The sequence below is a fragment of the Gemmiger formicilis genome (assembly GCF_900167555.1).
Taxonomy (GTDB): domain Bacteria; phylum Bacillota; class Clostridia; order Oscillospirales; family Ruminococcaceae; genus Gemmiger; species Gemmiger formicilis.
The window spans coordinates 57,672-115,342 of sequence record NZ_FUYF01000007.1 but is presented as its reverse complement, the minus strand read 5'-3'; the positions used below and the strand labels follow the sequence as shown (position 1 = coordinate 115,342).

49 protein-coding genes, 1 riboswitch and 1 other annotated feature (2 of these 51 cut by a window edge) are annotated in these 57,671 nt (G+C 60.9%); of the genes, 3 read left to right on the top strand and 46 right to left on the bottom strand.

The window, feature by feature from the left end; genetic code table 11:
• The 11 genes from B5D32_RS07980 to asnB all read right to left on the bottom strand — a co-directional run.
• On the bottom strand, positions 1 to 258 hold the start of the coding sequence (locus B5D32_RS07980) for an exodeoxyribonuclease III (RefSeq protein WP_078784537.1). 498 nt of this gene lie to the left of the window's left edge; the window shows 258 of its 756 coding nt (coding positions 1–258); the start codon lies at positions 256 to 258; its stop codon lies beyond the left edge, outside the window.
• A 157-nt stretch (positions 259 to 415) separates the two neighbouring features.
• Entirely contained in the window at positions 416 to 1,765 is a 1,350-nt protein-coding gene (locus B5D32_RS07975) for an MATE family efflux transporter (RefSeq protein ID WP_078784536.1), read from the bottom strand.
• 223 nt (positions 1,766 to 1,988) lie between these two features.
• Positions 1,989 to 3,299: an ABC transporter permease gene (locus B5D32_RS07970; RefSeq protein ID WP_078784535.1), complete on the bottom strand. Its 1,311-nt coding sequence runs from the start codon at positions 3,297 to 3,299 to the stop codon at positions 1,989 to 1,991.
• Positions 3,286 to 3,978 carry an ABC transporter ATP-binding protein gene (locus tag B5D32_RS07965; RefSeq protein ID WP_270442488.1) on the bottom strand — a complete coding sequence of 231 codons (693 nt, stop codon included), beginning with the start codon at positions 3,976 to 3,978 and terminating at the stop codon, positions 3,286 to 3,288. Before B5D32_RS07965 ends, B5D32_RS07970 begins: the two co-directional genes overlap by 14 nt.
• Before the next feature lie 89 nt (positions 3,979 to 4,067).
• Entirely contained in the window at positions 4,068 to 5,711 is a 1,644-nt protein-coding gene (locus B5D32_RS07960) for an efflux RND transporter periplasmic adaptor subunit (RefSeq protein WP_159447010.1), read from the bottom strand.
• A gap of 285 nt (positions 5,712 to 5,996) precedes the next feature.
• On the bottom strand, positions 5,997 to 6,989 hold the full coding sequence (locus B5D32_RS07955) for an ABC transporter permease (protein ID WP_078784532.1): 993 nt from the start codon (positions 6,987 to 6,989) through the stop codon (positions 5,997 to 5,999).
• A gap of 1 nt (position 6,990) precedes the next feature.
• Entirely contained in the window at positions 6,991 to 8,094 is a 1,104-nt protein-coding gene (locus B5D32_RS07950; protein ID WP_078784531.1) for an ABC transporter permease, read from the bottom strand.
• The gene (locus B5D32_RS07945) at positions 8,091 to 9,632 is read right to left on the bottom strand and encodes an ABC transporter ATP-binding protein (RefSeq protein WP_078784530.1); all 1,542 of its coding nucleotides are present in this window, start codon (positions 9,630 to 9,632) and stop codon (positions 8,091 to 8,093) included. The genes B5D32_RS07950 and B5D32_RS07945 overlap by 4 nt, the downstream gene beginning before the upstream one ends.
• Before the next feature lie 213 nt (positions 9,633 to 9,845).
• A complete protein-coding gene (locus B5D32_RS07940; protein WP_338108540.1) occupies positions 9,846 to 11,168 on the bottom strand; it encodes a BMP family ABC transporter substrate-binding protein in 1,323 nt (440 codons plus the stop codon).
• Between the two features lie 296 nt (positions 11,169 to 11,464).
• A complete protein-coding gene (locus B5D32_RS07935; protein ID WP_078784529.1) occupies positions 11,465 to 12,046 on the bottom strand; it encodes a folate family ECF transporter S component in 582 nt (193 codons plus the stop codon).
• 93 nt (positions 12,047 to 12,139) lie between these two features.
• A riboswitch (THF riboswitch) is annotated at positions 12,140 to 12,253 on the bottom strand.
• A 216-nt stretch (positions 12,254 to 12,469) separates the two neighbouring features.
• On the bottom strand, positions 12,470 to 14,050 hold the full coding sequence (asnB, locus tag B5D32_RS07930) for an asparagine synthase B (protein WP_078784528.1): 1,581 nt from the start codon (positions 14,048 to 14,050) through the stop codon (positions 12,470 to 12,472).
• Positions 14,051 to 14,124: 74 nt separating this feature from the next.
• Positions 14,125 to 14,388, bottom strand: a binding site (T-box leader).
• Between the two features lie 444 nt (positions 14,389 to 14,832).
• On the opposite strand from asnB, the gene B5D32_RS07925 reads away from it, so the two are divergent.
• Positions 14,833 to 16,068, top strand: a complete 1,236-nt coding sequence (locus B5D32_RS07925; RefSeq protein WP_078784527.1) for a 6-phosphofructokinase — start codon at positions 14,833 to 14,835, stop codon at positions 16,066 to 16,068.
• A 177-nt stretch (positions 16,069 to 16,245) separates the two neighbouring features.
• Here B5D32_RS07925 and B5D32_RS07920 read toward each other — a convergent pair whose 3' ends face one another.
• The 15 genes from B5D32_RS07920 to B5D32_RS07850 form a co-directional block, all read right to left on the bottom strand.
• Positions 16,246 to 16,608 carry an endonuclease domain-containing protein gene (locus B5D32_RS07920; RefSeq protein ID WP_078784526.1) on the bottom strand — a complete coding sequence of 121 codons (363 nt, stop codon included), beginning with the start codon at positions 16,606 to 16,608 and terminating at the stop codon, positions 16,246 to 16,248.
• Between the two features lie 98 nt (positions 16,609 to 16,706).
• Entirely contained in the window at positions 16,707 to 19,658 is a 2,952-nt protein-coding gene (locus tag B5D32_RS07915) for a phospholipid carrier-dependent glycosyltransferase (protein WP_159447009.1), read from the bottom strand.
• 91 nt (positions 19,659 to 19,749) lie between these two features.
• Positions 19,750 to 21,147: a cysteine--tRNA ligase gene (gene cysS / locus B5D32_RS07910; RefSeq protein WP_078784524.1), complete on the bottom strand. Its 1,398-nt coding sequence runs from the start codon at positions 21,145 to 21,147 to the stop codon at positions 19,750 to 19,752.
• A 73-nt stretch (positions 21,148 to 21,220) separates the two neighbouring features.
• A complete protein-coding gene (locus tag B5D32_RS07905) occupies positions 21,221 to 23,164 on the bottom strand; it encodes a hypothetical protein (RefSeq protein WP_078784523.1) in 1,944 nt (647 codons plus the stop codon).
• Between the two features lie 129 nt (positions 23,165 to 23,293).
• A complete protein-coding gene (gene pgsA / locus B5D32_RS07900) occupies positions 23,294 to 23,869 on the bottom strand; it encodes a CDP-diacylglycerol--glycerol-3-phosphate 3-phosphatidyltransferase (protein ID WP_078784522.1) in 576 nt (191 codons plus the stop codon).
• Positions 23,870 to 23,872: 3 nt separating this feature from the next.
• A complete protein-coding gene (gene rimO, locus B5D32_RS07895; protein WP_078784521.1) occupies positions 23,873 to 25,213 on the bottom strand; it encodes a 30S ribosomal protein S12 methylthiotransferase RimO in 1,341 nt (446 codons plus the stop codon).
• Between the two features lie 222 nt (positions 25,214 to 25,435).
• Positions 25,436 to 26,053, bottom strand: coding sequence for a regulatory protein RecX (locus B5D32_RS07890; RefSeq protein ID WP_078784520.1), 618 nt, complete (start codon positions 26,051 to 26,053; stop codon positions 25,436 to 25,438).
• Between the two features lie 3 nt (positions 26,054 to 26,056).
• Positions 26,057 to 27,229, bottom strand: a complete 1,173-nt coding sequence (gene recA / locus B5D32_RS07885; RefSeq protein ID WP_078784519.1) for a recombinase RecA — start codon at positions 27,227 to 27,229, stop codon at positions 26,057 to 26,059.
• A gap of 119 nt (positions 27,230 to 27,348) precedes the next feature.
• On the bottom strand, positions 27,349 to 28,179 hold the full coding sequence (prmC, locus tag B5D32_RS07880) for a peptide chain release factor N(5)-glutamine methyltransferase (RefSeq protein WP_078784518.1): 831 nt from the start codon (positions 28,177 to 28,179) through the stop codon (positions 27,349 to 27,351).
• Entirely contained in the window at positions 28,176 to 29,102 is a 927-nt protein-coding gene (locus tag B5D32_RS07875; RefSeq protein WP_078784517.1) for a DUF1385 domain-containing protein, read from the bottom strand. Before B5D32_RS07875 ends, prmC begins: the two co-directional genes overlap by 4 nt.
• A 165-nt stretch (positions 29,103 to 29,267) precedes the next feature.
• The gene (locus B5D32_RS07870) at positions 29,268 to 30,716 is read right to left on the bottom strand and encodes a HAMP domain-containing sensor histidine kinase (protein ID WP_078784516.1); all 1,449 of its coding nucleotides are present in this window, start codon (positions 30,714 to 30,716) and stop codon (positions 29,268 to 29,270) included.
• 255 nt (positions 30,717 to 30,971) lie between these two features.
• Positions 30,972 to 31,676: a response regulator transcription factor gene (locus tag B5D32_RS07865; protein WP_078784515.1), complete on the bottom strand. Its 705-nt coding sequence runs from the start codon at positions 31,674 to 31,676 to the stop codon at positions 30,972 to 30,974.
• Positions 31,677 to 31,698: 22 nt separating this feature from the next.
• Positions 31,699 to 33,000, bottom strand: a complete 1,302-nt coding sequence (locus tag B5D32_RS07860; RefSeq protein ID WP_078784514.1) for a hypothetical protein — start codon at positions 32,998 to 33,000, stop codon at positions 31,699 to 31,701.
• Between the two features lie 26 nt (positions 33,001 to 33,026).
• Complete coding sequence (locus B5D32_RS07855; protein WP_159447008.1) at positions 33,027 to 33,968, bottom strand: CFI-box-CTERM domain-containing protein; 942 nt, start codon at positions 33,966 to 33,968, stop codon at positions 33,027 to 33,029.
• 55 nt (positions 33,969 to 34,023) lie between these two features.
• Positions 34,024 to 34,803: a ZIP family metal transporter gene (locus tag B5D32_RS07850; RefSeq protein WP_078784512.1), complete on the bottom strand. Its 780-nt coding sequence runs from the start codon at positions 34,801 to 34,803 to the stop codon at positions 34,024 to 34,026.
• A gap of 140 nt (positions 34,804 to 34,943) precedes the next feature.
• On the opposite strand from B5D32_RS07850, the gene B5D32_RS07845 reads away from it, so the two are divergent.
• A complete protein-coding gene (locus B5D32_RS07845; RefSeq protein ID WP_078784511.1) occupies positions 34,944 to 35,546 on the top strand; it encodes a Type 1 glutamine amidotransferase-like domain-containing protein in 603 nt (200 codons plus the stop codon).
• A 286-nt stretch (positions 35,547 to 35,832) separates the two neighbouring features.
• On the opposite strand, the gene deoC is transcribed toward B5D32_RS07845, so the two are convergent.
• From deoC to B5D32_RS07745, 20 genes are all read right to left on the bottom strand, one after another.
• Positions 35,833 to 36,507, bottom strand: a complete 675-nt coding sequence (gene deoC, locus B5D32_RS07840) for a deoxyribose-phosphate aldolase (RefSeq protein WP_078784510.1) — start codon at positions 36,505 to 36,507, stop codon at positions 35,833 to 35,835.
• The gene (locus B5D32_RS15395; RefSeq protein WP_187115943.1) at positions 36,504 to 36,662 is read right to left on the bottom strand and encodes a hypothetical protein; all 159 of its coding nucleotides are present in this window, start codon (positions 36,660 to 36,662) and stop codon (positions 36,504 to 36,506) included. Before B5D32_RS15395 ends, deoC begins: the two co-directional genes overlap by 4 nt.
• Positions 36,663 to 36,794: 132 nt before the next feature.
• On the bottom strand, positions 36,795 to 37,244 hold the full coding sequence (locus B5D32_RS07830; protein WP_078784508.1) for a GtrA family protein: 450 nt from the start codon (positions 37,242 to 37,244) through the stop codon (positions 36,795 to 36,797).
• A 143-nt stretch (positions 37,245 to 37,387) separates the two neighbouring features.
• Positions 37,388 to 39,313, bottom strand: coding sequence for a bifunctional 4-hydroxy-3-methylbut-2-enyl diphosphate reductase/30S ribosomal protein S1 (locus B5D32_RS07825; protein ID WP_078784507.1), 1,926 nt, complete (start codon positions 39,311 to 39,313; stop codon positions 37,388 to 37,390).
• A gap of 212 nt (positions 39,314 to 39,525) precedes the next feature.
• On the bottom strand, positions 39,526 to 40,224 hold the full coding sequence (locus B5D32_RS07820) for a lysophospholipid acyltransferase family protein (RefSeq protein WP_078784506.1): 699 nt from the start codon (positions 40,222 to 40,224) through the stop codon (positions 39,526 to 39,528).
• An 11-nt stretch (positions 40,225 to 40,235) separates the two neighbouring features.
• Positions 40,236 to 40,898, bottom strand: a complete 663-nt coding sequence (gene cmk / locus B5D32_RS07815) for a (d)CMP kinase (protein ID WP_078784505.1) — start codon at positions 40,896 to 40,898, stop codon at positions 40,236 to 40,238.
• Positions 40,899 to 41,056: 158 nt separating this feature from the next.
• Complete coding sequence (locus tag B5D32_RS07810; protein ID WP_078784504.1) at positions 41,057 to 42,280, bottom strand: BaiN/RdsA family NAD(P)/FAD-dependent oxidoreductase; 1,224 nt, start codon at positions 42,278 to 42,280, stop codon at positions 41,057 to 41,059.
• An 11-nt stretch (positions 42,281 to 42,291) separates the two neighbouring features.
• Positions 42,292 to 43,974 carry a hypothetical protein gene (locus B5D32_RS07805; RefSeq protein WP_078784503.1) on the bottom strand — a complete coding sequence of 561 codons (1,683 nt, stop codon included), beginning with the start codon at positions 43,972 to 43,974 and terminating at the stop codon, positions 42,292 to 42,294.
• 18 nt (positions 43,975 to 43,992) lie between these two features.
• Positions 43,993 to 44,904, bottom strand: a complete 912-nt coding sequence (locus B5D32_RS07800; RefSeq protein ID WP_078784502.1) for a glycosyltransferase — start codon at positions 44,902 to 44,904, stop codon at positions 43,993 to 43,995.
• Positions 44,901 to 46,019, bottom strand: coding sequence for an FAD-dependent oxidoreductase (locus B5D32_RS07795; RefSeq protein WP_078784501.1), 1,119 nt, complete (start codon positions 46,017 to 46,019; stop codon positions 44,901 to 44,903). The genes B5D32_RS07800 and B5D32_RS07795 overlap by 4 nt, the downstream gene beginning before the upstream one ends.
• Positions 46,020 to 46,184: 165 nt before the next feature.
• Positions 46,185 to 46,985, bottom strand: coding sequence for a glycosyltransferase family 2 protein (locus tag B5D32_RS07790; protein ID WP_078784500.1), 801 nt, complete (start codon positions 46,983 to 46,985; stop codon positions 46,185 to 46,187).
• Positions 46,982 to 47,770, bottom strand: coding sequence for a sugar phosphate isomerase/epimerase family protein (locus B5D32_RS07785; protein ID WP_078784499.1), 789 nt, complete (start codon positions 47,768 to 47,770; stop codon positions 46,982 to 46,984). The genes B5D32_RS07790 and B5D32_RS07785 overlap by 4 nt, the downstream gene beginning before the upstream one ends.
• 3 nt (positions 47,771 to 47,773) lie before the next feature.
• Positions 47,774 to 48,703 carry a sugar nucleotide-binding protein gene (locus B5D32_RS07780; RefSeq protein WP_078784498.1) on the bottom strand — a complete coding sequence of 310 codons (930 nt, stop codon included), beginning with the start codon at positions 48,701 to 48,703 and terminating at the stop codon, positions 47,774 to 47,776.
• A 198-nt stretch (positions 48,704 to 48,901) separates the two neighbouring features.
• Positions 48,902 to 49,537: an imidazole glycerol phosphate synthase subunit HisH gene (gene hisH, locus B5D32_RS07775; protein ID WP_078784497.1), complete on the bottom strand. Its 636-nt coding sequence runs from the start codon at positions 49,535 to 49,537 to the stop codon at positions 48,902 to 48,904.
• Complete coding sequence (hisF, locus tag B5D32_RS07770) at positions 49,534 to 50,301, bottom strand: imidazole glycerol phosphate synthase subunit HisF (protein WP_078784496.1); 768 nt, start codon at positions 50,299 to 50,301, stop codon at positions 49,534 to 49,536. Before hisF ends, hisH begins: the two co-directional genes overlap by 4 nt.
• Before the next feature lie 168 nt (positions 50,302 to 50,469).
• Positions 50,470 to 51,843 carry an N-acetyl sugar amidotransferase gene (locus tag B5D32_RS07765; protein ID WP_078784495.1) on the bottom strand — a complete coding sequence of 458 codons (1,374 nt, stop codon included), beginning with the start codon at positions 51,841 to 51,843 and terminating at the stop codon, positions 50,470 to 50,472.
• A gap of 125 nt (positions 51,844 to 51,968) precedes the next feature.
• Positions 51,969 to 53,123: an amidohydrolase gene (locus B5D32_RS07760; protein WP_078784494.1), complete on the bottom strand. Its 1,155-nt coding sequence runs from the start codon at positions 53,121 to 53,123 to the stop codon at positions 51,969 to 51,971.
• Positions 53,124 to 53,240: 117 nt separating this feature from the next.
• Positions 53,241 to 53,543 (bottom strand): Dabb family protein, encoded by a 303-nt coding sequence (locus B5D32_RS07755; protein ID WP_078784493.1) that lies wholly within the window; start codon positions 53,541 to 53,543, stop codon positions 53,241 to 53,243.
• Positions 53,543 to 54,664, bottom strand: coding sequence for an N-acetyl sugar amidotransferase (locus tag B5D32_RS07750; RefSeq protein WP_078784492.1), 1,122 nt, complete (start codon positions 54,662 to 54,664; stop codon positions 53,543 to 53,545). The genes B5D32_RS07755 and B5D32_RS07750 overlap by 1 nt, the downstream gene beginning before the upstream one ends.
• Positions 54,665 to 54,858: 194 nt before the next feature.
• On the bottom strand, positions 54,859 to 56,466 hold the full coding sequence (locus tag B5D32_RS07745; RefSeq protein ID WP_078784491.1) for a hypothetical protein: 1,608 nt from the start codon (positions 56,464 to 56,466) through the stop codon (positions 54,859 to 54,861).
• Positions 56,467 to 56,687: 221 nt separating this feature from the next.
• Here B5D32_RS07745 and B5D32_RS07740 point away from each other — a divergent pair, with 221 nt between their 5' ends.
• Positions 56,688 to 57,671: the 5' portion of a TrkH family potassium uptake protein gene (locus B5D32_RS07740; RefSeq protein ID WP_078784490.1), read on the top strand. Its footprint extends 348 nt past the window's final position; only the first 984 of its 1,332 coding nucleotides appear in the window; it begins with the start codon at positions 56,688 to 56,690; the stop codon falls past the right edge of the window.

Genomic DNA, 57,671 nt, shown 5'->3' with positions numbered 1-57,671 from the left:
GTTGTGGACGTCCTCGTCGAGGCCATAGCGCACCGAGAGCGCAGGCGTTTTGGCCCAGATGGCCGTGCCGGAGTAGCCCTTTTTGTCGGCGCTGTAGATATACTCGGTATAGCCCGCGGGCGCAAAATCCGCCTGTCCGGGCTGCATTTTGGTTTCCTGAATGCAGAAGAAGTCCGCGTCCAGCGCGTTGAACACGTCCTCAAAGCCTTTTTTCAGGCAGGCGCGCAGACCGTTGACGTTCCAGCTGATGAATTTCATGGGGTGGTACTCCTTTATGTATGATTATCCGCGAGTATTTTGTCAGCCACGCAGTAGAGGCCGCACATGTGCGGCCCGGTACTTACCGGCAAATGAGCGCTTATGGGAAAAGCCGCGGGCCGGACATGCCCGGCCCCTACCTCTCGGCAAGGCTTTTCTACGCAGCCTTCTTCACCGCGTTCTTTTTCCAGGCACCGCTGACGAACCGGGCCACAAAGCATATAATGCGGCAGATCCAGTCAACGACCATGGCGTACCAGACGCCGACGGCACCCATGCCCATCTGCACGCAGAGCACCCAGCTCAAGCCCATGCGCCAGACCAGCATCGAGGCCGTGGCAACGACCATCGTGAACCGCACGTCGTTGGCGGCACGCAGGGCGTTGGGCAGCACAAAGCTGGCGGGCCAGAGAAAAATTGACATGCCGTTGTGGATCATGACCAGTGTCCACGCCAGTGCGCGGGTCTCGGGCGTCAGAGTGTACATGCTCAAAATCTGGTTCAGAGACAGCAGCACCACAATATTGACCGCGCCCTGGGCAATATAATCCCACAAAAGCAGCTTTTTTGTATAATAATTTGTCTGTTCAAAGTCCTGCGCACCGATGCAGCGGCCAATGACCGTGATCATTGCCAGGCCCATGGCATTGCCGACAATGCAGCCGATGGCGTCCAGGTTGTTGGCCACCGCGTTGGCCGAGATATGCACCGTGCCAAACAGCGAGATCATCGAGACGACAAGCACGCGGCCCAGCTGGAAAAGGCTGTTCTCAAACGCCGACGGAATGCCGATGTACAGAATGCTTTTGACCGTGCGGCCCTCAAAGCGGGTGACAGATTGCGGCGTGATGCGCAGCTGGTAGTCCTGCCGCGCGGCCAGCACCAGAATGATGCACGCACCGACAGCGCGGGAGATCAGCGTGGGCACGGCAACGCCCGCGACACCCATTTTCAGCACAAACACGCAGAGCGCGTTGCCGCAGAAGTTGATACCGTTGACGATGACCGAGACCTTCATCGACACCGCGCTGTTGCCCGTGGAGCGGAAGATGGCCGCACCCGCGTTGTAAAGCGCCAAAAACGGAAACGACAGCGCCGTGATCGTAAAGTAAGTCAGGCACGCCTGCATGACCTCGTCGGTGATGGTGCCAAAGAAAAGCCGCAGCTGCGCCGTGCGGGTGATGAGGCAGAACGCCGCCACACCGACGCCGAGGATCGCGCTCAGGCCCACGAGCTGGCCTGCGCTTTTGGCGGCATCCTCGGGGCGTTTGGCCCCCAGATGCTGGCTTGTGACGACAGCGCCGCCGGTGGCCAGCGCACCGAACAGCGTGATGATCAGCTGGTTGATCATATCGACGAGCGACACACCGGAAATTGCGGCCTCACCCACTGACGATACCATAACGGTATCCGCCATGCCGACGAGAATTTCCAGCATCTGCTCAATGATGAGCGGCCAGAGCAGCGTCAGTAGCTGGCGGTTGGTAAACAGCCTTTCCTTTTTCATTTTTACAATACATCTCACTTTCCCAGTATCGAGTATAGCACAAAAAAAGCCCCCGCGCAATGCGGGGGACAAAAAGGCTTCCCCCTCGGGGGAAGCTGTCACCGAAGGTGACTGATGCGGGCAGAGCTTGCCATGGTTTCCCGTTTACCGGGCAACGTTGCAAACTCCGCCCTCATCCGGCCCTGCGGGGCCACCTTCCCCCTCGGGGGAAGGCTAAGGCTATTTACTCATACCGCAGCGCTTCGATCGGGTCGAGCTTGGCGGCCTTGTTGGCGGGATAATAGCCGAAGAACACGCCGATGGCCATACTGAAGCCGACGGCGATCAGGATCGCAGCGATGCTGGGCTTGGCGGCATAGCCCACCACATTGCTGAGCACCGTGCCCAGCGCCAGGCCCAGCACAATACCGATGAAGCCGCCGATCAGGCAGAGGATGACGCTCTCGGTGATAAACTGCATACGGATGGCCGACGCAGGCGCACCCAGCGCCTTGCGGGTGCCGATCTCGCGGGTGCGCTCCGTCACGGAGACCATCATGATATTCATAACGCCGATGCCGCCGACGAGCAGCGACAGCGCCGCGATGGCCGAGATGCCGAGCGAAACCGTGCTCATCATGCTGGTCATCGAGTCGAGCAGGCTCGCCAGGCTCGATGCACTGACCGTCCAAGAGTCGTTGCGGGTGTAGTAGCTGGCGAAGAAATCCCCCACCGTGTTGACGAAGTCCGTGACATTGACCGTGCCGCCGTTGGCCACAACGGTGATGCTCTGGTACCCTGCCCCCGCCCCGGCGATGGCCTTGGCAACGTCCAGCGAGATGTAAAAGTCCGTCTGGATGCTGTCGTCGTCGCTGCCGCCGAACATGCTGGAGTAGCTATCCTCCGTGTATTTGTATACGCCCTGTATATAGAACGTGTACAAATCCTGATTGATGGTCAGCGTGACCGCCTTGCCGATGGCGTCCTGCGCACTGCCGCCGATGGCCTGCTCGACGAACTTTTCCGACACGCAGGCGACCTTGCGCCCGGCATCCCTGTCGTCGTCCAGCCAGCGTCCGTACAAAATCTGCGAATCATCGTCCCTGGCTGCCAGTGCCGCATGATTGATGCCGCTGACAGTGGCCGTGATGGTCGTGGTCGGGTCACCGTATTTGGCAGTCGTGCCGCTGCCCACCTGCTGGGTCAGTTCGATGTGATGGACCTGGGTCGGGAAAGCGGCTGTAAAATCGTTTATCATCGCATCGGTGATAAGGTCTGCGTCCGACGGTTTGGAATCCATAAACCGGCGCAGCCGGACGCCCTGGGACGTGCCCGACGTGTCGGAGCTGCTTTTCTGCGTTACCGTGACAGAAATGTTACTGGCACCCATGCCGGACATCGAGTCCATGACCGAGCCGGTCATGCTGTTGCCGACGGTCTCGATGGCAATGACCGCCGCAATGCCGATGATGATGCCCAGCATCGTGAGCAGACTGCGCATTTTATTGCTTCTGACGCTGGTCAGCGCCATGCCGATATTCTCAAAAAGCTGCACGTTCGCCGGTCCCCTTTCGTTCGCCCACGATCAGGCCGTCGCGCAGCGTCAGCACCCGCTGGCATTCCTCGGCCAGCTCGGGGTTGTGCGTGATGAGCACGATGGTCTTGTGGTATTTTTCATGCAGCTCGTGAAAGAGATCCATCACGACGCGGCTCGTCTGGCTGTCCAGTGCGCCAGTAGGCTCGTCGGCCAGGATCAACGCCGGCTCATTGACCATGGCGCGGGCAATCGCGACGCGCTGCTTCTGTCCGCCGGAAAGCTCGTTGGGCTGGTGGCGCATCCGCTCGCCCATGCCGACGCGCTCGAGCCATTCCTTAGCGCGGCGGGTGCGCTCCCCTGCCGGGACGCCCGCATACAGCATCGGCAGTTCGACGTTTTTTAACGCGCTCTGGCGTCCGATCAGGTTATACGTCTGGAACACGAACCCGATTTTGCGGTTGCGGATGGCCGCCAGGTCGTTGTCGTCGGCGTCGTGGATGTTGACGCCGTCCAGCACGTACTCGCCCGCCGTGGGCTTGTCCAGCACGCCGATAATGTTCATCAGCGTGGACTTACCGGAGCCGGACTCGCCCACGATGGCGACGAACTCGCCGGGGTAGACGGTCAGGTCGATACCGTGCAGAATTTCCAGCTCGTTCGGCTGGCCGATGTAGTAGCTCTTGCGGATGCCCTGCATCTGGATCAGGGGCTGCGCGGGGTGCGCGGCCTCCTCCCCTATCAGGCTCCTGGCAATATTCTGCGCAAACTGTTGTGTCTTTTCCGGCATTATTGACCTCCCGGACCGCCGGGGCCGCCGCCGGGACCACCCATGACGACGGTGCCCTCGGGCATATTGCTGCCGTCGCCGACGTAAAGGTCGCCGTTCTCCATCATCTGCACATCGCTGTCGGACGTGCCAGACTCAATGCCCTGGGTCAGGTCCGCCGTGGCGCGGATGACGTCGCCCTCGTTCAGGTCGCTGCCGGTGATCTCCACATAGTAGTCGTTGGTGTCGCCCTCGGTGACGGCGACCTGCTCAAAGGTCATATCGACGCCCTCTCCGCCGGTCTTGCGCAGCACGTAGGTGCTGCCGTCGTCGTTGGTGCCCACGGCGTCGCGCGGGACGGTAAAGACGTTGTCCTTGGTGCTGATGACGATCTCGACCTTGGCGGAAATTCCGACCAGCAGACCGCTGTCCTGCCCGTTGACCGTGACGGTAGCGCCAAAGCTGCCGTTGTCGTTGGCGACAGGGTCGATACGGGTCAGGATACCGGTGACGGTGTCGTCCGTGGCGTCGCTGGTGATGTTGCACTGCAGGCCGGTCTTGAGCCTGCCGACGGAGCTGGCCGGGATCGTAACTTCCACCGTCAGGTTGTCCACATCCTGAATCGTGGCCACCGTGCCGCTGCACACCGCGCCCACCGTGGCGTCCAGCGCGGTAATTGTGCCGTCCATCGTGGCAGTCAGGGTGCAGTTCTCCAGCGCGGTCTGCAGATTGGTCAGGGTGTCGTCCTCGCGCTGGGACTGCGCGAGCTTCGTCTCGGCGTTGTCCACGCTGCGGTACGCGCTTGTCGCGCTGTTCTGATAGGACTGCTGCGCCTGTTCCAACGCCTCGCGGTACTGCTCAATTTTATTGTAGGTCTGGCTGACGGCGTCAAAGCCCTGCAGGCCCAGCTCTGGGATGCTGCACTGGCCCTTGGCGATATTTTCCCGGTTGGTGTAATCCGCGATCTGGCCCTGCAGGCCGTCTGCGCGGGCCGTGTCGCCGTCCTGCTGGGCCTGGGTCAGCTGAATGTTCAGGTTGGCAAGGGTGTTCTCGTACCCGGCGATCTCCTCGGCGTAGCGGGTGTACCAGTCGGTGACGATCTCACGGTTCGTCTTGCCGCTGTTGGCGGCGGACGCCATCGAGGTATAGTAGTCATCAATGCCCAGCGTGTCGTAGTTCTTCTGCGCCTTATCGAGATTTTCCTGCGCCGTAGCCAGGTTTGTCGTCTGATCCTCGACGGCCTGGGTGTAGTTCTTCCGGGCGTCGGTCCGGGTGTCGCTGAGCTGCAGCTGCGCGTTGGCGATCTGCTTTTCCACGTCGGTGGTGTCCAGCGTGGCGATGACATCGCCCTTCCTGACCGTGTCACCGACAGCGACGTTGACTGCCGTGACCTTGTAGGTCTTGACGGAATCCGACGCCGTGACGCTGGCGCTGCTGCCGGCCTTGACCGTGCCGGTCACGCTGACCGTATCGCTCAGGGTCGTTTTGGTCAGCACGGTGGTGCGCACGAACTGATAGCTATCGGCGGCGGCCTTGTCGGTCTTGCCCAGCACGTTCACGAGAACGAGGGCCGCGACCAGCACAATGACCAAAAAGATCGTCAGCTTTTTGTGGCGTTTGACCCAGCCGAGCGGGCCGCGTCGGGTTTGTGTTTTTTCTGCCATACCGGGTTCCCTTCTGTTTTCGGAGATTTTTTGACAAAATTTAGTATATATTGCAAATGTGTTGAATTTTTGAAAGAAGCATGAAAAAAGGCGGCACATCTTAGAAAGATGCGCCGCACGGACTTTTCTATAAGGCTTCCCCCTCGGGGGAAGCTGTCGCCCGCAGGCGACTGATGAGGGCAAAGCTTACGGCCACTTCCCATTCACGGGCAGCAGCCACTAGGCCGCCCCTCATCCGGCCTCGGGCGGGGCCTCGGCCACCTTCCCCCACGGGGGAAGGCAACCTTACCGCTCCTCGCGGAAGTAGGCCAGACCCAGATGAGCCGGGGGCTGGTTCTCCTTCTTCTTGCGCATCGAAACGACAATCAGGACGATGATCGTGACGACGTAGGGCAGCATCTGCACAAGGTCGGTGATGTGGCTGGCCATCGTAATGCCGAGCAGCGACGGCAGGAACTGGTACAGCCAATAGAGCATACCGAACAGGTACGCGCCCCAGATGGCGTTCAGCGGCTTCCAGGTCGTGAAAATGACCAGCGCCACGGCCAGCCAGCCCAGCGCCTCGATCTGGCCGGTGGTCGCCCAGATGCCCTGGTTGTAGTCCAGTACATAGTACAGGCCGCCGATGCCGCAGATACCCGCGCCGATGCAGGTGGACAGGTACTTGTACAGCGTAACGTTGATGCCCGCGGCGTCCGCGGTGGCGGGGTTCTCACCGACGGCGCGCAGATTCAGGCCCGCACGGGTGCGGGTCAGGAACCAGTGCAGCACCACAGCCAGCAGGATGGCCGCATAGACGAGAAAACCGTAGGAGAACACGACCTGCCCGATGTCGCCCAGACCCGACAGCACGGGAATTTTGGCGCTGAACGCCTTGTTGGCGATGGGAGCGGCGGAGTAGCTGGCGCCGTTCAGGATAAACACGCCGAAGAAGTTTGCCACACCCATGCCGAAGGTCGTCAGCGCCAGACCGGTGACGTTCTGGTTGGCGCGCAGGGAGATGGTCAGGAACGCATAGATCAGGCCGCCCGCCATCGAGGCCAGAATGGCGCAGGACAGGGCGATCAGGATGCTGACAAAGCCGTTGGGGTTGGCAGCGCTGTTCTCATAGGCCCAGGCGCTGGCAAAGCCCGCGAAGCCACCCAGGTACATGATGCCCGGCACGCCGAGGTTCAGGTTGCCGGATTTCTCGGTCACGGTCTCGCCCAGCGCACCGTACATAATAATTGTGCCAAACGGGATGGCGCGCATGATCCACGCAATCAGACTGCTGTGCATATCACTTGCCCTCCTTGTGTGCGCCGCGGGGGATGACGCGGTAGTTGATGAAGAACTCACTGCCCAGAATGAAGAACAGGATGATGCCGGTGATGATGTCGGCGGCGTACTCGTTCAGCGAGTACGCAGACGCGATCTCCGACGCACCGCGCTCGAGGAAAACCAGCAGGAACGAGATGAGCGCCATATAGAAGGTGTTGAACTTGGCCAGCCATGCGACAATAATGGCCGTAAAGCCGCGCCCGTTGGCGGACGCCGTGGAGATGGTCTGATCCTTGCCGGCCACGATCAGGAAGCCGCACAGGCCGCAGATCGCGCCGGAGATCAGCATCGTGCGCACCGTGACGCGGCGGACGTTGATGCCCGCATACCGCGCGGTGTTCTCGCTCTCGCCGACAACGCTGATCTCATAGCCCTGCTTGGAAAAGCGCAGATAAGCGTACATGACGAAGGTCAGCACGATGACCACAATGATGTTGATGGTGTAGCGCTGGCCCATAATGACGGGGAACCAGCCGGCCTTGGTCGCCTTGTTCAGCGTGCCGAGGCTCGACGCCTGGCCGCGCATGATGTTGGTCATGCAGGCAACAATGGACGTAGCAACGTAGTTCATCATCAGAGTGAACAGCGTCTCGTTCGTGTTCCAGCGGGACTTGAACCACGCGGGGATGAAGCCCCACAGTGCACCCGCGGCAATGCTGCCCAGCGCCATGGCGGCAAACAGCAGCGGCAGCGGCAGATTGTTGCCCTGATACACCATGATGAGGGCGGCAGTCAGGCCGCCGATCAGGATCTGGCCCTCGCCGCCGCAGTTCCAGAAGCGCATCTTGAAGGCCGGGGCCAGCGCGATGCCGACACAGAGCAGCGTGGACAGGTCGCGCAGCATCCAGCTGAAGCGGGTCATGTTGGCGAAGGTGCCGCTCCACATGACGCCATAGACGGACAGCGGGTTCAGGCCGGTGACGAAAAAGATAAACAGCGCATCGACGACCAGCGCCAGCAGAATGGCGATGGCGCGCACGGCGATCTTCTGGGGCATCGTCGTGCCCTCACGCTTGGCAATGCGCAGCAGCGGCTCGCGGGCCGCAGTGGCAGTCTGACTCATGCCTGCTCCTCCTTTACCAGGTTGGTCATTCGCAGACCGACCTCCTCCTTCGTGGTCTTGCGGCCATCGAGAATGCCGTTGACCTTGCCGCCGCACAGCACAACGATGCGGTCACACAGCTCCAGCAGCACGTCGAGGTCCTCACCGACGTAAATAACCGCCACACCGCGCTTTTTCTGCTCGTTGAGCAGGTGATAGATCGTGTAGGACGTGTTGATGTCCAGACCGCGCACCGCGTAGGCGGTCATTAGGACGATGGGGTCGGCGGCCAGCTCACGGCCCACCAGCACCTTCTGGACGTTGCCGCCCGACAGGCGGGAGACCGGGGTGTTCAGGTCGGGCGTGACGACGCCCAGCTCTTTCTTGATCGTCTCGGCCAGCGCCAGCGGGGCCTTGCGGTCCACGATGGGCGAATGGCCCTTGCCGTAGCTTTTCAGCATCATGTTGTCGGTCATGCCCATCGAGCCGACCAGACCCATGCCCAGACGATCCTCGGGCACAAAGGACAGGTGGATGCCCGCCTCGCGGATGGCCTTGGGGCTTTTGCCGACGAGCTGCACGGGTGCGGCAGCGTCGGGCGCGTAATACTCGATGCTTGCGCCGCTCTCGGCGGGCTGCAAACCGGCAATGGCCTCCAGCAGCTCCTTCTGGCCGTTGCCGGAGATGCCCGCAATGCCGAGGATCTCGCCGCCGTAGACCGGGAAGGACGCATCGTCCAGCACGGTGATGCCCTCGGCGCTGCGGACGGTCAGATGTTCAATGTCCAGCCGCTTGACCGGGTTGACCGGCTCGGGGCGTTCAATGTTCAGTTCGACCTTCTCGCCGACCATCATCTCGGTCAGCTTGGCCTCGTCGGCGTCCTTTGTGGCGATGTCGCCGACATACTCGCCCTTGCGCAGGATGGCGACACGGTCACTGATGGACAGGACCTCGTGCAGCTTGTGGGTGATGATGATGACCGCCTTGCCGTCGGCCTTCATGTTGCGGATGACGCTGAACAGCTTCTCGGTCTCCTGCGGGGTCAGAACTGCCGTAGGCTCGTCGAGGATCAGGATGTCCGCGCCGCGGTACAGCACCTTGACGATCTCCAGCGTCTGCTTCTGGCTGACGCTCATCTCGTAGACCTTCTGGTCGAGGTCAAGGGCGAACTCGTACTTTTCGCAGATGGCGCGGGCCTTGTCGTGGACCTTTTTCAGGTCGAACTTCTCGCCGCTGCCCATCGACAGGGCGATATTCTCCGTCGCGGAGAACACGTCCACGAGCTTGAAGTGCTGGTGGATCATGCCGATGCCCAGGTCCAGCGCGTCGCGGGGGGAGCGGATGGTCGCCGCCTTGTCGCCGACATAGATCTCGCCCTCGTCGGGGAAGTAGATACCGGCGATCATGTTCATCAGGGTCGTCTTGCCGCTGCCGTTTTCGCCCAGCAGGGCCAGAATCTCGCCGCGGCGCACGCCCAGGGAAACATCCTTGTTGGCCACGACGGGGCCAAAGGTCTTGGTGACGTGCTCCAAGCGCACAGCATATTCGTTCTGCGCCATTGTGCAGGCTCCTTTCGGATGGTATTTATAAATTGGGTAGGAACAATTTTGTGATCCGTAGGGGCGGATTCTATATCCGCCCGCGGTACCTGCCGTAAGCTACACGGGCGCATATGGAATGCGCCCCTACGGCCTGATTTGTAACGACAGATATAACCACCAAAAGGGAAGGCTGCGGTTCCACCGCAGTCTTCCCTTTAGATTCAGTCAGAATCAGGCGACGGGGTCAGCGTCCTCGATGATGCCATCGATGCGCAGGGCAAACGTCGGGGCTGCACGCAGCTCACCCTCGTGGAAGTAACCGTCGGAGATGGCCTCTTTGGTCTCGCCCTGATAGACAGCCACAGGAGAACCGGTGCTGAAATCGTAGTAGGTCAGGTCGATGGGGGCGGTGGTGACCTCCGCGCCGTCGACGGTGAACTTGCTGGTGTCAAAGACGTGCAGGCTGCCGTCCTTCAGCGCAGCCTCCACCTCGGCAACCTTCTCGGCGGTGCCGTCGGCAACTTCGGGGCCAAGGTCGGTGATGGCAACAGCGCCATCCTCATAGCCCTTGCACCAATCCTGCGGGATGTTGCCGGCCTGAGCACCCTCGAACAGCTCCTTGTAGTAGACCTTCCAGACGTTCGTCGCGGAGGTCAGGGCAGCGGTGGGGGCGGTGTCGAGCATGTCGATGTTGTAGCCGATGGAGTAGCAGATCTTGCCGGAGTCCTTCAGCTTCTGGGTGGCAGCGGGGGCACCGGTGGAGTCAGCGTGCTGGCCGATGATGACCGCACCGTTGGCGATCAGGGCCTCGGCGGCAGCGCCCTCCTTGTCGATGTCGAACCAGGAGTTCGTGTACATGACCTCCATCTGGACATCGGGGTAAACGCTCTGGACGCCCAGGAAGAAGGCGGTGTAGCCGGAGACGACCTCGGCGTAGTTGTAGGCGCCGACGTAGCCGATCTTGACCTTGCCGTCAGCGGTGAAGCTGTCGGGCTGGGTCTCGGGGGTCAGGGTGCCGGACTCGACCAGCTCCTTGACCTTCATGCCTGCGACGACACCGGAGACATAGCGGCTCTGGTAGACGGCGGTAAAGGCGTTGTAGAAGTTATCGAGGTCGGAGATAGCGGCGAAGTCACCGGTCATGGCCACAAAGTTGATGTCAGGGTACTTCTCGGCTTCCTCCTCCATATAGGTCTGATGGCCGTAGGAGTTGGAGATGATCAGGTTGCAGCCCTGGCCGACAAGGTCCTCGGCTGCGTCGGCGGTGACGCCGCCCTCAGCGATCTTGTACTTCCAGACGATCTGGTCATCGGACATGCCCAGCTCGGCGGCAGCTTCCTTGATGCCGTTGATGTGCGCGGCGCTGTAGCCTTCGGTCTCGTCGCCCAGAATGATAGCACCGACCTTGACGTCGGGGGCCTGGTTGTTGCTGCTGCCCTCTGCAGTAGCGGTGGTACCGGCGGCGCTGCTGGCAGCAGTGTCAGCGGTGGAACCACAGGCGGCCAGGCTGAACACCATAGAGGCGGCCAGCAGAATGCCCATCAGTTTCTTCATGTGTATTGTTCCTCCCTGTTGTGTGTACAGAAAAACGGCAAAAATGCGTCGCTTCCTGCCGGAATCTGCCGGGAATTGACGCATTTTGCTGCCTTGCAAGACCCATTGTAGCCGCTTTACGATCCGTTTGCAATAATTTTTAAATTTTTGTGAAAAGTTCAGCAAAACAGGTAAATGTTTTGCCTGTGCAGACAGTACACTGGGCAGGACGCACAACGAAAAAAAGTAAAAGTCATACTTTATTGTGCAAAAGTATGACTTTTACTTTTGGGTCCGCCCTCCTCACAGGGAGGCTTTTACCTCTTATGGATAAACTTTCTGTCCAGCCCCTGCCTTACGGCGGCGTTGAGCACGACCCAGGTCAGGAACACCTCGATGGGCAGCATCGTCGTGTTCTTTACCAGACCCGAGGTGAAATAGTAAAGGTAGCCCTTGCCGTAGAGCATCGCCTTCCAGACGCTGCCCAGCAGGACGTTGCTGCCGTAGTTTATGATGAGCCGTGTCACAATAATGCGCGGCAGCGTCGGTTTTTGGCGGTACAGCATAACGCCGTAGATCAGTCCCGACAGCATGGCCGTAATGAGGTAGCCGGGGAAATACGGCTCGCCGTAGCCTGCCAGCAGGAAACCCACCGTATCAATGATAGCCCCGGCCATCATGCCAACGACGGGGCCGTAGCACATGCAGCCCAGCGAGACGGCGAGGAAGCTGAAGTAAATTTTCAGGCTCGGCCCCAGCAGGTAGATGGGCAGGCTTTCCAGCACGATGGCCATGGCGCAGACCAGCCCCGAAAAGGCCAGCACCCGCGGGTTGTTCAGCTCACGCCGGGCAGCGCGCCAGTAGTCAGCGGAAAAGACGGACAGCTTTTGTTCGCACATAAAAAATCCTCCTTTGTGCGTTGCCGCACAAGGGAGGAGGCAATTTTTGTCGGATGGGCACAACGCCGCATCCGCCGTTGCACACCATCATGCAGCAGTGGGATGCGAAACCTGCACCGCGGACGTTTCCGTCACTTCGTCCTGCCACAACTCCCCGTTGGTCAGGCACTTCGGGGCCAAGCCCCACGCGCAGGTCTCTACTCTGCGAAAACAATTTTAATTATACATAGATTTTGGGGAAATGCAAGAGAAAGCTTTTTGTAAAGGTCAACGGGTAAAGCCCTTCCGGCCTTGCTTCGCGCGGCCACCTCCCCACTTCGTGAGGAGGCTTTCTCGCGGGCAAAGCCCGCGCAATAAGGCGCCCCACGGAGTGGGGAGCTGGCCGAGTTTACGAGGCCTGAGGGGCTTTGGGCAGCTTTCCCCTTATTGCCCGCTTGCGCCGTAGTTTGCCAGCACGCGGGCGCTGGGATCGTTGACATCGCAGTGAGGCCATGCCTTGTTGGGCATCCAGTAATCGACGATCATCTCGGCCTGACCGGGATAATACTTCTCAAAAATTTCGCGGTACAGCAGGCTTTCTTTGGTAAACGGGCGGGCGTAGGTGTACTTGCCGCACTTCTCGGCAAAGTCGCGGTCCGTGTAGACCGTCTCGGCGTACTCCTTCAGGTCATCCACCATCGAATGGCCGACGGCATCGCTGAAGGCGGCCTTCTCGCGCCAGAGGATGCTCTCGGGCAGCCAGTCGCCCTCAAACGCCTTGCGCAGCAGATACTTGCCCTTGCCGTAGGTGTTCAGCTTTTTGGCCGGGTCGATGCTCATGACGTAACGCACAAAATCCAGATCACCGAACGGCACGCGGGCCTCGAGGCTGTTCACGCTGATGGAGCGGTCCGCGCGCAGCACGTCGTACATATACAGCTCGCGGATGCGCTTCTGGCTCTCGGTCTGGAATGCGGCGGCGGACGGCGCGTAGTCGGTGTACTTGTAGCCGAACAGCTCATCGGAGATCTCGCCGGTCAGCAGCACGCGGATGTCGGTGTGCTCGTGGATGTACTTGCAGACCAGATACATGCCCACCGACGCGCGGATGGTGGTAATATCCCAGGTGCCGAGCATGGCGACGACCTTTTCCAGCGCGTCCAGCACGATGTCGCGGTTGATGATGACTTCGGTGTGATCGGCGTGCAGGTAGTCGGCCACCTGCTTGGCGTATTTCAGGTCAATGGCGTCCTCACTCATGCCGATAGCGAACGTGTGGATCGGCTTGCCCAGCTTCTTGGCCGCAATCGCGCAGACCAGGCTCGAATCAAGACCGCCCGACAGCAGGAAGCCAACCGGCGTGTCGGCGTCAAGGCGCTTGTCCACACCGGCAACCAGCTTTTCGCGGATGTTCGTCAAAATCTCGGGCAGCTCGTCCTGGCTGTAGGCGGGCGTATCGGCAATGTCGCAGTAGCGCACAAACTGACCGTTGCAGTAGTAGCTGCCAATCGGGAACGGATAGATTTTTTTGCACAGGCCCACGAGGTTTTTCGCCTCGGACGCAAAGGCAATGTGCCCCGACTCACTGTAGCCGTAGAACAGCGGGCGGATGCCGATGGGGTCGCGTGCGGCGATCAGCAGCTTTTTGCGGCTGTCGTACAGGATCATGGCGAACTCGGCGTCGAGGTGCCTGAACATGTCAAGGCCGTACTTGTAGTAGAGCGGCAGGATGATCTCGCAGTCGGAGTCGGACTCGAACGTGTAGCCCTCGGCCTCCAGCTCGGCCTTGACGGGGCGGAAGCCGTACAGCTCGCCGTTGCAGGCCACGCAGTCCGCACCGCGGAAAAAGGGCTGCATGCCCTCGGGCGTCAGGCCCATGATGGCCAGACGGCCAAAGCCCAGCAGGCCGAACTCGGTCTCGGCCACGCGCTGGTCGTCCGGGCCGCGGCTGGTGGTACGCAGCAGATATTCGGTGAAAGTTTCCTTGGGCAGATCATGCCCGGCATAACCCATGATGCAGCACATTGTTTGTTTCTCCTTTTCGGTTTACGTCTTACACCCTCCGAATGGTAAACAAAAAAGACAGCCCATTCGCCCTGCATTAGGACGAATCGCTGTCTTGGATCCGCGGTGCCACCTAAATTACCGCAGCCGAAATGACGGCATACGGTCACTTTTTCCGTACACGTTCACCTTTGAAACGCTGCCGCTGTAACGCACGGCCTGCGGCACACCCTACTTTTTGCATTTCAGGCTGCAGCTCGGAGGTGTTCTTTCGCGCCCTGTCCCCGTCCCGGCTTACACCAGACGCCAGGCTCTCTGTGCGGATATGGAGCGGTACTTTTCCTCTTCAACGCTTTTGATGGTTAAAGAATAGCACGGTTGAGGGGTGGTGTCAAGATGGTATTACAAAAAAGTTTGCGTGAACCGCAGAGTGGCAGAGCCCCTCCGGCACCTTGCCCTGCAGCCGGTCAAAAATCCAACACCTTCGTCAACTTGCACAATGTTTTGCCGTTTCGCAATTTTTGCAAAGTTTCGGAATCATTCTTGCAGTTTTTTGCAGCGCAAAATTCCATACCGCGGAACAGATTTCCATATACAGAATTGTGCCGCGCATGACCGTTCCGCACTGCGGAATCGGGAATCTGCGATAGCCGCGCCGCTATTTAGGCAACTGCCGCAATGGTCAAACCTGCTCCGGCATGATACACTGAGGATGACAAAATTCGTTTGCTCCGCGGTACCTCTACCCTCTGCCGGGAGCACCCACCCACAAGCTGCAGGCTCCGCCTGCAAGGAGGAAAACCATGGCAAAAAACGCAATCGTTGGTCAGTCCGGCGGCCCCACCTCGGTCATCAACGCAAGCCTGGCCGGCGTGTATGAGAGCTGCAAGCGCCGCGGCGCAGGCAAGGTCTACGGCATGCTGCACGGCGTAGCCGGTCTGCTGGAGCGCCGCACCTGCGTGCTGGACGACAAGCTGAAAACCGCGCTGGACATTGAGCTTTTGAAGCGCACCCCGTCCAGCTATCTGGGTTCCTGCCGCTATAAGCTGCCCGACTGGCACACCGCCGAGGGCGAGAGAGTCTACATCCGGCTGTTCGAGATCTTGAAGGAGCTGGACATCGGCTACTTCTTCTACATCGGCGGCAATGACTCGATGGACACCATCGGCAAGCTGGCCGACTACGGCGCACACATCGGCAGCGACATCCGCTTTATGGGCGTGCCCAAGACCATCGACAATGACCTGATGGTCACCGACCACACCCCCGGCTACGGCAGTGCGGCCAAGTACATCGGCGTTGTGATGAAGGAGATCATCCGCGATGCGACGGTCTACGGCACGAAGTACGTGACCATCGTCGAGATCATGGGCCGCAATGCGGGCTGGCTGACCGCCGCCGCGGCGCTGGCGAAAGCCGAGGACTGCGAGGGCGTGGACATGATCTGCCTGCCCGAGGTTCCGTTCAATGTGGATCACTTCGTCGAGAAGGTCGAGCGGATGCAGAAGGAGAAGCCGTCCATTGTCATCGCCGTGTCCGAGGGCGTCAAGCTCGAGGATGGCCGCTACGTCTGCGAGCTGGCTGACGATGTCCACGCGGTGGATGCGTTCGGCCACAAGGCTTTGACCGGTACGGCGCGCTTCCTGGCAAACACCGTTGCACGCCGTCTGGACACCAAGACCCGCTGCATCGAGCTTTCGACGCTGCAGCGCTGCGCGGGCCATCTGACGAGCCGCACCGACATCACCGAGGCGTATCAGGTCGGCGGTGCCGCTGCCAAGGCCGCGTTTGAGGGCCACACCGGCGAGATGGTCGCGCTGGACCGCATCTCCAATGCGCCGTACCAGTGCGGCACGAGCCTGCACCCGATCAGCGAGGTCGCAAACCTCGAGAAGAAGGTCCCGCTGGAGTGGGTCAACGCCGACCACACCGCGATGACCGACGAGTTCCTGGCCTACGCCCTGCCCCTCGTTCAGGCCGAGCTGACCCCCATCTACGTCGAGGGGTTGCCGCATCATATTTATCTGCCGGAGGCTTGATGGGGCACGGTGTTCCTTTCTTATAAGAAAGGAACTTTAAAACAACAAAACAAAAGCGCTGCGGTAACAGGAGTCATCTCCCGTTACCGCAGCGTTTTTTAGCCTCCCTTGTCAAAGGGAGGTGGCCGAGCCCCGGCAAGGCCGGAGGGATTCCCGCGGCCTCACGGAGGGCACCCCTTATACGCGGAGGGATTCCTGCACTTCCCTATCAATGACAGTACATACCCCTTCAAAATTCTTCATCACATCGTTGTTGGCAAACCGCAGCACCCGCAAATCATATTTTTGCAGGAACTCCGTGCGCGTCTGGTCGTCAGCAATGCCCTTCTCCTCGTAATGCTGCGACCCATCCAATTCTACCACCAGCTTGGCTGCGGCGCAGTAAAAGTCCACCACATAGCTGCCGATGACCTTTTGCCGCAAAAAGCGGATCGGGTACTCCCGCAGGAAATCGTACCAGAGATGACGTTCCTCCCTGGTCATATCCTTGCGGAGCTTTCGCGCTATCGGGGTCAGCGCTTTGTTGTGCTTGCCATTCATACAGGCAGTTACTCCTCCTGGTTTCTCACCGGGCAAACGGGCTGGAATCCCTCCGCCTCGCTGCCCTCGGCACCTCCCTTTGACAAGGGAGGCTTTTTTTAATAGAACCCAAAGCTTGGCAGGGCATTCAGGGCGTCAGCCCACCAGGCGGGAATGGGCAGGCCGGAGAGCGCCGGATAATAGACCACAAACAGGACGAACGCCACCACGCAGAGACCCGCGGCGATCTTTTTCGCCCAGTCTACGTGCTTCATCCGCGCCAGCACCAGTGCCAGCGCCGCCAGACAGAACATCGAGCTGGGGAAATAATGGTACAGGAAGGTGCAGCGCGTCACCAGCATCCACGGGATGAGCTGCGTGCCGTACAAAATCAGCACGCCCGCGCCCTGGCGGCTGCCGCGCCCGCTGACCTGATGCCACAAAAGCCCGACCAGCGCCGCCAGCCCGACCAGCCAGATGACCGGCCCGGCCATGCCCGCAATGCTGGCCTTCATGCCGTAGGGCAGGTAACCGTTGCGGTAGTACCACACCGGGCGCAGGCCCAGCAGCCAAGTGTACCAGCGGCTCTCAAACGGATGGGTCGCCTTCAGCGTCGCGTGGTAGCTGAACATCGACACCTGGCACTGCCACCAATCGCTGAGGCTGAACGTCGGATCGCGCCACCAGTACGGCAAATAGGACCCAATGTAGAGGCAGAGCGGCAGCAGCACATAAAACAGCACGCCGCCCACCGCCGCGGTGCGGAACTCCGCCCGGAAGCCGGGCCTTTTCTGCTGCCAGCGCGCATAGAGCACGCCCAGATACAGCACGGCCAGCCCGGCCCCGGCGTAGATGCCGGTCCACTTGGCTGCGCAGCCCAGCCCGAACGCAACGCCGCCCAGCGCCATCGGCAGCAGGGCACGGTTCACGCCGTCGGTCAGCACCCGCTGGCAGTACCACACCATACAGTAGGCTCCCAGCAGGATAAAAAACGTACCGTAAATGTCAATCGTTGCCAGACGGCTTTGGGAAAAGCGCATAAAATCCAGCGCCAGCAGCACGCCTGCGGTGGCTGCCGCCCACGGTTTGCGGGTCAGGCGGCGCACAAAGCACCACGCCAGCGGCACCAGCAGCACGCCGAACAGCGTACCCGCGAACCGCCAGCCGAATGCCGTCATGCCGAACAGCGCAATGCCGACCATGATCAGGTCCTTGCCCAGCGGCGGATGGGTCGTCTCGTAGACGGGCATTTTGTGCAGCTGCTCATAGCCGGTGCGGCCATGGTAAATCTCGTCAAAATACATGCTGTTCAGCTGGCTGATCGTGTCGGGCACGGCGGTCTGCTCGTCAAACAGCGCGCCGCCGCCCGTGACCGGCACCAGTCGGCCGTTGGCATCGCGGAACGCCAGCTCAAACAGCTGGGCGTTCTCGACCATGACCGTCAGCTGGGTGCCCGCCGCCAGCTGCACGTCGTTCGCTGTCCAGCTGAAGCAGGTGCCGTAGTTCAGTTCCTTTTCAAAGACCGTGCTGCCGTTGGCATCGGTCACCGTCATGCTGCCGCCGAACGAGATGCCCGGGTAGACCCACAGCGATACCGCGCTGCCGTCCAGCGTCACACTCTCGGAGAGCGCCGTGCCTGTCGCGTCCAGCGGGTCCTGCGGCGCGGTGCGGCTGCCGAGATAGCTAAAGCTCAGCACCGCCGTGGCCGCCGTCAGCGCCAACAGCGCACCCACCTCGCGGCGGGTCCATTTCGGCTGCGGTGCGGGCACGGGCGGGGCAGTTTCCGGCTTTGTCTCGGGCAGGGCCAGCGTGTGGCCATGGCGGGCAATATCCCACACTGCAAAGATCAGCAGCACAAAGCAGACCGTCTCCCCAAGGCCGGTCAGGACGGCCACTGTCGAGCTGGTCGCGCTCGTCAGCCATTCATCGTTGGTGCCGGTCTGCGAGTAGACCGTGGCCAGATTGATGAAGCCGGTCAGCGACAGGCCCACGCCCGCCGCATACAGGCGGATGTCGTTCCAGTGCGCGGCGGCCAGCAGCGTCAGCAGCACACCGGGCACCATGTAGCGCTCGTGCATACAGTGCGCAAGCGTAAAAATGCCGATGCCGTAGTACGCCGCCAACAGCAGCGGTGAGAACCACCCGCCCCGCACGCTGCGCGCCGCAAAATACGCCAGCCCCGCCGTGACCAGCAGAATGTTGAGGCACCCAAGCTGCTGCCAGCTGATGCCAAACAATGCCGGGTCAGCCTGCCCCTTCCAGTTGCCGCCCAGCGCCGCCAGCCAGTTAAAGGCGTTGATCGTCGCGTAGGGGTAGCCGGACATTGTGCCGGTGTATTTGTCGATCAGCTTCGGGATCAACTGCACAACGCCAAAAAAAGGCAGACCTGTCAGCAGCGGCGGCAGCAGTGCCAGCGCCGCGCCGCCAAAGCAGCGGCCAAAGGCGCGCAGGCGGTCCTTTTCCAGCGCAATTGCCGCCAGATAGCACACCGCCAGCACCGGGCCGAACAGCAGCGCCTGCGGCTTGATGGCCAGCGCCAAGCCATACAGCACGGCGGCGGGCAGGTAGCGCCGCTGCTCCAGCAGCACAAAGCAGAGCACAAGCGGCAGCGCAAACGCACCGTCGATCTGCTTCCAGACACCGGTGTCGAACAGCATCAGCGGGTTGAACGCCGTAAACGCCGTCAGCACCAGCGCGGTATGCTCCTTCACGCCCCGGCTGCTGCACTTTGCCGTTCTGTAGACGAGCCACGCCAGCCCGCAGTCACAGAGCGACGGCACGAGCGCCAGCAGAAAATACGTCCACTTGGACTCGTAGGCGATGTGCAGCGCCGCGCGGATGGCCCCCACCAGCCCCAGCACCCAGAGGTAGCCGGGCGGGTAGTCGGCAAAGTAGCCCTCGCTGTAAAAAGCGGCGGGACCCTCGGCGGCCAGCTTGTCGCCCCAGGCCACAAAGCAGCTCATGTCGTAGGGGTAGCCGTCCGTCACAAGGGCCAGCACCAGGCGCAGCAGCAGGGCACCGCCCAACAGCACCCAGAGGCTCTTATTTGATTTTGTTCGTTGCTTCGTCATGTTACACACAAAATCAGGGGCAAGCCCACGCACCCGCGCCCTGCGGCGCAGATGCGCAGGCCGCCCCTGCATCTGTTTTTTTGAAATGATCTTACAGCTTCGCGAGCTTCGGGCCCTGCGCCGTGTCGGTGACACTCCAGCCCATCTCGGTCAGCTGGGCACGGATGGCGTCCGCGCGGCCCCAGTCCTTGGCCTTCTTGGCGGCAGCGCGCTCCTCGACCAGTGCGGTGACCTCTGCGGGGATGCTGTCGGTCTTTTTGCGGTTGTACAGCAGGCCCAGCACGCCGGTCAGCTCATCAAACGTCTTGGCGGCAGTCTCCAGCGTCGCTTTGTCGGAGGCATCGGACAGCGTGTTGATGTCCTTGACCAGATCGAAAATCGCAGCCAGAGCGTCCGGCGTATTCAGGTCGTCGTCCATGGCGGCCTTGAACTTTTTGCGCGCATCCTCGCACTTTTCCACCAGCGCCGTGTCGGTGCCGTGGGCATGCTCGATGGCAAAATCGAGGTTGTCGCGGCAGGTGTACATCCGCTCGAGGCTGTTCTTGCAGCTCTCGATCAGCTCAACGGTGTAATTCAGCGGCATGCGGTAGCCAGCCGTCAGCATAAAGTAGCGGATCGGCTCGTAGCCATACTTGTCGGCGATTTCGCGCACCGTGAAGAAGTTGTTTGCGCTCTTGGACATCTTCTCGTTGTTGATGTTCAGGAAGCCGTTGTGCATCCAGTAGCGGCTGAAGGTGCAGCCGTTGGCGCACTCGCTCTGGGCGATCTCGTTCTCGTGGTGGGGGAAGATCAGGTCCTGACCGCCGGCGTGCAGGTCGATGGTCTTGCCCAGGTGCTTGCGGGCCATGGCGCTGCACTCAATGTGCCAGCCGGGGCGGCCGTGGCCCCAGGGGCTCTCCCAGTAGGGCTCGCCGGGCTTGGCGGCCTTCCAGACTGCGAAATCGGCGGGGTCCTCCTTCAGGTCGTCGTCCATACGGCTGCGCAGCTCACGGTTGCCGCTCTCGAGGTCGTCGAGGTTCAGGTGGCTCAGCTTGCCATAGCCGGGGTCGGACTTGACGCGGAAGTAGACATCCCCGTTGCGGGCCACATAGGCGTGGCCGGAGTCCACGAGGTCCTTGACGATGTGGATGATCTCGCCGATATGCTCGGTAGCGCGGGGGCGCACGGTGGGGGCCTTGACGTTCAGACCGTCGGAATCCCTGATGTACTCGGCCTCAAACTTGCGGGCGACCTCCTGCATCGAGGTGCCCTCCTCCTGGCCCTTTTTGATGAGCTTGTCATCAATATCGGTGATGTTGGAGACATAGTAGACCTTGTTGCCGCAGTATTCCAGATAGCGGCGCAGCGTGTCAAAGACGATCATCGGGCGCGCATTGCCGATGTGGATATAGTTGTAAACCGTCGGGCCGCAGACATAGATGCGGTACTCGCCCTCCTTCTGGGGGACAAACTCCTCTTTCTGGCGGGTCATGGTGTTGAAGATCTGCATAGCTTGCACGTTCCTTCCTCTATATAGGGATGCTTTTATTATAGCCAACGCAAGGCGCGGTTGCAAGGGGGATTCAGCCGTTATTTGCGAATTGCACGGCCAGCTCGTCCCAGACAGCACTGAAATTGTAGGGGAACCGCTCGTTCTCCTCGGCCAGATAGGCGCGGTAGGTGTCGAGCTCTGCCGCCGTCGGTTCTTTAACGCGGCGGTAGGCCGTGATCGTGTAGCCGTTGCCCATGTCGAAGGTGGCTGCCAGCTCAAACGGCGCATACTTTTCCTGGTTTTCCAGGAAGGCCGCGTTCATCTTCTCGGTGTGGTTGTTGGGGTCAAACGGCGTACAGGTCAGCACGACCTGCGCCGTGAGCAGCTCCTTCGGGAAGGCATCATTGCCGGGATTGCAGGCACCGTAGGGCAGAATTTTGCGGATGGACTCATCCGGCAGCGCCGAGATGCGGAACACATCCGGGCTGTAGACTACGCCGTGACAGATCATGTAGGCGGAGTTTTCGCCGGTGCAGTTCTCCCGCAGCCAGGCGTTGACCTCGGCAACCTGCTGTAAATCATTGCGGGGGCTGTCCACGTAAAAGTACAGTCCGCTGTAAAATCCGCTGGGGAAAACCACCGGCAGCAGCTGGCTGCACGCGCCGAAGTTCAGCGCACACAGCACGCCCGCCGATACGGCCAGAATGCGGCGCGGCCACGCCCACGGCAAATCGCTGACGAGCAGCGCACAGAGGAAGCAGCCCAGCAGGTAGAACGGCGCGACGGCCAGCGACTGATGGTCGTCCATGTTCTGCACACGGGTGACGAGCAGCACGGTCAGCACCGCGCCGACGGCGGCAAGAACGGCGAGCGCACGGGCCTTAGCATTATACAGCCCGTATAATATGCCGATCAGCATAATCGCAAACACGAGCCAGCCCAGATAGACACGCTGGTTGGCCAGCTCTGCCAGAAAGCCGCCGGTCTGGTAGGTCGCGTAGCGGTCACTGTAGTCGGCCTTGGCGATGCGCCAGAACATCGGCAGCAGCGGTACGCCGACGCAGACCAGCGAGGCCGCGGCAAACCTGCCGAAGCGCAGGGCGGTCTGAACCTGCCGGGCGCGTGCAGCGCGGGCCAACACCCAAACGCCATACAGCAAAAAGAACGCCACAACGGTAAACATGTAGCTGCGGCGGGTCAGCATGAGCATACCCGTAAAGGCCGCCAGCGACACAAGCCGCGCGGGGGCCGGCTGGCTGAAATCGTACCCGACGCCGAGCGCCAGCAGCATAAACGCGAACGCGACACCGAGCAGGTCCGGCATACCGCGGTAAAGCGCAATGTGCAAAAGCGGCAGCAACAGGACGAATGCCATAGAGAGCGCCGTGAACAGCACCGGGGCCTTTGGCTGCAATTTTCGGCGCAGCACCGTCAGAAGAAGCCATGCACTGTAGTAGACGAGCGACGGGATCAGCAGTGCGCAGAGCAGCGCAAACGTGTTGGCCGTGCGCGGCGTGAACATGAAGAACGGCTCCGCCAGCAGATTGATGACCAGCGGCGCGTAGTCGTTGAACCACGTCTTGTAGATGGTCGAGCCGACACCGGTAAAGACGCCGTCCGCAAAGTTGGATTCCAGCCGCACCTGCAGATTGTAGTAGGTCGCGTTGTCCCACAGGTAGAGACTCTGGCGGCCCACCATGGCGTGCAGATAGAATGCGGCGCTGGCCGCTATGCAGACTGCTAAAATGACGGCATCCGCTTTTGTGCATTTTGCGCCAATCGCCCGCGCCGCGCGGCGGTACAGGCAGAATGTGCCCAGCACCGCCGTGCAGCAGAGCAGCAGCAGCCATACATCCACCGGATTCCGCCCGCTGCCGAGCATATCGACAACTTGCAGCGGCACGGCAAAATGCGCCGCCGTGCTGAACACGAACTTGACGGCAAAAATGCACAGCAGCAACAGGACGGCCCGCTCCAGGCGGGCCATCCTGCGGTAGATGCATTTTAAAAATGTACGGAGATTGAGCTTTGACAAGTTGGGGTCTCCTTATTGGGTCCGTTGCCTTGTAGGGGCCGGACATGTCCGGCCCGGCACCTGATGTAAAATGGCATGTATGGCAAGGCCGCGGGCCGGGCATGCCCGGCCCCTACTGCGCGGCGGCTGTTACTTCGCCTGCATGAACAGCTTGCGGTTCTGCCACAGGTAGATGCCGCCGGAGAGCAGGGTCGCCGCGCCGCAGAGCCAGCAGAGCACAACGGTAACAAAGCTGACAAAGCCAACATCCGTGGGCCCGGCCAGCGCACCGACAAAGTAGTAGAAGATGATGGTCAGCATCTGCAAAACGGTCTTGACCTTGCCCCACATGTTGGCGGCAATGACCGTGCCGGTCTCGGCGGCCAGCATACGCACACCGGCCACTGCGAACTCACGGAACAGGATGACCGCCAGCACGATGGGCGAGCAGACGTGATCGGTGACCATGTAAATGAACGCCGCGGTGGTCAGGCACTTGTCGGCCAGCGGGTCCATGAACTTGCCGAAGTCGGTGACAAGATGATTCTTGCGGGCGAGGTAGCCGTCCAGAAAATCCGTAATGCTGGCAATGGCGAAGATGACGCCCGCAATCAGCATATAAGCCGTATTGAAGTCCGCTGTTCCATAGTGGGAGACGGCGGCAAAAATCATAAAGACGGGCACCAAAACAACGCGCATCATCGTCAGTTTATTGGGCAGATTCATAGCTTAGTCCTCCAGCCTTTCTTCCGCGTAGCCGTACAGGTCGTAGGTGTCGGAATCGGTGATGGTCACCTTATAGAATGCGCCGGTCTCCAGCGGGGTGTCCGCGGGGGTCAGCACGTTGCCGTCAATTTCGGGGCAGTCGGCCTTGGTGCGCAGCAGATACATGCCGGTCTCGTCATCGACACCGTCGCAGATGCACTCATAGGTATGGCCGACCTTCTCGCCCTCGCGCTCGGCGCTGACCTCGGCCTGCAGCTCCATGATGTGATCGGCGCGGCGCTGCTTCGTCTCCTCGTCGATCTGGTTCGGCATTTTTGCGGCCACGGTGTTTTCCTCGGCGGAGTAGGCGAAGCAGCCGAGGCGGTCAAACCTGACGGTCTTGACGAAGTCGCACAGCTCTGCGTACTGCTCCTCGGTCTCACCGGGGAAGCCCGCAATCAGCGTCGTGCGCAGCGTGATGCCGGGGATGGCCGCGCGCAGCCGGGCAATCGCGTCCTCGATCTCCTTGCGTCCGCCGCGGCGGTTCATGGCCTTGAGCACCGCGTCATCACAGTGCTGGATGGGCAGGTCGAGATAGGGCACGACCTTGGTGTTGCGGACCATGGCGGCAATAAATGCATCGCTGATACGTTCGGGATAGGCGTACAGGATACGGATCCAGCGGATGCCGTCGATTTCCTGCAGGCGGTCCAGCAGCTCACAGATGGCGCCGGGTCTGCCCCAGTCCTCGCCGTAGGCGGTGGGGTCCTGCGCGACCAGAATCAGCTCGCGCACACCCTCGCCCGCCAGCCAGCGGGCCTCGGCGACGCAGTCGTTGATTTCACGGCTGCGCAGCGCACCGCGGATCAGCGGAATGGCGCAGTAATAGCAGCCATTGTTGCAGCCCTCGGCAATTTTTAAGTACGCGTAGTGCCGCGGGGTCGAGATAACGCGCGCACCGCCGAGCTGCATATCGCTCTTGGGGCCGTAGCTCTCGGTCTGGCCCGCACCGTCGGCACAGACGCGGCGGACGATGGCGGGCAGCGCGGCGTTGGAGCCAATGCCGACAACGGCATCGACCTCGGGGATTTCCTGAATGATCTGCTGCTTGTAGCGCTCAGCCAGGCAGCCGGTCACAATGACCTTGAGGTCAGGATTTTCCTGCTTGTACTGGCAGGCCATCAGGATATTCTCGATAGCTTCGGTCTTGGCGGACTCGATGAAGCCGCAGGTGTTGATGATGATAATGTCAGCCTCGGCGGGGTCAGCCACGGTAGTGTGGCCGTCCTTGATGAGGGCGTGACAGAATACGTCGGCGTCGACCTGGTTCTTCGGGCAGCCGAGGGAGATAATGGCAATTTTCATTGGGTAGTCCTTTAATATAATATTGTATGGTTTGCGCAGGATTATAGGGGCGGTTCCCCGACACCCCGCAGGGCGGCAGATGTTTGCCGAAAATTGTAGGGCGGCCAGCCCTCTGGCCGCCGCGGTGGGGTCAAGACCCCTCCCTACAATGCGAACCGTCAAGGGGATGCAATCGGCAGGCCGAGGGCCGGGCATGCCCGGCCCCTACAGGGCAGCTGGATTTTATTCGTCGTCGGACAGCACTTCCCGTATCACCGCATGGCTAAACCCGCGGCGGGCGAGGGCGGCGGCGACCTGGTCGCGCTTACCGGCGGCGAGCTTGGCGGCGTACTGCCGCTGCACAAGCGCGCGGGCCGTCTCCAGCTCGGGGCTTTCGCCGTCGTCTGTCTCGGCAAACAGTTCCTCCACCACATCGGCGGCGGTGTCGCGGTCAATGCCCTTGGCCGAAAGATCGTTTAAAATCTCGCGGCGGGACTTGCGCTTGCGCAGCAGCTCCGCGGCGCGGCGGCGGGCAAACGAGACATCGTTTAAAAGCCCCAGCTCCCCCGCCCGCGCCACGGCGTAGGCAGCGCTGTGGGCGTCAAACTTCCGGCAGAGCTTCTGGTACAGCTCCCCTGCCGCGTGGTCGCGCAGGGATAAATAATCCATGGCCTTGTCCAGCGCGCGGCGGGTCTCGCTTTTCTTGCGCAGCTCCTCGATCTGCCAGTCCTCCAGCTCGTCATCCTGGTGCAGGGCGGCAGCGGCGAAGGTGTCCTCATCCAGCGAGAAGGCAAACTCGCCGTCTAAAAACAGCGCCAGACGGCCTTTTTTTGTCTCCTTGATTTGCGTTAAGCGCGGCATGGCTTATTCGTCGACCATAATATCGAGGTCGACCTCGCTGCCCGTCGTCTTGGCGGCGGGAGCGGCAGGGGCTTCAGCGGCTGCCGCGGGCTTGATGACCTCACTCGGGTCCAGCGGCTTGACGGTACCCTTCTTACCGGCGGCCAGCAGGCGGTCAGAGTTCGCGCGGACGATCTTCTCGATTTCGTCGGAGACCTCGGGGTGGTCTTTCAGGAACTGCTTGGCGTTGTCGCGGCCCTGGCCCAGGCGCATCTCGCCGTAGTTGAACCATGCGCCGCTCTTCTGGACGACACCCAGCTTGACGCCAAGGTCAAGAATTTCACCGATCTTCGAGATGCCCTCGCCGAACATAATATCAAACTCGGCCTCACGGAACGGGGGCGCGACCTTGTTTTTCACAATTTTGGCGCGGGTGCGGTTGCCGATGAACGCGCCGGTGGAGTCCTTCAGGCCCTCGATGCGGCGCACGTCGATCCGCACGCTGGAATAGTACTTCAGCGCGCGTCCGCCGGTGGTGACCTCGGGGTTGCCGTAGACAACGCCGACCTTCTCGCGCAGCTGGTTGATGAAGATGCAGACGGTGTTCGTCTTGCCGATGACGCCGGTCAGCTTGCGCAGGGCCTGGCTCATCAGACGGGCCTGCAGGCCAACGTGGCTGTCGCCCATCTCACCCTCGATTTCAGCGCGGGGCACCATAGCCGCAACGGAGTCGACGACAACCGCGTCGATGGCACCGGAACGGACGAGAGCCTCACAAATCTCCATGGCCTGCTCACCGGTGTCGGGCTGGCTGACCAGCAGACTGTCAATGTCAACGCCCAGCGCGGCGGCATAGGTCGGGTCGAGGGCGTGCTCGACGTCGATGAAGGCGACCTCGCCGCCCATCTTCTGGGCCTCTGCCAGAATTTGCAGTGCCAGCGTCGTTTTACCGGAGGATTCGGGGCCGTAGACCTCGACGATACGCCCGCGGGGCACACCGCCGATGCCGAGCGCCAGATCCAGGCCCAGGCTGCCGGTGGGGATCGCGTCGACCTGCATCGTGACGTTCGCGCCCAGTTTCATGACGGCGCCCTTGCCGAACTGCTTTTCAATCTGCGCCAACGCGGTTTCCAGCGCGGCCTTCTTATCGGCGGCGGGGGCTGCCGTTTTGGGTGCGGTATCTTTTTTTGCTGCCATGTTGCGGTTCTCCTTTTATCTGCAAGTATACTTATGATTTGCGTTTGTACCTATTATATACGATTTACGAGTAAATTACAACATTTTGTTGTGTGTTTTGTGTCCCATAAATCGGATTTTCAGCAGCTTTTTTCAGGTTTTTGCAGCAAAACAGCCCGGTCATTGCTGCCGTAGTCTTTACGGCAGCTGCCGTTGACCCAGCCGTTAGCCGCCCCCAGTGCCAGCACGTCGGCGGCCTGGGCACAGCCGATCTCCAGCACCAGCCAGCCGCCCGGGCGCAGTGCGTCCCGGTAATGCGCGGTCAGCAGGCGGTAAAAATCGAGTCCGTCCGCGCCGCCGTCCAGCGCCATGGCAGGCTCTCTGGCCGTCTCCGGCATCAGGTGTGCCATCTCCTCCGCCGTCAGGTAGGGCGGGTTCGAGATAATGAGATCGGCCTCGCCGGAGGGCAGCCTATTATAATAGGTAAAGATGTCGTCCTGCACGGCCTGCACGCCGGTCCCCGCCACATTGGCGGTCAGGTAGGGCCAGGCGTCGGCGCTTTTCTCTACACAGGTCACAGCCGCGCCGGGCAGATGCCTGGCAATGCCCAGGCCCAGGCAACCCGTGCCCGCACAGAGGTCGTAGACCACGGGCGCTTCTGCGTCCTTCAACAGCTCGATGGCCGCCTCGCAGACGACCTCGCTGTCGGCGCGGGGGCAGAGCACGCCACGGCCCACCTTGAGCGTAAAGTCCATAAAATCCCACTCGCCCAGCAGGTATTGCAGCGGCTCACGGGCGGCGCGGCGCTCACCCAGGACCCGAAGGCTCGAAGCCTCGTCGGGGGTGGGGCCGTTGTCCAGGCGCGGGTCACGGCCCGTGACAAATTTGTACAGCTGCACCGCATCAAAGCGGGCATCGGGCACACCGGCCATCATGAGCCGGGCGCAAAGACTTTGATAAGCAGTATTCACCAGCGGGCTTCCTCCTGTTTTTCGGGCAGGACCGGGGTCACAGCGGCAATGGCGACCTCGATCATCGAGTCGTCGGGCTCAAAGGTCGTCAGGCGCTGCATCCACAGGCCGGGCTGTGAGACGATCTTGGACAGCACACTGTCGGAACGGCCCGCCCATTTCAGAATTTCATACGAAATACCGACCAAAAGCGGGAACATGCAAAGCTTGTACACAATACGCATTCCCGTGCTGGTCCACGGCAGCACCGCATACAAAAAGATGCTGATAATGATGACAAGGATCATAAAGCTGGTGCCGCAGCGGGGATGGAAGCGGCTCTGCCTGCGGATGTTCTCAACGGTCAGCGGCAGACCTGCCTCATAACAGGCGATGGTTTTGTGCTCGGCACCGTGGTACTCAAAGACGCGGTGCAGGTCCTTGAACCGCGTGCAGAGAAACATGTACCCGAGGAAGATGGCCATTTTCAGCGCACCTTCGAGGATGACGCGCGGCCAGCGCCCCAGCGGGACAACCTTCATGACGAGGCCGGTCAAAAACGTGGGCAAAAACGTAAACAGGAACAGCGCCAGCACAACACCGACGAAGGCGGCGCAGGTCATGAGCACGTTCTGCACGGCGGGGGTAGCGTGTTCCTCGAACCATTTGTCCAGCTTGGACTCGGCGGGCTCGGCTTCACCCTCCATCGCTATATCGGCGGCGTGCATTAAATACCGGTAGCCCTTGTACAGGTTTTCGGCCATGTTGCAGACGCCGCGCACCAGCGGGACCCTGTTGTACCAGTGGACGGTGACAGTGTCATAGGTCAGGTCGATGGTGCCGTCCGGCTTGCGCACGGCGCAGCAGATCTTCTCCGGCCCGCGCATCATAATGCCCTCCATCAGGGCCTGGCCGCCGACGGAGGTGCGGAATTCTTTGGACATATATGGTTCTCCTTGTCAAATTTTCTGCCTTTCCCCGTGGGGGAAGGTGGCGCCGCAGCGCCGGATGAGGGGAAGCCCGCGCAGTAAACCGCAAAGCAGTTCTGACGCAAACTCTGCCCTCATCAGTCACCTTCGGTGACAGCTTCCCCCACGGGGGAAGCCTTTTTAAATCTTGTCATGCAGATGCTCCTGCCCGGGGTGGTAGACGGGGAGGGTGACGGTGACGGTTGTGCCCTGACCAAGGGTGGAGGCGATGTCAAATTTGCCGCCCAGCGTGCCGACGATCTCATCGACGACAGCCAGCCCGATGCCCGAGCCGCGCACCGAGTTTTTCGCCTTGAAAAACTTCTGCTTGACCTTTTCCAAGTCGTCGGGCGCGATGCCGCGGCCCTGGTCGCGGATGGACGCGCTGACCGTGACCGGCGTGCGGCTCAGCGTCAGGAAGATCGTGCCGCCCGGTTCGGAATATTTGATCGCATTATCGAACAGATTCACAAACACCTGCCGCAGCCGCGCGGGGTCGGCCCAGACCGGGTACGGCTCGGGCGGCTCGGAGTAGACGAGCTGCATCCCCTCCTGCCGGATGCGGGCCTCCACGAACAGCGCGGCGTCGGTGGCCTCGGCGACGAAGTCGAGCACCTCGCAGTTCATCTTGATGCCGTTCTGCAGGCGGGAGAAGTCAAGCAGCTCCTCGACCATCGTATAAAGGCGGTCCGTCTCGGTGCCGATGATCGAGAGGCCGCGGCGGTAGTTTTCGTTCGTTGGGTCGTCGATATTGCTGATTGTCTCGACCCATCCCCGGATGGAGGTCAGCGGCGTGCGCAGCTCGTGGCTGACCGATGAGATGAACTCATTTTTCAACCGCTCGGTCTCGGCAAGATCCTCGGCCATCTGGTTGATCGTCTTGCACAGCCGCCCGATCTCGTCGTCATAGCGGGTGTCCGGCAGGCGGACTTTCATGTCACCCTTCGCAATTTTGGTGGCGGTAGCCTCGACTTCACCGAGCGGACGGACGATGGAGCGTACAAAAAACAAGCCGCTCCACACCGTAAAGGCCAGCACCAGCACGCCGAGACCAACGCAGATGGCGACGGTGCGCCACCACTGGCCGTCAATGAGGGTCAGGCTTGTGACCATCCGCAATGCGGCGATGCTGCCCGCCGCGTAGGGCACAAGCATCGTAACGGCCATGACCCTCTCGCCCTGGGGTGTCGTGAAGATAGCCGACCCGATCCCGTTGGCGGACGTCAACGCACGGCCATAGTCGGTGCCGTTTGTCAGGTCGCGGTTCATTGTGCCGCTGCTCGTCGCCAGGATGACGCCCTGTGCGTCCAGCAGCATAAATTCAAACTTGTCCTTCTCGTCGAACTGCTCGACGACGCGCCGCAGGACATTGGCGCGGCTTTCGGCGGTGGTTGCGGTGTCCCCCGCCGTGCCCGTGGCCTGCAGGCGGCCCACGACGGTGGAAAAACGATTTTCCACCGCGCGCTCGACACCGCCGTAGAGATCGTTGTAGCTGTAGTACAGGAACAGTCCCTCCGCCAGCACGAGCACCAGCACCGTGATCAGCAGGCTGCCGCGTATCCAGCGGCGGATAATGCTGGTGGATTGCATGGCGGTGAGCTCCTTTCCTGTGGGATTTTGGTAGGTGGTGAGAGGGCGGGGTGAGAGATGGCGGAAGCGGCGCGGGAGGGATGAATCCCTCCCCTGCGGTTGGTGGAAGGTTTGCGGTGAAGGATGTAGGGGGCGGCGTTCTCGACACCCCGCGGAGGGGTCAAGACCCCTCCCTACGATGCAAAAGATAAATGGGCGGTAATGGCAAGGCGGAGGGCCGGGCATGCCCGGCCCCTACGGACTGCCGTTCCCGGTTTACGCATTCCACCTATACCCATACCCCCAAACCGTGAGGATATGCTGCGGGCTGCTGGGCTCGTCCTCGATCTTCATGCGCAGGCGGCGGATGTTCACGTCAACGATCTTCACATCGCCGAAATAATTTTTGCCCCAGACACCTTCCAGGATTTTTTCACGCACCAGCGCGGTACCCGGATTGCGGAAGAACAGCTCCATAATTTGGAACTCGACCTGCGTCAAGTCGATGGGCTTGCCGGACTTGTACAGAATACGGCTCTTTTCGTCCAGCACAAACGGGCCGCTGACCAGCTGCTCCGGCTCCTCGGCGGGCTTGGCGGCGGTACCGCTGCCGCGGTGGATGCGGCGGGTCAGCGCCTCCAGACGCGCGATCAGCTCCGACACCGAAAACGGCTTCGTAATGTAATCGTCTGCGCCGATGGACAGGCCGCGGATCTTGTCGCTCTCCTGCCCTTTGGCCGACACGATGATAATGCCGATGTCGCTGTCACCGCGGCGGATCGTCTCGCAGAGACTCAAGCCGTCCATGCCCGGCAGCATAATATCCAAAAGTGCCGCGTCGCAGTGTTCCCCGCTGTGCATCAGTTCCAGCGCGCGCTCGGCACTGGGGGCCTCGACGACCTCCCAGCCGGCCATTTTCAGGTTCAGGGCTACCATTTCGCGGATGCTGGCTTCGTCTTCGACTACCAAAACTCGTTTCATAAACCCGATTTCCCTTTCTGTATCAATTTGATCCCAGCAGCACCGTGTTCTGGCTGATGAAATCCAGGCTCAATCCATAATACGACGTTACAACGCGGGCTTGCAGCTGCTGGCTGCCAATGTTTGCAATGCGCAGATAGTTGCCGACGCCGGTGGCCGCGTTGTCCGCGGGGTCAACGACGCGCATCTCGCAGTAGACCGTCGTGCCCTCGGCGTTGCAGATCAGCCAACCCGTGCCGCTCTGGTTGGAGCGGATCAGGATGTTGCCGTGCATCGACTCGGGAAGTTCCATAAAAATGTTATACTCGCTGTCGTAGACGCCAAACTTGCTGTTGCCGCCCGCCATCGAGGTGTAATCCTTCCAGAGCAGAAAGCTCAGCCGCTTGTCCATCGGCGTTTGCAGCGTGCCGCCGTCGTCGATCTCCACAGGGATGTCCACTGTGCCGTTGTCGTCAAGGTCGCGGCTCAGCAGCTCGCGGTGGTAGCGCAGCGTGCTGCGCTGGATGTCGCTCATGCCGCTGGGACGGTAGGGCTGCAAAAAGCCCGTTGCTTCGTCATACAGAATGATGTCCGATACCAGACTGCTTGTGCCGGTCCAGGCATCCATGACCAGGTACATGCCGTCGTCGCTGCCGGTGCCCGCGTGCAGGGCCGCGCAGCTGCTGTAGACGCCCTCGCCCAGGTTCAGCGTCTGGGTCGAGCGGAACTCGCCGTCGTTGGCGGTCAGCAGCTGCAGCGTGACGCCGCCCAGCTCCGTGTCCGGCGGCAGAGCCAGAACCAGGTCCTGCGTGTCGCCCTTGCCGGTGAAGTCCGCGACGATCATGTCGGTATAGCTCTTGCTGATGACCGTAGATAACGTATCACCGTCATATTGATAGACAACCAGATATTGGTCGCCCTGGGGCGAGACATACCCTGCCAGCAGCTGCTGGCTCGACGTGTCTCGGAGATGCGCGGCGGAAAAGCTCTGCACCTCGCTGGTCAGGCCCTCCACCACGCGGCTGACGCGCCAGCTGCTCTCCCCCGTCGGCTCGAGCACGGCCAGCCAGACGTTGGAGCTGGTCGTGTCGGTGGTGTAGAGGACGGCGGCCTCGTCTGTGCCGTCGCCGTCCCAGTCACCGAACGCAAACGGCGAAAGGAAATCGCCGCTGGCGGGATACTTTAAGGTTGCGCTGCCGCCCAGGTAGTTGTTCAGCGCCTTTTGCAGGGCCGCACTCTCGCCGGAGAGCTGCGGCGCGCGCAGCAGGGTCTCGACATCCCCTGCCGCACTGCACCCCGCCAGCAGCACAGGCACAAGGAGCAGCGCCGCGATTTTTTTCAACATGTGGCTTGCTCCTTTCTTGCACAAAATTACTGGTCGTTGTACGGCTTGTCAGAGAAGCCGTCCGCGTTCAGGCGGCTGATTATGCGGTCCAGTGCCGTTCGCCACATGCGTCGCACGGCCTGATTTCTACCAAAGACACGTACCATCGTCGGGCTGACCGCATAATAAAGGCTGATGAAGCAGCGCCCCGCCGTCGTATTTTTCAACACATCATCCCGGTAGCGGCGCAGTGTCCACACCTGCGGGCAATCATACGACCCATACACACAGGTTGCCACGTAGCATCCCTGCTTTTTCTTGCGGGTCTCATTATGCGCTGCCGCATGTTCATCCCAAGTCTGCTGCGGTTCGACCACAGTGCGGGGCTGCGGCTCGACCACAGTGCGGGGCTGTGGCTCGGCAGGCTTTTCGCCGTGATGTGCCACACGCTGCGGCGGATTTTCCAGTGTCTCCGTGATGCGTTTCTGCATGTACTCGCGGTTTACGCCGTAGTTCGTCCACAGCGTGACAATCGGGACACCCGCTTCTGCGCAGATTGCCGCCACCTTCTCGTCCCGCTTGCGGCGCTCGTACTCATGGTGGGTCGGGTCGTTGATCTCCACAGCGATTTTCGGCGCAAAGGCTGCGTCGGTAATCAGGAAATCCACATTGCGGAATAGCTCATTGCGGAAAGGTGTATTGTCAACCCGTTCAATAAACGCAGCCAGATTGATTTGCGGGAACACGTGGTATCCCTGCGGGACAATTTCCTTTAGCGCCTTGAAAAACTGCTGTTCGTTGGCTGTAATCAGGCTTTTGCGGCATTCATACAGGAACTCCGGCGCATTGGGCTGCGGGCAGGGAGCATCAGCGTAATGCCATTGGCCGCATTGCGTACATTTTATAATAAGCCCCTGCTCCTTTTTCTGGTTGCAGGCACGGCAAAGCGGGTAGTGCCCGCTCTCTGCGCCACAGACACAGCATTTCATAGCCGGTTCCTTTCCTTGTAAATTTCGCATCAATACAGAATATAGTATAGCACATTTACGGCAGCGCCGCAATGCCTAACAGCATGAGAAGGCAGCCGACGGCGGCGCCCAAAATGCCCGCGGTGCGGTGGGCGGGGTGCAGGGCACCGGGCAGCAGCTGGGCCAGTGCCACCCAGACCATGACGCCCGCCGCCAGCACAACGGTGCCGTTCAGAAAGCCCGGCGTGAAGAGCCGACGCAGGAACAGCCACGCCAGCACCGCCCCGAGCGGCTCGGCCAGGCCGGAGACGAGCGCGGCCAGCACACCCGCGGTGCGGCGGCGTGTTGCGTAAGCAAACGGCACGGCCACAGCAAGTCCTTCCGGGATATTGTGCAGGGCGATGGCCGCGGCGGTGCGCAGACCGAGCGACGGATCCGCCGTGCCCGCGAAGAAGGTCAGCACGCCCTCCGGGAAATTATGCAGCAGCAGCGCCAGCCCCGTGACAAGTGCCGTGCGCATGGCAGCGGCGCGGGCCGGGTCTTTGCTTTTGCCATAGTGGGCGGCCAGTGCCGCTTCCTCGGGCAGGAGCCGCCCCAGCAGACCCGCGGTCAGCATCCCGAGCGTCAGCAGCGACACAACCGCTCCGCCGCAGGCCAGCGGCGGCAGGTAGCCCCCGTAAAACGCCAGCGCCTCCGGCATCAGGTCGGCCAGCGACGCCGTGAGCATGACCCCGCCCGCAAAGCCCGCGCTGGCCGCCAGCAGACGCTCCGACGGCGGGCAGAGCACAGCCAGCAGCCCGCCCAGGCCGGTGGACAGCCCGGCGAGGGTGGTAAGTACGATGGGTGAATCTTGCATAGGTACGCCCCCTTTTATGGTTTATAAAGGTATGCGGCGCAGGGGGCGGGGTATGACCGGGGCGCGGGGTGTACTTTTGCAGGAGAGTATGATATACTTAACCTAGTTCAATAAATCGGGATTTATTAAGGAGGATATGGATGAAACTGTTTTTATGTTCGCACTTTTCAAGTGTAGGAAGTCTGATAAAGGAAGAAATTGAAAATAAAAAAGTCGCATTTATTCCAACAGCTTCGCTGCGTGAAGGCTACACCGGTTATGTCGGCTCGGCTCGAAAATTATTCAAAAAGTTGGGAGCAATCGTAACTGAAATTGATATTTCAACGGAGGCTTATTCAACGATACAGTCTGTTTTTGAAGATGCGGATGTGATATATTTTACCGGCGGAAATTCTTTTTTCCTTATAGACCAGCTCCGTAAAACGGGAACAGATGAGCTGTTGAAGAAAGAATTGGCAAAGGGAAAACTGATGATTGGTGAATCGGCAGGTGCGATTATATGCGCTCCAAGCATCCAATATATCGAGCAAATGGATGAAAAGCCGGAGGACTACTCACAAGAAGATGATGCAGGGCTTGATTTGATTGATTTCTATGTTCTTCCGCATTATCTTACAGCACCATTTAAGAAAGTTACCGAGAAAATAATGACTGATTTTTCGGATTTGAATCTATCCCCAATTAACAACCGTCAGGGAATTGTAATTGATGGTGAAGGTTCAAAGGTTATTTGCAAAGACTAATTTGAAAATTCCAGTTTGTTGGCGCGGTCATGTTTTTTCCCCCCACACACCCATTTAAAAATAGATGCACACCACAAGGCCATACGCCCCTTGCGGCGGCCAGAGGGCTGGCCGCCCTACACCCTGCCCGGAGGGCAACTGCCAACTGACGGGACGTCGGGGACGCCGCCCCCTACCGCTGCACAAAACAAAATGCGGGAGACTGCTGACGAAAAGCAGTCTCCCGCATTTATTGGTTTAGAATTTCTTCGGTTCCTTCTTTGCAAAGAAGGAACACCGCATCCCCTTAATACCCGCTGCCGGCCTCGCCGGAGGTCAGCAGCTTGACGGCACGGGAGGTGCCGAGGCGGTCTGCGCCGAGATCGAGGAACTTCTCGATGTCCTCGACGGTGGAGATGCCGCCTGCAGCCTTGATCTTGCAGCGACCCGCAACGTGCTTTGCGAACAGCTCAATGTCGTGGAAGGTCGCACCGCCGGTGGAAAAGCCGGTAGATGTCTTGATGAAGTCGGCACCGGCCTCGGGCACGATGTCGCACATCTTGATCTTCTCATCATCGGTCAGCAGGCAGGTCTCGATGATGACCTTCAGCACCTTGTCGCCCACAGCAGCCTTGACGGCGGCAATGTCATTGCGGACATCGTCGTACTGCTTGTTCTTCAGCCAGCCGATGTTGATGACCATATCGACCTCGGACGCGCCGTTCTCGATGGCAGTTTTAGCCTCAAACGCCTTGCTTTTGGTGTCCATAGCGCCGAGGGGGAAACCAACGACACAGCAGACCGGCACGCGGCCCGCCATATACTCGACGGCCTGCTTGACGTAGCAGGTGTTGATGCAGACCGACGCGCAGTGGTTGGCGATGGCCTCATCGCAGAGGGTCCGGATCTGGGGCCAGGTTGCCTCAGGCTTGAGCAGGGTGTGGTCGACCTTGCTCAGCATTTCTTCCTTCGTGTATTTCATCGGAAATTTTCCCCTTTCTCACAATGTTTGCACAGGCGTGCCTGATGCAGGCCCAGGGCAGCGAAAACGATGGAGGTGATGCTGACCGTGGCACCGATGATGCCCAGGATCAGCCCCACCAGACGGAATGCGTGACCGCGAACTTTCTGTTTCATAGGGGATGCCTCCTTTGGGGGACGTAGTTTTTTGTGCACGAGCTGCCTGGCTCCATGGGTCAGCAGCGGGTGCTTGAGCACAAATTTTGCCACTTTAAAAATAAGCATGGTATGCTCCTTCCGGATGATGCGTTACTTCTTTTTAAAGATAAACAATTTGCTGAAAACGTAGTTGGACACGATAACGATGACCTGGCTGAACAGCTTGACGCCCATGGCCCACAGCTTGCCGTTGGCCGCGGCAAACGCGACATGCGGTCCCAGCAGGCTGACGCCCAGCCAGATGATGACCTGATCCATGACCATCGTGGCGATGCGGCAGGAGACAAACTGCCCGAACTCCGCCCAGGCCGCCTTGCCCTTGTTCGCGCTTTTGAACACGAACGTGCGATTTGTCCAATAGGCAAAGAGGATGCAGATGCAGTTGTCCAGAATATTGCCGATGCCCGCGGCAAAGTCTGTACCGAACGCCGCCTGGAAGCCCGCAAAGACGACCAGGTTCAGCAGCGTTGCGACCCCGCCGAAAAACAGGTAGGCCAGACCCTCATAGTATTTTTGGATGATGTCTTTGAGTTTTTGCATGATGTACCCGTTTTACGTTTGTAGTGGCGGGCACTGCCCGCCCGCAGGGCGTCGAGGACGCCGCCCCCTACAGGTTACTTGTACAAAAAGGGACCTGCCTGTTACAACAGGCAGGCCCCATACGGTTGCGCAATGACTAAGAATTATTCAGCGTCCTCGCCGTTCTCGTCGAGGCAGGCCTTCATGGACAGGCTGATGCGCTTGCGGTCAAAGTCAACGGCGGTCAGCTTAACGCGGACCTCGTCACCGACCTTCAGCACGTCGGAGACCTTGTTCACGCGCTCATTGCTGATCTCGCTGATATGAACGAGACCGTCAATGCCCGGCATGATGCGGACGAAAGCGCCGAACTTAGTGATGGAGACAACGGGAGCGGTGAACTCGGTGCCGACGGGAACCTCATTCTCCAGCTTGACCCATGGGTTGTCCTCTTCCTTCTTGTAGCCCAGGGAGACCTTCTGGTTCTCGGGATCGTAGCTCTTGACGTAGACCTCGATCTCGTCGCCGACCTTGACGACCTCGGAGGGATGCTTGATGTTGTTCCAGCTCAGCTCGCTGATGTGGCACAGGCCATCGACACCGCCCACGTCAACGAAAGCGCCGTAAGAGGTCAGGCTCTTGACAACGCCCTTATACTGCTTGCCGACCTCAACATTGGCCCAGAACTCCTCGCGCTTGGCCTTGTTGGCCTCGGCAGTGACCTTGTTGATGGAGCCGACGATCTTGCGGCCTGCGCACTCGGTAATGACCAGCTGAACGTGCTGGCCAACCAGCTTGGTGTAGTCCTCGTCACGGCGCATGGTGGCCTGAGAACGGGGAACAAAGACGCGGACGCCCTTGACGTTGACAACAACGCCGCCCTTGTTGGCCTCCATGACGTCGCCTTCCATAACGGTGCCGTTCTCGGCAGCCTCGGAGACGTCCTTCATGCCCTTCTGGGCCTCAAAACGGACGCGGGACAGGGTGTCAACACCCTCCTGATCGTTGGTCTTGACAACAACCAGATCCAGCTCGTCGCCCTCTTTAACAAGGTCTTCCATCTTGGCGTTGGGGTCATGGCTCATCTCGCGCAGGGGCACAATGCCGGTGTGCTTGGAGCCGTCGACACCGACGATGCACTCCGTCGGGGAAACGCTGATGACCTTGGCTTTTACGATCTTTCCGGTGTAAACATTTGCATTGGCTTCGGTAGCTTTGAGCATCTCCTCGAAGCTCATGTCGTCACGGATCTCTTCACTCATACTGTTAAGTACCTCCTCAATTATAGACGAAGGCGTTGAAGCCCCGGCTGTCACGCCCACACGCGCCGCACCAGCAAGCCATGCAGGGTCGAGTTCATCAGCAGTCTCGACGTTGATGGCCTTGGTATGCCGCGCGGCGACCTGTAACAGCTTTTGGGTATTGGAAGAATGATGACCACCAATGACGACCATGTGATCGCATTTTTGGCTGAGGTCTTCCGCTTCCTGTTGCCTCGCCCACGTTGCATTACATATTGTATCAAAAATTCTGGCTTTTGTACACTCTTTTTTTAAAAAAGCTTTGCAATTTTCCCAACTTTCCACGCGAAATGTCGTTTGCGCGACGACGTAGATGGATTCTTGTTGCAAAAGCGTGGGGAGCAATTTTTGCAGCTCCTCCGGGTTGGCAAAAACCTGCACAGGGCCGCTTGTATGGCCAACAATTCCCTGTACTTCGGGGTGGTCGGCGTCGCCTGCAACAAGCAAAAGCGCACCGTTTTTGTCCGCTTCCATCGCGATTTTATGGATTTTTGCAACAAACGGGCAGGTGGCATCGTGATACGCCAGGCTGCGTGTGCTTATTTTATCATAGACGCTTCTGGGCACGCCATGGCTGCGGATGATGACCTCATACCCGTCGGGCACGGCGTCAATATCCGGGCAGGTCACAGCGCCCTTCGCCTCCAGATCGGCCACGACCTGAGCGTTGTGGATCAATGGGCCGAGGGTCGCAACCTTGCGTCCCTGCGCCAATAAATCATAAGTCAGCTTGACCGCGCGGTCCACACCGAAGCAGAAGCCGGCGGTTTTGGCACGGATGATCTCCATAGATAAGCTCCTTTTGTAAACTCCTTGCCTCCCTCTGCGAGACAGACTCCCCCGAAACGGGGGAGATGGCGCTTGCGCCAGAAGGGGAGCAGTGGCCCCGCAGGGCCGGAGGGAGAGAGCCGTGTCTTTATCCGAAGCTTCGGGCCTCGGCAAAGCTCTCTCCCCCACCGCCTGCGGGCGGAGCCCCCTCCCAGAGGGGGCCAAGGGGAATGTCATTCCGGCAGCTGCGGCTTGTCGTCCGGTGCAGCGGGTTCCTCCGCTGCCGTTTCGGCCAGGCGCACAGCAAAGGCGTTATCGGCCAGCAGCTGCTCCAGCTCGTCGCGCAGGCGGTTCTTCATGCGGCGCAGCTCCGCCATTTTGTGGCTCTGATCCCTGATCTGCAGGTCCGCGGCGGGGATCGGCTCGCCAAAGACGATGCGCAACTTGCAGAAAAGGTGCAGCCTGCCGTCCTTGGTGCCGTAGATGATGCGCACAGGCAGCATGTCCGCACCCGCGGCGGCGGCGATCACAAATGCACCGCTCTTGATCACGCCCAGCTTGCCGGTCTTTGTGCGGGTCCCCTCGGGGAAGATCATGATGCCCGTACCATTTTTGCACTCGTTCGTCAGCTTTTCGACGGTGGTGGTGTCGCCCTTGCCGCGCTCGATGGAAACAGCGCCCATACAGCGCAGGAACCAGCCGGCCAGCGGATTTTTGAACAGCTCCTCCTTGGCCAGAATACGCAGCCGCTTCCAGTCAAATATCGTTATAGCGATCAAGACAGGGTCAAGGTTGGCAATGTGGTTCGGTGCGATGACGTAGGCGCGTCCATCGCGGACGGCCTTCAAATTCTCGCGCCCGATGACCTCGAACCGGAACAGAATGTGGGCCAGCACCCAGATGATGGGCAGCAGAATCCAGTATAAAAGCATCGTCAGCCCCCTTAGATGTGCGCAAGAATCGTGCGCTTGAGCAGGTCAAAGCTCTCCTGCAGGCCGATGCTGCTTGTGTCCACCAGAATTGCGTCGTCGGCCTGTTTGAGCGGAGCCACGGCGCGGTGGCTGTCCTGGTAGTCGCGCTGCCGGATGTCGGCCAGCACGGTGGCAAAGTCCGCGGGCTGACCCTTCTCGGCCAGCTCCTTGGCACGGCGCTGGGCGCGGGCCTCGGCGCTGGCGGTCAGGAAGATCTTGACCGTGGCGTTGGGCAGCACAACCGTGCCGATGTCGCGGCCATCCATCAGGATGTTCTGGCTTTCGGCCAGGCCGCGCTGGGTGTCCAGCAGGAAGCTGCGCACCGCGGGGTGTGCGGCCACGGCGGACGCAGCCATACCGATCTCCTCGGCGCGGATGGCCGTGCTGACGTCCTCGCCGTTTAAATAAATGTGCTGTGCACCGTCGATCAGGCGGATGCCGAGCTTGACCTGCGGCAACAGTGCAGCGACAGCGTCGGCGTCATGCGGGTCAACGCCCGCACGGACGGCGTACAGGCCGATGGAGCGGTACATGGCGCCGGTGTCAACGTAGACATAGCCGAGGTCTTTGGCAAGGGCCTTGGCGAGACTGGATTTACCGGCCCCGGACGGGCCGTCGATTGCGATGGAAATCATAGTTATCATCCCTTATTAAATAATAGATAAAAAATAATAAATAATAAATAAGGTGGATCGCGGCGCGGTGCGCCGCTCGAAAATTTCCGCCACCATGATTTTGTTTTCGACCACAGGGAGAAAATCCACATTCTTTTTTATTTATTATTTATTATTTTTTATTTGGCAATAGCCCGCGCTGCCGCCACGGCGGTTGACCAGGCGATTTGCAGGTTATACCCGCCGGTGCGGGCGTCCACGTCGAGGACCTCCCCGGCAAAATACAGACCCGCACACAGCTTACTGGCCATCGTCTTGGGGTCTACCTCGCGGACATCGACGCCGCCGGCGGTGATGACGGCGTGCTCCTTATCGCCCAGCGCGCTGACCGGCACCTGCCAGTGCTTGCACAGGTCAACGAGCGCCTGCTTCTGCTCCCGCGTGATCTGCGCGGCCTTCGTGGCGGGGTCGATGCCCCACTTTTCGACGGCGACGGGGCGCATCGAGTTGGGCAACAGCTTTGCCAGCGCCCCCTGCGCACTGTGGCTGCCCTGCTCCGCAAAGTCGCGGGTCAGGCGGTCATAGAGCGTTTTTTCATCCAGCGCGGGCTTTAAGTCAAACTCACAGATATAGCGGTGCTTCGTTATATCCTCAATGTAGGTGCTGGCCGACAGGACGAGCGGCCCGGACAGGCCGAAGTGGGTGAACAGCGCCTCGCCCTGCTCGGTAAACAGCGGCTTGCCGTCGCAGAGCAGCGTCAGCGTGACGTTGCGCAGGGCCAGGCCCATCATGCGGCGGCAGGCCGGGTCGGGGCTGACCAGACTGCACAGGCTGGGCTGCGGCGGCATGATCGTGTGGCCCGCCTGCCGCGCCAGCCTGTAGCCGCTGCCGTCGCTGCCGGTGGCCGGATAGCTGATGCCGCCCGTGGCGATCAGCGTGTTTTCTGCCCGCAGCGTCTCGCCGCGGTCCGTCACAGCGCCCTTGCAGACGCCGTCCTCGATGACCAGCTTTTTTGCGCTTCCGCGCACAAATTCCGCATCGCGTGCATAATCGCGCAGCGCGGCCAGCACGTCGGCGGCGCGGTCACTCCGGGGAAATACCCGCCGCCCGCGCTCGGTTTTGAGCGGCACGCCGAGCGACTCGAACAGCTCCATGGCCGCCGACGGCGGGAAAGCGTAAAGGCTCGAATACAAAAACCGCCCGTTATGCCGCACATAGGGCAGAAACTCCCGCACGTCGCTGTCGCTTGTGACGTTGCAGCGTCCCTTTCCGGTGATAAGCAGCTTTTGGCCCGGTCCCTTTGGGTTGTGCTCCAGCACGGTCACGGTCAGCCCGCGGGCACAGGCGGCCCCGGCTGCCATCAGGCCCGCCGCGCCGCCGCCGATGACCAGTAGATCTGTCATGCGTTCTCCCTTCATTTGTCAATTTTTCTCGGTCTGCCGTACAAAAGCAGCCCGGCAAATGCGTACAGGACCAGCAGCGGATGCACCGTTGCCAGGTACATCGTGCTGGTGCCGATGCCGAAGCTGGACACCTCGACAAAGGCGATCATGGCACAGCGCAGCAGCGCAATGCCGAAGATGCCGAACAGCAGCAGCCACGGCACAACGGTCTGTGCCGTGCATTTTTGACGCCGCTGCGGCAAAAGCTCTGCCAGCTGGCACAGCACGGCGCAGAGCACGCCCACCGTAAGCAAAATACTGCAGACCCGCGTCCAGCCCTGCATGACGGCAAAAACCGCCTTTTGGTACGGGCTGTAGTAGGGCGTGTCCTCCCCCGCGTTGGCGGCGCTGTTGAAGCCGCAGTGCAGGTAGCCGGACCAGGCGGCAAAGTCGTCCTCGGTGCCGATGGACCGCAGCGTCTCATAGGGCGCACAGTCCCGCAGGCTCAGCACATGCCAAAAGCCGTTCCAGGTCTCGGCCAACGTCGAAGGGACGTAAGCCGCCGAGATCGGCTGGCTCGTCGCTACGCGCCTGCCGGTGCGGCTGGGCAGTGTGCCCGCGTCGCAGGCGGCGTTGATCTTATCGGCCACAGTCTGCCAGTAGGCATCGGCGGTCTTAGCGTCGGCGTAGATGCCCTCAAACTGCGCGGCGCGGCGGATGGCCCAATAGAAGCTGCCCGCGCGGTAGTCGTCGAGATTTGGGTCGCGGAAATCATTCTGCAGCTGGGCGTCCTCCTCCAGCCAGTAGGCCAGCGGCTCCAATTCCGGCACAGCGTCGTAAATTTTCTCGCGGGCGTCGGCGGGCACGGAGAGGTAGGGCGCGGTGCTGTCGGTGTCCACGCGCATCATCGCGCCCATGGCCGCGGCAAAGGAGCCTTCCGAAAAGTCGGACAGCGCAAACACGCCGTAGTGTGTGTAATTGAGGGTGCAGAAGGTCAGCACGCCGACGCCGAGCATGACATACGGGATGACCTGCGCGGCCAGAGCCTTCCAGCAGCGCTTGCCCGCCAGTACCACGGCCACAATGACGGAGGCCGCCGCGGCGAACGGCAGCAGGAACAGCCCGGCGTCCTCGCGGTCCAGATAGCCGCAGGCCAGACCCGCGCCCGCCGCGGCCAGCCACGGCCAGAGCGGCTTTTCCGGCGTGAACACCGCGCGCAGCGCCATGCCCGCCATGCCCGCAAAGAAGTACAGACACAGCGCCGGAAAGATGTTGTCCCGGTAGACGCGCAGCGTGTAGGCCGCCCAGCTCGACGGCAGAAACGCCAGCGCCGCAAACAGGCCAAGCGTCAGCACGCGGCCCTGTTCGGTGTCTTTTTTGCGCCACAACGTCGAAAACGCAAACGCCGCCAGCAGCGCCGCCCCACACCAGAGCGCCGCGCCGCTGATAAGATACGGCAGGTGCAGCGCGTGCAGCAGTGCCAGCCACACCGGGAAGAACATGGCCTTGGACAGCGTCAGATAATCATACGCGCCCAGCCACTGCCCGGCTGTGATATGGTTGGCCGCGCGGAACATCAGCTCGTCGTCCAGCGGCGAACCGCCCACCCAGATGTACACCTGCTGAAAGCCCGTCAGCGCCAGACGCAGGCAGACCAGCAGGGCGCAGAGCACCCAGAAAGCGCGGCGGGACAGCCGCGGGCGAAAATGCTTCATCGGTAACTTCCTCATGCGTTATTTTTGCAGCTTCTCAATGCTTTCCACAAGATATTTCTGCTGCCTGAACGTCAGATTTAAGAGCAGCGACAGATACTTGACGATGATGGTCAGCACGGCGAACAGCCCCGCAAACCCGACGGTGATGACGAACATCGTCGTCGTCCAGCCCTCTACCGGGTGGCCGGTGGCGAAGATGACGAGGGTATAGATCAGCTCGGCCAGCGCCAGCGCCATCATGCAGAGCGTGACGGTCACGCTGGCCTTGAAGCCGAAGTTCGTGTAGAGCGTCAGGCTGTCCAGCGCCAGATTGAACCGGCCCTTCTGCTTAACGGTCAGCTGGCCGTCAAATTCCAGGTCGACCATCCGTAAGCCGCTGGCCGCGTAGGCCGCCTTGCGGTAGGGCAGGTGCGTGCTGGACGCATGGACGCGGTTGATGGCGCGGCGCGTCACCAGACGGAAGGCGTCGGTGCGCAGGCGGTAGGCGCTCTGGGAATGGGCGTTGAACACCTTATAAAACAGGCTGCTGCCGCCGCGCACGGTGCGCGGGCAGGCCGACACAATGTCGTTGCCGTCCAGCGCCGCCCTGTACGCCTGCATAATGAGCGGCGGCGCGTAGCAGAGCTCGGTGGAGTCGAACTCGTAGACATAGTCACCGATGGCGGCGTCGAGGCCGGCGTTCATGGCGTCCTCGAGCCCGTGGTAGATGCTCATGTGCAAAATCGTCAGCGGGGCGTTCTGCTCCCTGCCCCAGGCGCGCAGCTGTTTGACCGTGTCGTCGGTGCAGGCATCGTCCACGACGACAAGCTCATATTGTTTAAAGTTGGCGTCCAGCTCTGCGGCCACGGTGCGGCAGAACTCCACGGCGCGCGCGCCGTCGTTGTGCAGGTAGACGACTGCCGAAATAAAATTGTTGTCTTTAAGCATCATACATCCAATACCTCGTCCAGGTCGTATACCGTGTTGATCTTGCCGGACAGCACGCTGACGAGCTTCGGCTCGTCGCTCATCACGCGGACCACCGTCGGGCGCGAATCGTCGATCTCGCTGGCCTTTAAGATGGGCTTCATGCTGAACAGGCTGCTGTGGTAGGCAAAGCCGTATTCTTCCTTTAAATATTTGCGGGCCAGCTGGCTCATGTAGGGCCAGGCGCTTTGCGGCCTGGCCGGGCACTCATTGCAGTTGTACAGGCTGCCCGGCTTACACACGCCGCCGCATTCCTGCTGACACGGGAAGGTCGCGACGCTGTCATAGCTCGTCTCGTGCGGGGTGAAGGTCACGCTCGTCAGGCTGTGCAGGCCGGTCTGACCGAAGGGCATCAGGCTGAAAAACGGCCCGTCCATGACCGTGATGCCGGTGTTTTTCAGGCTCTTGTCCACAGTGCACAAAATGATCTCGCATTTTTCGTACTTAATGCCGAACGGCGGCAGGCCGAGCATGGCGTGTACATCGTTGACGCCCGCATAGGTCGCGTTGAGCAGGTAGGGCGCTTCGGCGGTGATGTCCCCTGCCTGCACGCGCCACGCACTGCCGACCTTTTCGATGGCCGTCGGCTTGTGGCTGTACAGCACCTCGACGTTGGGCAGCGCGGCGAGCTGCTCCAGAAACCAGCGTTTGAGTATCTGCGCATCGTAGGTGTATTCTGTCGTCAGGAACGCGCCGTCGCAGAGACCCGGGTTGAAGTAGCGCTCGGGCGCAACGTCGTCACAGCGGATGCCCGCCGCCGCGCAGAACCGGCGGAACTCCGCCGCGTTCGTCCAGGAGAAGTGCGCGCTCGTGGCGTAGATCTGGTCAAACTCGGTGTGCAGGCAGAAGCCGTAATCGCTGCAGAACCGCTCAAAATAGTGGGCGGACTTGATGGCCGTGGAGTAGCTGCGCGGGTAGTGGTAGCCCATGTGGACACGGGCCTGGTTGATGTAGGTCGCGCGCATGAAGGGCGCGGGGTCGCGCTCCAGCACAAGGACGCGCTGGCCCGCCGCACCGCATTTCTGCGCCGCGTACAGGCCGTACAGCCCCGCGCCGAGGATGATTTTATCGTAGGTCATAGAGCGTTTCCCCTTTTTACATTCCTTCGGACGATTGCCGGGTGGATATGGGATCTGCCCCGGCATTGTAGGGGTCGATGCTCATCATCGACCCGGGCACTTTGCGGCTGCCGCCAAGTGCCGCGGGCGAGCACCGCTCGCCCCTACATCTTTGCAAAATAGAACTTACGGATTATACTTCCCGGCCAGCGCATTCAGCAGCACCTTCATCAGATTGCTGTTGCCCTTGAAGCCGCTGATCTTCGTCGGCGTCTTGCCGGTGGCCGGGTAGGCGCGGGTCACGGGGACCTCGCAGGCCTTCAGGCCCAGCTGCGTCGCGCGGATGCTTAAATACGCCAGCAGCTCATACCCGCCAAAGACATCGCGCAGCGGGCGGACATCCGGGTGGGTCAGGTACTCGCGGCTGTAGGCGCGGTAGGCGTTGGTCGTATCGGTGAACCACTGGTGCGCCCCCAGGCTGACGAGCGGCGCGTGGATGAGCCGCACGGCGGCATAGCGCACCGGCGGCGTGTTGATGGCGTGGCCGCCGCGGATAAACCGGCTGCCCTGCACGAAGTCATAGCCCTCCTGCAGTTTTGCGATAAACTCGGGCACGTCCTCGATGGAGTCCTTGTTGTTGCCGTCGATGGTCAGGATGCCTTTATAATTGCGGTCCAGCGCAAAATACATGCCCATGCGCAGCTGGGCGCCCTGCCTGCCGGGGCCGGTTTTCGTCAGCAGCGTGTTGACGTGGTAGAGCGCCAGCGTCTCCCGCTTCATGCTGCCGTCGGTGGAGCCGCCGTCGCAGATGACGATGTCGCAGAGCTGGTCGATGCCCGCCTTCTGGGCGCGGCCCAGCTCGGTCAGGATGCGCGCGCCCTCGTTGATGACGGGGATCAGCAGGCAGTAGTCATGGCGGCGGCCTTCAAACTCCACAGCCGTGTAGTCGGGCACGCCGTTCAAGTTTGTGCGCTCATACTCGATCATGCGAACACCTCCGCAATATAGTCCATCGTGCGGCGGATCGTATCCACGTCGGTGTGGGCCATCTCGACGGAGACGAAGCCGCGGTAGCCGACAGCCCCCAGCAGCAGCGCCAGCTCCTTGTGCTCGGGGCGGCGCTCAATCGGGACAAGCCCCGGCTCACTGATGTGGACATGGCTGACATACTGCATATCATCGATGAAGCTCTGCAAGTGCTCTCCCTGCGCCAGCACGGTGGACAGGTCCAGATTGACCGACAAGCCCGGGTTGTCCAGCCGCTTGACGAGCGCAAAGGCGTCGGCGGTGCCGTTCAGGTAGTTCGTGTACATCGGCGGGTTGGCCTCCAGCGCCAGATGCACGCCGTACCGCGCGGCTAGGTTGCCCGCCTGCATGAAGAACGCCTCGGCGGCGGCATCGTTGGCCCCCAGCGGGCGCATACGGTTCTTCGGGCAGCCGAACACCAGCGACGGGCAGTTCAGGCTGTGGGCAAACTGGAACGCCTGCGCCGTGTAATCCAGCAGGTGCTCGGTGTCGGCAGGGTCAAAGATATTGCCCTTCTGGCCGTACCAGATGCTTTGCAGACTGGGCACCGAGAAACCCCAGCGGTTTTTGAGGTAGCCGCCGAACAGCAGCGCACTCGTCAGGTTTTCATACGGTGCTTCGGAGAAAATGCGGGTCGGGGCCAGCTCCAGGCCGGTGAAGCCCGCCTGCTGCATGGCCGCGTATACGGTTTCGTCATCGTCCTTCTGCCATGCAATGTTCGAGATGGCAAGCTGATAGCTCGGCATGGGTCAATCCCTCCAACTGCGCATAAAGCGCGTAATATCATCCAATTCCTGCTGTTTTGTGCAAAGATAATCGCCGCTGCCGCCCAAAAGCGCCGCGTGGCGGCTGCGCAGGTCGTAGTCAAACGGGGGCTTGGGCAGTTCATTGTGCCAGTCCGCTTTGCCGGTCACAGCGGTGTAGACCTCGGCGGCGGAGACCGGCGGCGTGCAGAGGTGCAGCAGCTTTACATCAGCGGCGCGGGCAGCCTCCATATCCGACCAGAGACGGCCTAAATTATAGAACTGGTAGCGGCTGCGGGCATCGGTGAAGGCCAGGGCGTTGAAGTCGTTGGCTGCAAAAAAGGCGCGCAGCGCTGCCGGGTCGGCGGTGCCGTTCAGCTTGTAAAAGCCGTTGTCCGCCAGCGTGTAGGCTGATTTGACAAGCGGTGATTTTGCCGCCAGCTCGCTGTATTTTTCCGGCCTGAGCATGGCCGGGGTGATGGTGTGCAGGTCAAAGAGGAAATTTTTCCTGATGCCGGCGCCGTACAGTGCGGGCAGGCGCACAATGAGCGCGTCGGGGAAGTCCTCGCGCACCCAGCGCTCCAATTGCAGACGGTTTTTGCCGTAGGCGGGCAGAGCTTCGGTGTCCTGCGCGGGGCTGTCCTCATAGACGCCGCGGCTGTCTGCCAGCACGGCAATGCTGGAAATCAGGACAAGTCTTTTGGGCGCGATTTGGCGGATATTCTCCCGCGCGGCACGCATGACGGCAAGGTCGGCCTCCGGGTCGGCGTTGGCCAGGAACATGGCCGCCGGCACGCCCGCGTAGACGCAGAGGTCCGGGCGCGTGCCGTACTGCGCGGTTATGTCACTGCTGTGGCATTCCGCGGCGAAGGTATGTTTGGCCAGCAGGTTGCCCCCCACAAACCCGGTGGAGCCGACGAGCAAGTCACAGGACATAGCAATTCCCCTTTGCACATTTATACAAGGTACATTATAGCCTATTGCGGGGGAAAAAGCAACGCCCTGTGCGGAATCGCACAGGGCGTTGTAAATGATTGCTATGTAGGGGCCGGGCATGCCCGGCCCGCAACTGTACGGCAAGCCGGCTTTTATGGCAAAGCCCCGGGCCGGACATGTCCGGCCCCTACCGCTCGGTCATTTCAAAAACTCCTCAATAATTTTCAGCCCGACCGCCCCGGATTTTTCCGGGTGGAACTGGCAGCCGAGGACGCTGCCGTGGCTGGCGGCGGCGCAGATCTCGCGCCCCCCGTAGACGGTGTCGGCCAGACGGTCCTCATCGTGGACGGGCTTGGCCTCGTAGCTGTGGATAAAATAGCACTCCTCGCCGGGCTTGAGCGCGGCCAGCGCCGTGCTGGAAAAATCCGTGCGCCCGCCGCCGGGGTAGAGCGGGTCCCAGCTGATGTGCGGCACCTTCTGCGGATGGCCGTCCACGTCCGTGTCGGGGATCTTTACCACACGGCCCGGAATAAGCCCAAGGCCCTTGTGTAGGCCGAACTCCTCCGACTCGTCAAACAGCATCTGCATTCCTAAGCAGATGCCCAGCAGCGGCGTACCGGCGGCGGCCTTCTGGCGAATCGGCTCGATCAGCCCCAGCCGTGCCAGACCGTCCATGCCGTCCTTGAACGCGCCGACGCCCGGCAGCACCAGCTTTTCCGCGGCCAGCACGTCCGCCGGGTCACTGGTCAGCAGCGTTTCGGCCCCAAAGTGGGCAAACGCATGGCGGACGCTCAACAGGTTGGACAGGCCGTAGTCAATCACTGTTACCTTCATACCTGGCGCACCTCCACCCCGCCCGCGCGGATGTCCTCTTTCAGCTCCGTCACGGTTTCTTTTTTGTAATGCAGCACAGCGGCACAGGCCACGGCGTCCGCGCCCGCGTTGGCGGCGTCCACAATATCGTCGCCGCAGCCGACACCGCCGCCGCAGATGACCGGCACGTTCACGGCTTTCGTCACGGCCTCGATCAATTCAAGGTCCATACCCTGCTGTAACCCCTCGTTGTCAACGCTGGTCAGCAGAATTTCGCCCGCGCCCAGCGCCACGCCGCGCTTGGCCCACTCGACGACGTCATAGCCGGAGTGGGCGCGGCCATTGTCGTAGTAGGCTTCCCACTTGCCGGGCCAGGTGCGGCTGCGCTTGGCCTGAATCGACAGCACCATGCACTGGCTGCCAAACGCCTCGGCAACCTCGGTGATAAGCTCGGGGCGCTTGATGGCCGCCGTGTTGATGGCCGCCTTGTCCGCACCCATCGACAGGATGTGGCGCACATCCTCAACGCTGCGCAGCCCGCCGCCCACGCAGACGGGAATATACACATCATCGACTGTTTTGCGCACAATATCACTTAGATTATTGCGGTTGTACAGGCTGGCGACGATGTCGATATAGAGCAGCTCGTCTATCCCGGCCTCATAATATTCTTTGGCAAACGCATTCGGGTCGCCCAGCTTGCGCAGTCCCTCGAGCTGGATCCCCTTGACAAGGTTGGTGTCCTTGACGTCCAATCTTGCGATAAGTCGTATTTTTTTGCTCATAGCTGAACCTTTCTAAAGCCTTCCCCTGTGGGGGAAGGTGGCCGCGCGAAGCAAGGCCGGATGAGGGGCGCGTTTGCCGCGATTGCCCGCAAAAGGGTTGCCGCGGAAAGTCCACCCCTCATCAGTCCGCTTCGCGGACAGCTTCCCCCAATGGGGAAGCCTTTTCGCTCAAATTTCGTGGTGCGTCCCCCTCGGGTCGCCCCACAGTACCTCGCTGTCGCCCTCGTAGGGGGTGTGGCGGAGTTTCCACATATTGTCCTCCCACTTCCAGATGTGGGGGGAGCGGAAGCGGTCCGCCAGGTCCATAAAGTAGTCGCGGTCCATCCTGGGCTGCTCAAACAGCTGGCTGGCCCAGGGGAAGTGCTGGCGGTCCAGCGACAGATATTTGAAGATTTCCTTTTCAAAACGGTCCGGGTACTCGCCGTCAAACTTCTTGCAGAGCGCCTTGCCCTCGTCCAGCGTGATCTCCTCGTTGCGGATCTCCTGCGCGGCGTCGTAGGTCGTGCGGCCGATGCCGTACTTGATGTAGGTCGTGTAGTAGAAGAAGTCGTCGATCTTGTCATCGATGGAGTTGTACTTGGAGTAGGTGCCCTGGGTGCGCTCCGGCGCGGGGCGGAAGCCGCCGTGCTCGACGCTGTAGTAGTACGCGCCCTGCGGATGCCACTTCTCGTAATAGCCCAGATACCGCACCTGAATGTGGTTTTTCTCAAGGTTGGAGGTCTCGGACGGCAGGTAGATGGCCAAATCGGCCTTGTCCACTTTGTAGTCCTCCTCCAGCTGGCGCAGGCTGACACCGCCCAAATAAATGTGGTCGTAGTCGTTGACCGCAAAGAAGTGCTCGTCGCGCAGGGCGGAGTTGTTGTCGGCAATCGGGTTGCCGAACTCGGCCTCGTTCTCGCCGTAGAACACCAGCGGGATGCCGAACTTCGCGGCCATCTTGGGTGCCAGCTGCTTCTGGCCCAGAATGAACGGCTGGAACGGGTGGAACAGGTTCTCCGTCGCAAGGCGGGTCAGCAGGCGATGGGTCATGCCGTTGGGGGTGCACAGGTAGTTGTCAAAGCCCGCGTGGATCCACGCCTGCATGTTCTCCCAGCCCCAGGGCGTGTAGATGTGCGGGGCCCAGGTGACGGTCAGCGGGTGCATACCGTACTTGTATTTCAGCAGGTGCGCGGCGTAGAAGCTGTCCTTGCCGCCGGAGCCGGGCACAAGGCAATCATAGCTGCCGTCGTTCTTGCGGTACTGGTCGCAGAGCTCGCGCAGCTCCTTCTCGCGCAGCGCCCAGTCGATATGGCCGTTGGCCTTGTTGTGGCAGGCATGGCAGGCATCACAGACCCCGTCATCCTGAATGACCATCGTTTTCTTGATGGAGTTGATCGTATGCTCAAACTCATAGCAGGAGTTGGGCTTCTGGTTGCTCATGACGCATTCCTTGCAGAACTGCACGTGCTTGGGCAGACCATAGTAGGCCTCCCGCTGGTCCTCCGGGATATCGGGGGCGTATTTGCTGTAATCAATGTCCACATGGCGGGGAATCTTTTCCATATTCTTTACACTCCAATCGGCTCTGTATCAAAATGAAAAGGCGCCGTCCGATAGCAATGCTATCAGACGGCGCCTTTGCCGTATGCGGGTATTATAGCACAAGGAAAATCATTTTGCAAGGGGTGTTATTCCGCAACCTGCACGCCGTCGATAAATACGGCCCGCACCTCGGTCATGACCTCGAAGGGGCAGCCGTTCGTGATGACGACGTCCGCGTCCTTGCCCACCTCCAGCGAGCCGACGCGGTCGGCCACGCCGATGTGCTCCGCCGGGTTGATGGTGATGGCCTTCAGCGCGTCGAACGGGTCCATGCCGGCCTTGACCGCCATGCCTGCACAGAGCGGCAGATACTGCTGCGGAATGACCGAGTTGTCTGTGATGATGGACACGTGGCAGCCCGCGTTGGCCAGCACGCCGGGGGTTTTCCAGGATTTGTTCTGCAGCTCAAACTTGCTGGCAAACGTCAGGCTCGGGCCGACAGCCATCGGCACGTCCTTTTCTTTTGCCAGCTCGTCCGCAATGAGATGCCCCTCGGTCACGTGCTCCAGCGTCAGGCGCAGGTCGAACTCCCGCGCAATGCGCAGCGCCGTAAAGATGTCGTTGGCCTGGTGGGCGTGGGCCTTTAAGGGGATCTCCCGCGCCAGCACCGGCAGCAGGGCCTCGAGCTTCTGGTTGTAGGCGGGCATTTTGGTCACGTCACCGTTGGCCGCCTGCTTGCGCGCGCCGTAGTCCCGCGCCTGCATCAGTGCACCGCGCAGGAACGCCGCCGTGGACATGCGGGTGGAGTCGCACTTGTCACGGTAGCAGCGCTTGGGATTCTCGCCAAAGGCGCACTTCATGGCGACGGGGTCGCGGACGATCATGTTGTCCACGCGCTCGCCGACGGTTTTCATTGCCAGGAAGGTGCCGCCCAGCACGTTGGCGCTGCCCGGGCCGGTGCAGACGCAGGTCACGCCTGCCTTACGCGCGTCGGCCAGCGAGGGGTCGCGCGGGTTGATGCCGTCGATGGCGCGCAGCTGCGGCGTCCAGATGTCGTTCATCTCGTTATAGTCGCAGCCCTCATACCCGATGCCGTAGCCGTCGAGGCCGATATGGGTGTGCGCGTCCACAAAGCCGGGGAATACATCAAGGCCGTCGGCGTCGAAAACCACGGCGTCCGCCGGGGCGGTCAAATCGGTTCCGATGGCGGCAATTTTGCCGTCGGCCAGCAGAATGTCGGCCTTGCAGGCCTCGCGGTGGACAGCGTCATGGACGAGACCGCCGCGGATAAAGGTAGTCATGGTTATTCCTCCGTTATGCCGTAGGGGCGCATTCTATATGCGCCCGCAGAGTCCGCAGCTGCGGAAGCGTCCACGGGCGGATATGGAATCCGCCCCTACAGTTTATTTTGTGCTTACTTACACGTTAAAATCCAAGCACGTCCTTACCGCGGTGTACGGTCTTACCTTGCCGTCCGCCACGGCGACGTGGGCGGGGTGGGTGGAGTAGCCTTTGAGCGCGGCGGCGTCGGTGAAGGTCGTGTCCAGCATCAGGTCAGCGTTGGCAGAGCTGGGCAGGGCGTCGGTGTAGACGCGGACATCCAGCAGGCCGGGGATTTTACCGGCCAGACCCTCCAGCCCTTCCTTGATGCCGGCCTTGACGGCGGCCTTTTCGGCGTCGGGCATCTCCTTTAATTTCCACAAAATAACATGACGTACCATTACTTGTTTTCCTCCCAGATGGGGTGCTTGAGCTGCCACTCGCCGTACTCGTTCTTCTCGAACAGGTCGCGGTTGTAGAACTTGTCCAGAATGGCCCAGAACTCGGTCTCGGTGTAGCCGCAGAACTCGCAGAAGTCACGCACGCAGAGCGGGTCGAGCTTGCCGTCGCGCTCCTTGATGATGGGGATAGCCTCCTCGCGGGTCATCATGCCGTAGCGGATGTAGCGGGCCGTGTAGTCGGTGGCGGCGGCGTGGCCGAACTTGGGATACTTGAGCCAGCTGTGCACCAGATAGGCGCGGGAGTCGATCTGGTCAAAGTTCTCGGCGTGGTGGGTGCGGTCCCACTCGTGGGTCAGGTCGTGGAAGCCGTGGGCCTTGGCGATCTGGTAGTTCTTGTAGCTGTTCCAGGGCACAAAGTAGCTCATGTAGAACGGGTCGAGCTTGGCGCGCTCCTCGGCGCTGGGGGCCAGCGTCAGAGAGAGGTCTTTCTCGGTCACGCCGTCGCCCAGCAGTTCCTCCATCGGCATACCGACGGCGACACCGTTCTCGATCTGGCCCATGGCGGAGTAGGTCTCCTTATCGGCGTTGCCGCCGTACTCAAAGCTGACGTTCTCGCCGTAGCAGAGCATCGGGGTGTTGAACTTGGCGGCCATGTGCAGCGGGAAGGTGTAGATCAGGCGGTCCACGTACCAGGTCGGCTTGCCGTACTTCTCAAAGAATTTGCGCATCAGCGTCTTTTGCACCTTGATGTTGGGCTTGCAGGAGATGATCGTGCAGCCGAACTCCTCGCTGATGTTCTTGAGGTTGTGGATGCCCGCCTGCGTCATGGGGAAGTTATCCTCGACGCTGAACAGGATGGGGTTCATGTGCATGACCTCTTTCAGCATCCAGACCTGGAAGTGGCTGTCCTTGCCGCCGGAGACGGCGACGGCGCAGTCATAGCCGCCGGGGCCGTTCATGCCGCGGTACTTGTCGCAGTAGGCCTCGAACTCCTTGAAGCGGGCATCCCAGTCCACATTTTTGCGGGCTTCGTAGTGGCGGCAGGCGCTGCACACGCCCTCCGCGTCGAAGGTGATCCCGGGTCGGGTGTCGGGCATCGTACATTTTTTGCAGTAACGCATAAGAACACTCCTTTATTTATATATGTAATGGGGTTGGATTTGTTTAGTCTTCTTGCCTCCCTCTGCGAGGGAGGTGGCCCCGCAGGGCCGGAGGGAGAGAGCCTTGCCATGACCCGAAATATTTCGGGTCGCCGCAAGGTTCTCTCCCCCACCCGCTGCGGCGGGAGCCCCCTCCCAGAGGGGGCCAAGGGGGGTCACTTCGCCGCCGCATGCACGGCGTCCGCGCCGGCGAAGTCATAGATGACGAACCGTCCGTCGTTGTAGACCTCGGTGCATTCGCCGTTCTGCACAAGGCCCGCGCTCTCCGCCGGGCCGTCGGTCTCGGTGTCGATGAGCAGGAACGGGTGCTGCGGGTCGGTGGTCAGGTGGTCCTTGCGCTGCAGCCAGTTGGGGACATAGTCCTCATCCAGCGATTGCAGCGTCCAGACGTCCAATTTTCCGTTCGTCAGCTCCGTCATGGCGTTGCCGTTCCAGAACGTGGCGTAGCCTTCGGTGTAGCCGTTGTCCACCAGCCAGTCGGCGGCGGCGTCCAGCCCCTTGTGGGCGAGATACGGGTTTTCGATCTCCTGCCGGACGGTGTTGACGGCGCAGACCGTGAAGCAGCCTGCCAGCACCACACCCAGCAGCTGCCGCGCGCCGGGCAGGCGGAAGTCCTCGGTCTTCAGCTCCACCGCCATGACCGCAACGGCCACCGGCATGTTCATGAGCCAGAAGTAGAGGTAATACTCGTGGAAGTAGGTGTAGGAGATGCCGCAGACCGCCAGCATGGCGACGAGCAGCAGCACAAGCAGCTGGTCGTTCGTCTCCAGCTTTTTCAGCCGCAGCAGCAGCCGCACGATGCAGAAGAACATCCACCCGCCCAGCAGCAGACCGATGCCCGCCGCAATGCCGCCGAAGTGGAAGATGCCGGAGCCGTTCTGGTAGCCGAACTCATGGAAGAAGTCCATCAGGATGCGGTCCAGCGTGAACCAGTTCTCGTCGCGGTCCCAGACGATGAAGCTGTAGGACTTGAAATCATACAGCCGCGACATGACGCTGTTGCTGATGAAATACCCCGCCGCACCGGCCACCGCCGTGACAAGCGACGCCGCAAACAGCCGCACCTGACGGCGGCAGTGCTGCAGGGCCGTTTTCCAGTCGGACGTGCCGCTGTCGTGCAGTGCAAGCACCAGCAGGATCGCCGCGGCAATGCAGAGCGGCGCGTGGAACACCATAAGCTGCTTGACGCCGTTCATGCCCGCGATGGCCGTGGCGATGCAGGCCGCGAGCCATTGCAGTGCGCAGTGCTTTTTGTCGGCGTCGAGGCTGCGCAGCACCAGCGCCAGCACAAGCATATAAAAGAAGGTATAGACGAGGTAGTACCCGCCGTAGATGGCGTAGACCAGATAGTGCTGGCCGAACGGCCACAGCAGCGTGCCCACCATCCAGAGGCCGGGCCGCCCGAGCCTGGCGCATTTGACAAAGAACAGCATACACGCCGCGTACAGTGCCAGCGTGACGGCCATGCCGAACGCGCGCGCCAGATGCCAGTCATCCGGGAAAAGCAGCAGCCCCAGCCGGTAGAACCATTGCAGGTTGACGACCTTCAATTCCGTGGAGTAGAACCAGTTGTGGCTGATGATGCTGCCCTCTTTGTTGAGCAGGTCGGAGAGGATCATCTCCGACGCGAGGTCGGAATCGACGATCCATTTGCCGGGCACAAGCTGGTACCACAGGTCAAACAGATACGCCGCCGCCATCCAGAGCCACGGCAGCGCCTGCCAGAGCCTGTGCAAAGCCCCGCCCTTTGTTTGTTGTTTCATTCGGTTTCTCCTGATTCAGGTTTCTAGTTATTTAAACTATACCGCATTTAGGCGCAAAGCGCAAGGCATGCAGGGCAAAAAAGCGCCTTGACGCTGTGCGGCATTCATGCTATAGTGAGGTAATGACCCGTTTTTCCGCGGGACTGTGCGGGCTTTTCCAGCAATCGGAGGGCCCGCCGCTTTTATATTTGCTTATCGGATTTGCTTATCGGAGGGCGGCCATGCAGCAGCTACGCAGCGCCATACACAATGCCATTGCCAGATTTTTGAAAAATCAGCCCCCGGCGCGCATCATTGCCGTGGGCTTTGCGCTGCTGATTTTGCTGGGCGCGGCGCTGCTGATGCTGCCGTTTGCCGTACACCCCGGCGCACACGTCGGCCCGCTGGACGCGCTGTTTACCGCAACGAGCGCCGTCTGTGTGACCGGGCTGGTCGTGGTGGACACCGGCGACACGTTCAGCCTGTTCGGGCAGGCTGTCATTGCGATTTTGATACAGATCGGCGGTCTGGGCGTCGCGTCCATCGGCATGGGGCTGGCGCTGGTCGCCGGGCGGCGCATCAGCTTAAAGGGCCGCTCCCTCGTGCGGGAGGCACTGAACGTCGAGAGCCTGGAGGGCATGGTGCGCCTTGTGCGGGCCATCCTGCTGGTGACCCTGATCTGCGAGGTCGCCGGTGCGGTGCTCAGCTTTCCCTCGTTTGCCCGCGATCACATGCCGCTGCAGGCGGTGTGGCTGAGCATTTTCCACTCGATTGCCGCCTTCAACAACGCGGGCTTTGACGCACTGGGCGGCGGGCAGAGCCTGATCCCCTATCGGAACGATCTGCTGCTGAACCTCGTCACCGATGTGCTCGTCATTGTGGGCGGCATCGGCTTCATGGTGATTCTGGACGTGGGGCGCTGCCGCGGGCAGTTCCGCAGAATGACGTTCCACACCAAGGTCGTGCTCTCCACCACAGCGGTGCTGCTGGTGGGCGGCGCGGTGCTTTTGCAGCTGACCGACCACATGGGCTGGCTGGCGGCGCTTTTCCAGAGCATGACGGCCCGCACGGCGGGCTTTTCCAGCGTGGATTTAGGCAGCATGAGCAACGCGGGTCTGCTGGTCATCATGATCTTAATGTTCATCGGCGCATCGCCGGGCTCGACGGGCGGCGGCATCAAGACCACAACGTTTTTTGTGCTGATGCAGCAGGTGCGGTCCATCTTC

Coding starts and splice junctions, on each gene's coding strand:
- B5D32_RS07820 (WP_078784506.1), bottom strand. CDS start 40,224: ATGCTTTTATACTGGATTCTGCTGCCCATCATCTGGGTGCTGGCCCAC.
- B5D32_RS07940 (WP_338108540.1), bottom strand. CDS start 11,168: ATGAAGAAACTGATGGGCATTCTGCTGGCCGCCTCTATGGTGTTCAGC.
- B5D32_RS07745 (WP_078784491.1), bottom strand. CDS start 56,466: ATGAAACAACAAACAAAGGGCGGGGCTTTGCACAGGCTCTGGCAGGCG.
- B5D32_RS07875 (WP_078784517.1), bottom strand. CDS start 29,102: ATGTCCAAAGAATTCCGCACCTCCGTCGGCGGCCAGGCCCTGATGGAG.
- B5D32_RS07750 (WP_078784492.1), bottom strand. CDS start 54,664: ATGCGTTACTGCAAAAAATGTACGATGCCCGACACCCGACCCGGGATC.
- B5D32_RS07800 (WP_078784502.1), bottom strand. CDS start 44,904: ATGATGCTTAAAGACAACAATTTTATTTCGGCAGTCGTCTACCTGCAC.
- B5D32_RS07955 (WP_078784532.1), bottom strand. CDS start 6,989: ATGCACAGCAGTCTGATTGCGTGGATCATGCGCGCCATCCCGTTTGGC.
- B5D32_RS07760 (WP_078784494.1), bottom strand. CDS start 53,123: ATGACTACCTTTATCCGCGGCGGTCTCGTCCATGACGCTGTCCACCGC.
- B5D32_RS07945 (WP_078784530.1), bottom strand. CDS start 9,632: ATGGCGCAGAACGAATATGCTGTGCGCTTGGAGCACGTCACCAAGACC.
- B5D32_RS07850 (WP_078784512.1), bottom strand. CDS start 34,803: ATGCAAGATTCACCCATCGTACTTACCACCCTCGCCGGGCTGTCCACC.
- B5D32_RS07780 (WP_078784498.1), bottom strand. CDS start 48,703: ATGTCCTGTGACTTGCTCGTCGGCTCCACCGGGTTTGTGGGGGGCAAC.
- B5D32_RS07965 (WP_270442488.1), bottom strand. CDS start 3,978: ATGCAGGGCATCCGCAAGAGCTACTACATCGGCCAGCCGAACGAGCTG.
- B5D32_RS07950 (WP_078784531.1), bottom strand. CDS start 8,094: ATGAGTCAGACTGCCACTGCGGCCCGCGAGCCGCTGCTGCGCATTGCC.
- B5D32_RS07765 (WP_078784495.1), bottom strand. CDS start 51,843: ATGGAAAAGATTCCCCGCCATGTGGACATTGATTACAGCAAATACGCC.
- B5D32_RS07925 (WP_078784527.1), top strand. CDS start 14,833: ATGGCAAAAAACGCAATCGTTGGTCAGTCCGGCGGCCCCACCTCGGTC.
- B5D32_RS07810 (WP_078784504.1), bottom strand. CDS start 42,280: ATGACAGATCTACTGGTCATCGGCGGCGGCGCGGCGGGCCTGATGGCA.
- B5D32_RS07920 (WP_078784526.1), bottom strand. CDS start 16,608: ATGAATGGCAAGCACAACAAAGCGCTGACCCCGATAGCGCGAAAGCTC.
- hisF (WP_078784496.1), bottom strand. CDS start 50,301: ATGAGCAAAAAAATACGACTTATCGCAAGATTGGACGTCAAGGACACC.
- B5D32_RS07790 (WP_078784500.1), bottom strand. CDS start 46,985: ATGATCGAGTATGAGCGCACAAACTTGAACGGCGTGCCCGACTACACG.
- cysS (WP_078784524.1), bottom strand. CDS start 21,147: ATGCAGATCTTCAACACCATGACCCGCCAGAAAGAGGAGTTTGTCCCC.
- pgsA (WP_078784522.1), bottom strand. CDS start 23,869: ATGAATCTGCCCAATAAACTGACGATGATGCGCGTTGTTTTGGTGCCC.
- recA (WP_078784519.1), bottom strand. CDS start 27,229: ATGGCAGCAAAAAAAGATACCGCACCCAAAACGGCAGCCCCCGCCGCC.
- B5D32_RS07845 (WP_078784511.1), top strand. CDS start 34,944: ATGAAACTGTTTTTATGTTCGCACTTTTCAAGTGTAGGAAGTCTGATA.
- B5D32_RS07785 (WP_078784499.1), bottom strand. CDS start 47,770: ATGCCGAGCTATCAGCTTGCCATCTCGAACATTGCATGGCAGAAGGAC.
- B5D32_RS07830 (WP_078784508.1), bottom strand. CDS start 37,244: ATGCAAAAACTCAAAGACATCATCCAAAAATACTATGAGGGTCTGGCC.
- B5D32_RS07975 (WP_078784536.1), bottom strand. CDS start 1,765: ATGAAAAAGGAAAGGCTGTTTACCAACCGCCAGCTACTGACGCTGCTC.
- rimO (WP_078784521.1), bottom strand. CDS start 25,213: ATGAAAATTGCCATTATCTCCCTCGGCTGCCCGAAGAACCAGGTCGAC.
- B5D32_RS15395 (WP_187115943.1), bottom strand. CDS start 36,662: ATGAAACAGAAAGTTCGCGGTCACGCATTCCGTCTGGTGGGGCTGATC.
- B5D32_RS07855 (WP_159447008.1), bottom strand. CDS start 33,968: ATGAAATGCTGTGTCTGTGGCGCAGAGAGCGGGCACTACCCGCTTTGC.
- B5D32_RS07865 (WP_078784515.1), bottom strand. CDS start 31,676: ATGAAACGAGTTTTGGTAGTCGAAGACGAAGCCAGCATCCGCGAAATG.
- B5D32_RS07870 (WP_078784516.1), bottom strand. CDS start 30,716: ATGCAATCCACCAGCATTATCCGCCGCTGGATACGCGGCAGCCTGCTG.
- B5D32_RS07860 (WP_078784514.1), bottom strand. CDS start 33,000: ATGTTGAAAAAAATCGCGGCGCTGCTCCTTGTGCCTGTGCTGCTGGCG.
- B5D32_RS07915 (WP_159447009.1), bottom strand. CDS start 19,658: ATGACGAAGCAACGAACAAAATCAAATAAGAGCCTCTGGGTGCTGTTG.
- B5D32_RS07825 (WP_078784507.1), bottom strand. CDS start 39,313: ATGGAGATCATCCGTGCCAAAACCGCCGGCTTCTGCTTCGGTGTGGAC.
- B5D32_RS07805 (WP_078784503.1), bottom strand. CDS start 43,974: ATGAAGCATTTTCGCCCGCGGCTGTCCCGCCGCGCTTTCTGGGTGCTC.
- B5D32_RS07890 (WP_078784520.1), bottom strand. CDS start 26,053: ATGCCGCGCTTAACGCAAATCAAGGAGACAAAAAAAGGCCGTCTGGCG.
- asnB (WP_078784528.1), bottom strand. CDS start 14,050: ATGTGCTGCATCATGGGTTATGCCGGGCATGATCTGCCCAAGGAAACT.
- B5D32_RS07935 (WP_078784529.1), bottom strand. CDS start 12,046: ATGTGCGAACAAAAGCTGTCCGTCTTTTCCGCTGACTACTGGCGCGCT.
- B5D32_RS07755 (WP_078784493.1), bottom strand. CDS start 53,543: ATGGTACGTCATGTTATTTTGTGGAAATTAAAGGAGATGCCCGACGCC.
- B5D32_RS07795 (WP_078784501.1), bottom strand. CDS start 46,019: ATGACCTACGATAAAATCATCCTCGGCGCGGGGCTGTACGGCCTGTAC.
- cmk (WP_078784505.1), bottom strand. CDS start 40,898: ATGATTTCCATCGCAATCGACGGCCCGTCCGGGGCCGGTAAATCCAGT.
- B5D32_RS07960 (WP_159447010.1), bottom strand. CDS start 5,711: ATGGCAGAAAAAACACAAACCCGACGCGGCCCGCTCGGCTGGGTCAAA.
- hisH (WP_078784497.1), bottom strand. CDS start 49,537: ATGAAGGTAACAGTGATTGACTACGGCCTGTCCAACCTGTTGAGCGTC.
- deoC (WP_078784510.1), bottom strand. CDS start 36,507: ATGAAATACACGAAGGAAGAAATGCTGAGCAAGGTCGACCACACCCTG.